Raw genomic sequence first — 42,738 nt, 5'->3', positions numbered from 1 at the left:
CTTAAGTGCTTTGTCAAAATCGAAGGGCTGGGACATGTGTCATTCCTTTTTGATTGTATATTACTGGAATGACACAGAATTTCTAACACTCCCGATATTTTCTCTCATATAAGCGATTGTTGCCAGCTTCACATCTGATCGACTTTTCCAGCTCTGTCGGTTTATTGACCTCTACTTTTACAGACCATCGCCAGCCGCCCGTACTTTCCGTTGATGGCCGTAATTCTGCATCCTGCAACCGTTGTGTATACCTGACACGGGCGGGTTTAATCTGTCTTTGCCAACAGGAAGGTCAGTTACCGTGGTTACGATCACCAACCAAACCATGAGTTAATGTCTCCCAGAGGTAATGAAAATGCCCTTTGGTTGGCCTGGTGCTTACCAGGAATGCAGAAGTTTGAGGAAGGTTAAGTCCCTGGCGTACAGAGTACTGGTTAAATCCGACTTCAAATGTACCTTTGGTATTGAGTTTGTAACCATCATAGTTTTGGCATAATTTATCAGATAAAGCAGTAGTCTGGTACGCACTGTGCAATTCCATAGCTTTAATAATGCGTTTCTGGGCATCACTATCCTTATCCTGGTATAAATCGACTCCCTGCAACCTGGCTGTCTCGGCAGTATTGATTATAGCTGCCAGACCGTAAGCAGTATGCTCGAAATCACGGCAACTTTCCTGGGTCAAACCATCAACGTAACTTTTTGGATTATTCCAGTGTGCGTTTATTTGTGAGTTATTGAGTGAACACCACGAGGCATTTTTAGGTCTGGAGCCATCTGACGACAGATAAATATAGGCCGGGACAAGACTACGCCATTTTTTTATGGCATCATTAAACCAGTTCTTCTTTTCATTGAAAACTGAAATATTTAACATTGCCTCAATCGCACTTGCATGCCAGTTCTTATTATAACAAGCATAGCTACCGGTAAACATTCGTGAAATATCGGGGTAATATTGCTTCGCAAATAACTTAGCTACTTTGTCTTTTTCTGATTGAGGCCAACCTGTATAAGTGTACTTAACAATTTCAGCTGCGCGGGTAAACATTTCTGCGGACCAGGATGCCTGCAATGGTCCATTACTATTTGTGTGGCCCCCCGTCAGGGTATTAGCCCAGGCATTCAAAATTTTGCGTACATTTTCAGCATAGACAGTCTCACCGCTAAGCTTCCACAACAACGCTTGTGTATAAGCAGCCTGAGCATCTCTCACTTCATCCTTACATCCATTATTTGTTTTAGAAAAGGAGCCACATTCAACAGTACTCCAGGGGGTTGGTTCGTAATTTTTGTCAGCGAGAGGGTCTTGTAAAACCTTTTCGTAGGCTGATTTCCACGGCTCACTGGATAGATTGTCCTTAACATATTGCAATTGTTTTAAACTCACGAATATACCGGGGTGATTAAAGCTGCTCTCAGCCACAGCCTCACCACAAAAAAAAGACGGCAAAATAAAAAATATAAAAATGTATCTAATCATAATTATCCTCTTAATAACATAAGAATAGTCTATAGTCATACAACAATATAATCCAGATCCGACAGCTACCCCGGCGAGAAGGAAAACATAATATGACCTATACATTCAGAGCAAATTTCATATGCAGTCATCGTGGGCCCTGGAGGATTTTTCTTTGCCATTTAATATGAGCTAAAATTGCATTGATAACAAGCCGGGGGATATCAATTGCGAGCAGTTATAATTACGCGCTCACTCAAGCACGAATGTCAGCCAATAACGCCGTTTGGCCCATCCTTATCAATTAAACGGCTAAACAATTCTGCCTGACTCAGACCGCTCTCTGCGCACATTCCCTGAAATTTGTTCTTGGGCTTCTTCGGTACAAGTATCTTAATTTCTTTGCATGTTTCACACTTCCGCACAACAAAACTTCGTTGCCGCTCTGAAGCACTCAACAGATGGTCTTCATTTTCATTCGATGAGGAAACTGCATTTTTCAGGCTGCGACATCTCTGCCTCCTCAGGCATCAAGTCTGGAACTTTGCAGAAAATACTACAGATTAATGAAATCAGTGACTTACTTTATTAACTTAACCCGTGTTGGCGCGCGGTTTGCGTGTGAGGATCGTTTCTTAGGCTGTCAGTACGTTTGTTCTACACCCAGCGCGATGCCCAGTGGTTCAGGTAGCTGCGGGCTGTGGTCGGCTTATCCCTCACAACAAGCACGCTCTCCTTTTTCACAGAGTGTCTCCCGCCTGCTTCTCACCGCTGGTGTAGGTAGTGTTATGAAACAGAGGAGGGTTACCAGAGCAACTGATACATTATTGGGAGTGAAGCCGTGTCGGAATTTCTCGGAAAATTATTTGAACATATTCATGAGGAGAAATATTACAGCATTAATATTGCCATATTTTTCTCCGGCTCAACTGAGGTGGCTTGTTATTTTATCCTTCAGGATTACTGCGGGAGTTGTTTGCTTTAGCCATCACTAAAAACTATTTTCGGATGAGGTTGTCAGCATATTGTTAGTCGGAAGTGGAGGGGGCCACAGAGCTGCAATTAGCCGAACTGTATCAGTCCCCGAATAGGTGACTCTGTGTTTATGGTACTTGATGTCATATATTTGCATTGTGATAATAACCCCGGTGGGGATTTAAGTAGTGCCGTTTAATATTTGTTTAAAAGAAAATCCCCGTTACAAATTCACCAATGAAAAAGATAACGCTAACGTCTGTATGTAATTGTAAGCAAATGAAAAGCAAATAAAAATTGCTTTTAAAACATATTTTTGTTATTAATATTCTCTCGTTGTTTGTTATTTTTAATCATAAGGAAACGTTATGTATAATAAACATGGGATTAAATCACTGGGAATTTTTTCTGCATTAATGCTGGTGACGAATGTTTCATTTGCCACAACGACAAGTTCTTGTGCAAAAGTTGAACGTTCACAAATAGAAGCATTATTTGATAAATGGAATGCTTCACTTCAGACTGGTGATGCTAAAAAAGTCAGCGAAAATTATCTTAGTGATGCAGTTTTATTACCTACAGTATCAAATAAGGTAAGGCTTACAGACGAAGAAAGAACTGATTACTTTGAGCATTTTCTTGAGAAAAAACCAGTTGGTAAGATTGATAGTAGAACGATACGCCTGGGGTGCAATAAAGCAATAGACATAGGAACATATACTTTCACATTTGCAGATAAAACCAAAGTCTCTGCTCGTTATACATTTACCTATGTCTGGGATGGAAAAGAATGGAAAATTTCTTCCCACCATTCATCTGCAATGCCCGGAGGTTAAATTTGTAGGTTTTAGGGCGGCTTAAATATTAAGTAATAAATTACCCTTGCGTCCTTTTGTCACCGTCAACAACATTCCCGTTCAGCAGAAGATATCTCTTGTCAGAAGAATAAAGCCTCAAATCATGGGATATGTTCATATGGACTTTCCTGTCCTCGTCATCAAGAGCATATCTTGTGAAGGCGAGGCATTTAAATGGTAATTTATTTTATCTTGTGCCAGCTTAACAACTAAAGGTGCGATAACCAACATAGCAGCAATAAGAGTGAATACAGTTTTCTTAATCATTAATTTCTTTCCGGTCTAAATAATAAACGTTATCGCACGCTCTGTTTACCCCATTGGCTGCCGGGCGACAAAGTGACAGCATTGTCCGTCCATATGTTTGGAGGGGGCTTGAAGTGTAGTAGTCAAAGTAATAAATATTAAATCCTTTCCAGCAAGGAAGACTATTTTTTTTCAGTATCTTAAGCACCTGGTTTTCGATTTTTCCACCGTGGTACTCACTTTCAGATTTAATAGTGTGAATAATACAACCTGCTTGTAAGGTATGTGCTGAAAATACTGGAGCACGTGCTGTATTCCTGACATTAAGGATCCATACGCTTACTAACGTAATAAAGATAAGCACGATTAGACCGATCAGACTTAATTTAAAAAAGAATGTGTCTGATTTTTTTTGTCCTGTGGTTCAGCCGGTTCCGGAACAAAAGGATGGTCAGATAATTTCTCTTTTGGCTCCTTCACAATGCTGATATGCTCATCAAGCCTTATTCCAACTTTTGGCAAAGTTATAACAAAATTTTCACAACCAAATACCATCATATTTCGGCGTAAAAGACTCAAATACTGGTTAAGATTGCTATTCGAACCAGTAAGCCCGAATTTGTCCCAAACCTCACGAAATAAAAAATCCCTGCTGAGAATTTCACCTCCAGACTCGAGAATTATCAGTAGCAAGCGCTGTGCAGGAAGAGGAAGTTGGACTACGTCATTGCTCTCCGGGTGTTTGAGTGTACCATCTCCTCTGTCAAAAACTATCGAACTATTTATTATATACTGCACAAAAACCTCCGCTTGTTGCGTTTAAAACTGACACATGATAAATGCCAAAAGCATTATAGATATACAACCCATTGCTAATGCACCAATTCCATCTTTCATGTGGAAATATAATAATTGACTAAATATATGTGTAATTTAAAAGGCAGGGCCAAAGAAGTTGCCGTATCGTTTGTAAGACTATTATTTATCTGCGAGTTTACTCTCTCGGCTTTGCGCACATAGTCATCTAAGCATCTTTGATACCATATTTGCGGATGTGTTGGACTTAAATACGACAGAGTCACAGCAGATCGTCGAGACCATCCACAGGCTTCAGGCTCTAGAAACCATGAGAAAATATATGGAATTTGTTCAGGTCAATCAGTGTCTCCAGGCTAATATTAAAATACATAAACATGTTGTCAGTGGTTTGCTTGCTTTACAGAGGTAAACCTTTTATAAGAAGCAGAGTGACTAACACCAGGGCATAAAACCTATGCTCACGGAGGAGATTCGTCTTGCCAGAAGGAGAACTAACTGAATAATGAAATGGCATTAAACCAAGCCAGCCGCCTTCAATGATGGTTCAAAACATAGATCTTACTTGCAGTCGTATTCAAATATACTAAGCCCAGTTTGCCTTACTGCAAAAAATTTGTCAGACATACTTTTGAGGAAAAAAGTAAGATAGGACGCCGCAACCCCAGTTTGTAACTGATCTTAATCCTGTGTGCATAAAGCGTTTTGGTTGAGCATCTACCTTTCCTGGACTGCAACGCGATAATTTTTCCACCAGCGAACAGTGGTATCAGTCTGTCTTCGACTTTTGTAAGTTTTGTTGCGCTGTCGTCATTCCTGTCATCAAAATACATGGCGCAGGGAATGGTTGAGGCCATGCGGAAAATAGTGTTATGAATATATTTATTGTCAGCTTCAAGCTCCGCGTTTCCGGATATAAACCCACTTACTGAACGATGCGACAAACGTAAAAAAAGAGAGTTCGGATATCGCTCTCTGAGCTTCGCAAATCCAACCCATTTCCCGGTAATTAACATCCTGAGATCAACGATAAGAATGGGATGCAAAAACTCTATATGACTTATTTGTTTTCCTGAGAAGTCGCACATCATACAGTCATAATCGCCGGCAAGATGTCTAAAACCGTGATACAAGTAGTGATCTTCGGTCAGTACAATGCACGTTTTGTTATTCACAGTGATTGCTCCTTATATGGTCATGGCATGGTCAATATCCCGTACCAGTCTGTGTATTTCGAGAAAATAACTACTGCCGTTATTATGTATATCCAGGCACTCTTGTAGTTTTTCCTTTATATAAATATAACTCGCACGGTCTGGAACAATGCCACAAAAAAATAAAGGAAATCATTCAGGGTGGCGATTTCAATAAATCCATATTTACGTAGCCTGTAAACGATTGCATCGCGACTGACCATCGAATTCAAAGGATTCACCATTACTGAGTCATCTGGCTTAGGAACTTTTTTCATAAGTTATCTGATTACCACTTAACCTTACTTGTCAGCATCCTGAGCAATCTCATCTCCTTTAGCAATATTGATTGATAATTTCAGCATATTTAGATTTTTTAATCTGTTTTTTTGAGAAAGTATTTATATTTCGCTGGTTGCATTGTTCTCAGAAACTTGCAAAATGCGTGATTGTACAAAATCATTGTGCCTAATTGTTGCGTGGTGTGAGTTATGGAGGAGTGTATCTGTCATTTCAATTGGCATTTTGAAAGCAAAACTGTGGCATTCTGTAGCCAATGACTGCTCAGGTGACCTCTTTGGGTTGGGGGTGTTATAAACCTAACTCTACTGTGTTCGACGGATGTGTGTGGGGGGGGAATTGAAAATTTATATTTACAGGAAGTAGAAAATAACTTTCTTCACGTCTGAAGAAACGAGATAATACTGTTTCCTGCTTGTGGTAACTTAGTCTGTCATGGTGAAAAATTTGGTGTCACTATGAATACATTCTTGGTTGTTGAAATAATACCCTGCAAATTATTATTTTGTGATATTTAAAACTAAATATTGAAAAATAGCGTATATAACTACCCAAAAAAAGAATTGTCGTGGAGACTATCTGTAATTAAAGCAAACGGTAGTACTTGTCCGCCACACATGCTTAACAAATGGTTAATAATGTTTCGGGGTATTACTGCTTCTGTGTGGTTCTGGCTTCTTGAAATAAAACCGGGCATAAAGAATAAAATGGAAATGCCATCATCAATAATACTGGTGGAGCATTTGCTAATGTAAAGTTGAGTGTCAGTGAATCAATGAAATAGTCGGACGTTTGATTTTTAATTTTTATATAAATAAAGATATAACAGCGCGTTCTGGGTAGGCGACGGTTTTTGTGAAACTCAATCATCTTGTCGTACTGTTGGGAATAGCGTTCTTTACTGATAAAGCTTTTCCGTTTTCATGGCGTCAACCGTCTAATAATTCAGCTTGCTACAAAACAACTACAATGCCGCAAACTGAACACAGGCGCATGCAAAATATATCACATTTCAGAGTTTCTTTTTCTGACGGCGGGGATTACTCCTGGCATGGCTACGATGTGAAGACGAATACAGGGACGGTAGCGTTCCCGGAGCATTCTATGGAGAGGAGTTGAATGAACAATCGACGGAGATTTCTGATATCAGGTGCCTTCATGATTTTGGGGATGGGCATCGCCAGTTCATGTAGTTTAAGGAGAAAAACAATGATAAACGATAAAGATACAATATCAGAGTTAAGCAACAGTATCTGGTTGCCCAACTGGCGAATGCAAAAATCGCTGGATTCGACGCTAAAAGCCCTGCAGCAACAATGCGTCAAAAACGCATCACCATTCTGGTATGAGATTAATGACGCCGGCATTCTGATAGCAAAACCCGGCTCAGACAGTATGAAGATTCCGGACAAGGCTACGCGTGATCTACTGAAAAAAAACGGCGCCTCAGTGACGCCAACTATTACTACCACGCTAATGCCGGAAGATTTTATTCGGCTGTTTTCTGACCGTTCAGAACAGCAAAGACTGGCTGAGAGAGTCAGACAGGAAGTGATGGCTAACGGATATGATGGCATTGATCTGGACCTGGAATACATTGCACTGACAACTGATGTACCGACTGCAAAGAGGGTGCGTGGAGTTTATACGGAATTATGCCAGCGTATTTCGTCAGAACTGTCCCTGGTGAACAAACTATTGTCCATAACCGTAATGGCCCGCTGGTCTGATGATTTTGACGTCTGGCGTGGCAAGCTTATTCCCGCAGTCTATGACTACAAAGCCTTGTCAGAAACAGCATCAGTGTTGCGGGTAATGGCCTACGACCAGCATGCGCCGAATACACCTCCCGGACCGATGGCCGGATTCCAGTGGGTGAAAAATATCTGTGACTGGACTCGCCGTAACGTCTGCGCCGCGAACAGGGTGGAAATAGGTATCCCGCTGTACGGACGTGACTGGGGTGGGGAGAAGGTAAAAAGCGTTCTCTACGAGAATGTGATCCGACTGCGCAATAAGTATCCACAAAGCGAGGTGATTTACAGCGATACCGAGAAAGAGGAAACCTTCACTTACGTTAGCGCAGAGGGTGATAAACATACGGTCTGGTACAGCAATAATCAGTCCGTAATAGACAGGCTGGCCCTTATCCGGACATACGGATTTAGGGGTGCGGCATTCTGGGCCGCCTCTTATGAGAGTCCTGTCCTATGGGATGTAATCCACGCAACCTCATCTGCAGATGCATAAACGAAACGTTCCGCACGGCAGGGGAACCGGGAGTTTTAACCCCCGTATCGCCCGGATGGGCCAAGTCGGCGATTTGTACAGGGAGTTTCCGGATTATGCAGCAACCGCAATGCGGATGCAGAAACCGAAGCCATTGCCCGCGCACTGAATGAAAAATATCGCAGTTCTCCGCTCCAGTCACAACCGAAAGGAGAAAGCTGAGGCTGACAGGTGCAAACAAAATACACGTGTGGCTGTTAATGGTCTGGCGTGAGCGGGTGCTCAAAAGGATCTGAACCGGTTAAACGTATGGAGTCGGCATCAACCTCAACGCCGATGCGGGGAATATAGCTGACTACGGTCTTCAGTCTTGACTGGCCGCCAGCGGATCCCCTGAAAACGGAAACGGCGGAGGAGCGCATTCGCACCCAGAAAAAGGGGCTGGCCGACGCGCTGGATTAGATGGTCAAAACGGGTATTAATACGGTGTTTTCCAGGTTAAAGCGGACGGCACAGCCTTGTGGGATTCTTCGATATTGCCCTGGTCAGATGTGCTGACCGGAACCGTGGGCAAAGCACCCGGTTATGACCCTCTGGCTTTTATGCTGCAAGAGGTTTATGCGCGGGGCATTAAGGTGCATGCCTCCGCATCCCTGTGCAGGTAGTGCAGCACGTCCACCTGGTTGGCATAGTTGTCCGGATCCGTGTGTGTACTCAGCCAGCGGGCGTTATCCGCCAGGAAAGTTTGCAGCAGGCGCAGATCACCGCTGCGGTTGTATTCCTCAAGCTCCATATCCAGTTAGTCTGCAGCATAGCGCGCCTGCAGCATCCACGGCACCTCCGAAGCCTTGACAACCTGACCGGGCACCAACTCACCCGCCTCAAAACGACTTAGCTGGATATCCGGCAGATAACGGAAGAGTGTATTGAGGTTTTCCCGGTGCGCACGCCAGCTTTTGCTGATTTGCGGATATTTAGGTTGCTCCTGTAGGCTATCAACAGTGGTAACGGCTTTTATTGAGTAACCATTGCGGGTATTGGCTACTGATTTGGGCTGAGTTTTATCGTAGTTCATAGGTGAGTCGTTTCAGCGTTGAGAGCTGCTTCAACACTGGTTTTCTTCAGCAGCCGATCAAACTGGCTAAGATATTCAGGGTTTTTAAGATTCTTGACCCGTTTGTTAGTCAGAGCCTGCAACTATTTTTCGTCCATCAAATGACTTGCTTTTGATGTTGGGTTTAACATATAAAAATCAGTTGGTTACACAAACTTATCTCCAGGCTCAGCGAGTGTTTATGCTGGGTATAGCCCAGCCTCCAGCCACCTTCTGTCTCACTCCATTATTCTTCAGGCTCCATGTACTGAGATCCCATATGTAAACTAATTACACTGCTTTAATCAAAATATTTAACAGAAAAAAACAAAAATCACGATATTGCAGAATATTTGACTGTTATTTATGTAAATATTTTGATGAATTATTGTTTTTTTAATGTTTAATTATTGTTAATTGGAATTTTACTTCAAATTTTAATTTTACCGACAAAGTAGTATTTAGTTGGGCTACCATAATATCCATACAGTGGATGAGGCTAAGCGCCTAAGACTTTTCGCCCGCATCGCAAACGCATCGATAATCGTGCCACAATGAACACCATTTTCTTTGTGCTCAGAACGGGTTTACAGTGTAACGCGCTGAATGTAAACGTCATTTTCTCATTAAACTCTGCCCATCACAGTTTTCAGGAATGGCTGTACGCCGGGGGTTTTTAACGGTTCTGGCAGAATGGATTGTTGACTAGAGAGCAACTGAATGCCATTGGCTGGTCATGGTTGTCGATGGATGGCTGCATAACCAAGTTACCGCTTGCAGGCTCAAAAAAACAGATCGTAACCCTACTGGCGGAGGGGACAAGACGTAAAAGGCTGTCTGATGATAGATGCGAACAGATTTTCGCTTCGCTGGTTGTTGTCGGGGTAAATACCCACACATAAAATTGGTCGAAAATACGCTCGACGCGCTACAGGCAGTCCGGGTAACAGGCTGCGTTTGTACAGGGACAAATGCTATGAAGACGAATGGCTGAAAAACTGTCTTAAAACTCGCCTTTACGAATCTTATATTCAGCCGAGGAACGAAGAGTCTGATGCGATCAATAATACCAATTTTAAGGTTTATCGCTAGGATGTGAAAAATACACATAGCAGGATGAATTGTTTCCGACGCGTACTAATGAGTCAGGAGAAAAACGTCGAAAGCAATGAGAGGAAGCTGCATTTCGCACGCATCATTATCGTCAGGAATAAAATTCTGATGGGGGTGATTATTATAAAAATTCAAATTAATCAGCGTATTGGTAGCTAACAAAGCCAAGGGCGGTAGCATATCTGACGGACTGCTATTAAGTATGATGAGCCTGTTTATAGCCTTCTGGTAAATTTAAACTTTCCAGAATGGATGCCAATTAAATTATTTACAGATTAACTTAAATTTAAAAAAGAACAGGCAAATTCGCTATTTAAATTGCACAAGATAATTACTCTGCGACAGTGATAAATAATAAATGATGAAATTAAAACTGAAATTGATGCCATTTCTGGTGTCGGTAAGCTTGATCAGCGGTTGTACCGCCCTACCAGGCAGTAATATATCGACAATGGGGAAAGATGTTATCAAACAGCAAGACGCTGATTTTGATATTAACCGTCTGGTTAATGTTTATCCATTAACGCCGCGTCTGGTGGAACAATTACGTCCACGCCCCAACGTGGCGCAGCCGAATATGTCGCTGGATCAGGAAATCGCTAACTATCAGTATCGTGTAGGCCCAGGCGATGTACTGAATGTCACCGTCTGGGATCATCCCGAGTTGACCACTCCTGCGGGGCAGTATCGTAGTTCGAGCGATACGGGCAACTGGGTTCAGCCCGACGGCACTATGTTTTACCCCTATATCGGTAAAGTCAGCGTTGTCGGAAAAACGCTGGGTGAAATACGCAGTGATATTACCGGGCGCTTAGCGAAGTACATCGCTGACCCGCAGGTGGACGTTAATATTGCCGCTTTCCGCTCGCAGAAGGCTTATGTCTCTGGGCAGGTAAATAAATCCGGTCAGCAGGCAATCACCAACGTACCGTTCACCGTGCTTGACGCCATTAATGCCGCGGGGGGCCTGACGGATGCTGCCGATTGGCGCAATGTGGTGTTAACCCACAAAGGTCAGGAGCAGCATATTTCCCTACAGGCGCTGATGCAAAATGGCGATCTTAGCCAGAACCGACTCCTCTATCCCGGTGACATTCTGTTCGTACCACGCAATGACGATCTGAAAGTCTTTGTGATGGGAGAAGTGAAGAAACAGAGCACTCTAAAAATGGACTTCAGCGGCATGACCCTGACCGAAGCGTTGGGCAATGCGGAAGGCATTGATCCGACCTCTTCTGACGCCAGCGGCATCTTCGTGATTCGACCATTGAAAGGCGAGGGAGGGCGCGGTGGCAAAATTGCCAATGTGTACCAGCTTGATATGTCCGACGCCACCTCGCTGGTTATGGCGACGGAGTTCCGCCTCCAACCTCACGATGTGGTGTATGTCACTACCGCGCCGGTTGCTCGCTGGAACCGTCTGATCAATCAGTTGCTGCCGACCATTAGCGGTGTGCGTTATATGACCAATACGGCCAGTGACATTCAGAAATGGTAACCGCCATGTTCAACAAAATCTTAATTGTATGTGTGGGGAATATATGCCGTTCTCCGACAGCTGAGCGATTGCTAAAACATTACCATCCTTCGCTGACGGTGATGTCCGCCGGACTGGACGCGCTGGTCGGTAAAGGGGCAGATACTTCTGCGGTAAGCGTGGCTGCAGACCACAATCTCTCTCTTGAGGATCACCGTGCCCGTCAGATCTCAGGGCGAATGTGTCGGGATTACGATTTGATTCTGGCGATGGAAAAACGTCACATCACCACCTTGTGTGAAATAGCGCCGGAGATGCGCGGCAAAGTGATGCTTTTCGGTCATTGGGACGGTGAGCGGGAAATTCCCGATCCGTACCGTAAAAGCCGCGAGGCATTTGAAGCGGTTTACGTATTACTTGAACTGTCTGCTCGCCAGTGGGCGCAGGCACTGAACGCAGAGCAGGGTAAACCATGACAGAAAAAGTAAAACAGTCTGCTGTACCGGTTATGGGCAATGATGAAATTGATATTGGACGACTGATAGGTACTGTTATTGAATCGCGCTGGTGGGTGCTGGGTGTTACCGCCGTATTTGCCGCTTTCGCAACGCTCTACGCTTTTCTTGCCACACCCATTTACAGCGCAGATGCCTTAGTGCAGATCGAACAAAATAGCGGTAATTCGCTGGTACAGGATATTAGCTCTGTCTTGTCCAACAAGCCGCCGGCGTCGGAAGCGGAAATCCAGCTCATTCAGTCACGTCTTGTGCTCGGTAAAACCGTGGACGATCTCAATCTGGATATTTCGGTGAGTAAAAACACCTTCCCACTGATCGGTGCCGGGTGGGATCGTCTGATGGGGAGGCAAAATGAAACGGTGGATGTGACAACGTTCACCTTACCTAAAGAAATGAACGAGCACCCCTTCACGCTGACCGTGCTGAATAACAACGCCTACACGCTTGAAAACGACGGCGGATTTAGCGCCCGCGGACAGGTTGGGCAACTGCTCAACCAGGGGGATGTGACGCTGATGGTGAGCGCTATTCACGCCTCGCCTGACAGCGAGTTTACCCTCATGAAATTTTCCACGCTCGACATGATCAACGCGCTGCAAAATAACCTGACGGTAACTGAAACGGGTAAAGATAGCGGTGTACTGAACCTGACATTTATCGGAGAGGAGCGCGATAAAATTCGCGATATTCTCAATAGCATTACCCGCAATTATCTTGAGCAGAATGTGAAGCGCAAGTCGGAAGAGGCGGCGAAAAGCCTCGAGTTTCTGGCAAAACAACTGCCGGAAGTGCGAAACCGTCTCGACGTCGCGGAGAATAAGCTCAACGCGTTTCGGCAGGACAAAGATTCCGTCGACCTGCAGATGGAAGCCAAAGCGGTGCTGGATTTGATGGTTAATATAGATGCGCAACTCAATGATCTGACCTTTAAAGAAGCGGAAATCTCCAAGCTGTTCACTAAAACGCATCCCGCCTACCGTACCCTGCTGGAAAAGCGTCAGGCATTAGAGGATGAAAAGGCCAAATTGAACGGGCGCGTAACGGCGATGCCGAAAACGCAGCAGGAGATTGTGCGCCTGACTCGCGACGTGGAGTCCGGTCAGCAGGTCTATATGCAACTGCTCAACAAGCAGCAGGAGCTGGAGATCACCGAGGCCAGCACGGTAGGTGATGTGCGAATTGTCGACCCGGCCATTGCGCAACCGGGCGTGCTGAAACCGAAAAAAGTACTGATTATTCTCGGTAGTATCATTCTTGGACTGATGCTCTCGATTGTCGGCATGCTACTGCGTTCGCTGTTTAATCGGGGGATTGAAAGTCCGCAGGAGCTCGAAGAGAACGGCATCAGCGTGTATGCCAGCATCCCACTGTCTGAGTGGCAAAAAGCACACGATAACGTCAAAGCCGTTAAGGGCGTAAAGCGCTATAAACAGAGTCAACTGCTGGCGGTGGGGAATCCAACGGATCTGGCCATAGAAGCGGTTCGCAGCCTGCGGACTAGCCTGCACTTCGCGATGATGCAGGCCCCCAATAATGTGCTAATGCTCACAGGTGTCAGCCCGTCAATCGGTAAAACCTTTGTCTGCGCCAACCTGGCGGCGGTGATCAGCCAGACCGACAAGCGGGTGCTGCTCATTGACTGCGATATACGCAAAGGCTACACGCACGAGTTGCTCGGCACCAATAACGTGAATGGTCTGTCCGACATACTGACCGGCAAAGGGGATATGACATCCTGCGCCAAACTTACCGCGATCGCCAATTTCCATCTCGTCCCTCGCGGGCAAGTGCCGCCCAACCCTTCTGAACTGTTGATGAGTGAACGTTTCGGCGAGCTGATCCGCTGGGCAAGCGCACACTATGACCTGGTGCTAATCGATACGCCACCTATTCTCGCCGTGACTGATGCGGCCATCGTTGGGCGTCATGCCGGTACCACGCTGATGGTAGCACGCTATGCGGTTAACACCCTCAAAGAGGTGGAAACCAGCCTCAGCCGCTTCGAGCAAAACGGCATCCATGTCAAAGGGGTCATTCTGAACTCTATCTTCCGCCGTGCTGCCGGATATCAGGATTACGGCTACTACGAATATGAATATAAGTCAGATTCCAAATAAAAATGTTGATGGTCTGATGGCAACACGCTGTCTGGCTCGGTGGTCGACACTATCTGGGGAACACGCATGACAACAGACAATCCATTGATCTCCATTTATATGCCAACCTGGAATCGGCAGCAGTTGGCAATCCGCGCGATTAAATCAGTGCTGCGTCAGGATTATCCGCACTGGGAAATGATCATCGTCGATGATTGCTCATCCTCGTATGAGCAGTTGCAGAAATTTGTAGAGGATTTGAACGATCCTCGCGTGACATATACGCACAATGCCTTTAACTCTGGCGCATGTGCGGTGCGCAATCAGGCCATTATACAGGCGCAAGGCCAGTACATTACCGGCATTGATGATGATGACGAGTGGTTGCCTAACCGTCTGAGTGTCTTTCTTCAGCATCGCCATCAACTGGTGAGCCGTGCCTTTCTGTATGCCAATGATTATGTTTGCAAAGGCGAGGTCTATTCCCAGCCCACCAGTCTGCCGTTGTACCCGAAAAAAGCCTATTCACGGCGTCAGTTCTACAAACGAAATATTATCGGAAATCAGGTGTTTACTTGGGCCTGGCGTTATAAAGCTTGCCTGTTCGATACCACGTTAAAGGCGGCGCAGGATTATGACACCTTTCTGCGCATGGTGGTGGCCTACGGCGAGCCGTGGAAGGTGGAAGAGGTGACGCAGATCCTGCATGTAAATCATGGCGAGATGCAGATCACCTCATCGCCGCACCAATTTTCTGGCTACTTCCAGTTTTATCGTAAACACAAAAGTAAATTCGATCGCGCCAGCAAAAAATATCAACTCTTTACGCTCTACCAGATCCGCAATAAGCGGATGAACTGGCGCACGCTGCTGACGCTGTTGTCCGTGCGTAACAGTAAGCGACTGGCTGACGGGCTTCGGGGGCGTTAAACACGGGTATGCCGTGGTGATTAATAAAAATGTGGCGACAGATGATGATTTTGCCAATCGTTACGGTACCACGATTGGCAACGGGGGACTGAAAGCCCAAGCCTGCCCGGTGAGTGATAACGGTGTGGAACTGGGGGCCAATGCGGTGCTGCTCGGAGATATCACCATTGACAATAACGTCATGATTGGCGCGGGTAGCGTGGCGCTCGACTCCATTCCTGACCATATGCTGGTGGGGAAAAAAAGGCGCGTGGAGGTAATCAAATGAATATTTTACAGTTCAACGTACGGTTGGCGGAAGGCGGTGCAGCGGGCGTGGCGCTGGATCTGCATCTGCGGGCACTGCAAAAGGGATTATCGTCGCGGTTTGTCTATGGTTACGGTAAAGGTGGGAAGAAGAGCGTCAGTCATCACCAGTATCCCAATGTGATTAAACATACGTCCCGTCTGACCTCTGCGGTGAACATTGCGCTTTTTCGCCTGTTTAATCGCGATCTGTTTGGACATCTTGACGATCTGTTCCTGACGATGACTCGCACACCCGATCCGCTGGTGCTGCATTTTCACGTGCTGCACAGCTACTGGCTGAATCTGAAAGAGGTGGTGACGTTTTGTGAGAGTGTGAAGGCGCATAAGCCGGACGTTACCCTGGTATGGACACTGCATGACCACTGGAGCGTGACCGGACGCTGCGCCTTCACTGATGGTTGCGAGGGCTGGAAGACGGGGTGTCAGAAGTGCCCGACACTGTCCAACTATCCGCCGGTAAAGATCGACAGAGCGCATCGGCTGGTGGCTGGAAAACGTCAGTTGTTTCGTGAAATGTTGGCGCTGGGTTGTCAGTTTATCTCCCCAAGCCAGCATGTGGCTGAAGCGTTTAACAGCCTGTACGGGGCCGGGCACTGTCACATTGTCAACAATGGTATCGATGTGGTGACAGAGGCGATTCTGTGCGATCTTCCTCCTGTCACGTCAGGTCACCGCAAACCCCACATCGCCGTGGTGGCACATGACCTGCGCTATGATGGTAAAACGCGTCAGCAGCTGGTGCGGGACATAATGACGCTGGGCGATAAGATTGAACTGCACACCTTCGGCAAGTTTTCGCCGTTTAGCGGAGCAAACGTAGTTAATCATGGCTTTGAAACTGATAAACGTCGACTGATGAGCACGCTCAACCAAATGGATGCGTTGGTGTTCAGTTCGCAAGTGGATAACTATCCTCTGATTTTATGTGAGATGCTGTCTATTGGGGTGCCGGTGATTGCTACCCACAGCGAGGCGGCGCAAGAAGTGCTGGCGAAATCTGGCGGCAGGACCTTTGATGACGCCGAGGTGATGTCGCTGGTGCAAAGGCAAAAAGAGGAGATTGCGCAGGCAGTGTTTGGCACCTCGCTGGCGGCATTTAGCGAACGTAGCCGTGCCGCCTACAGCGGACAACAGATGCTGGAGGAGTATGTCTCGTTCTATAAGAGTCTGTAGCTATCTTCTGTTGCCGCTTTTCTACCTGCTGGTTAATGTCAAGTTAGCACAGTTGGGGGAAAGCTTTCCGATCACCGTCGTCACCTTTTTACCGCTGGTGCTGTTGCTGTTTGTTGAGCGCATCAGCGTCAAGAAACTGATGATAGCGCTGGGGTTTGGGGCAGGGCTAATACTGTTTAACTTTTTGTTTGGTCAGTCGCTGGATGCCAGCAAATACATTACCTCGACAATGCTGTTTGTCTACGCGGTTATCATCATCGGGATGGTATGGAGTATTCGCTTTAAAACTATTTCCCCACATAACTACCGTAATATCCTGCGCTTTTTCTGGCTGGTGATTGGCTTGATGGTATCGCTCGCCGCAGTGGAAATGGCGCAGATTATCGCCACGGGTAGCAGCAGCATTATTGCGGGAATTGCGAAATATCTGATTTACAGTAATAGTTATGTTCTGGATTTTATTAAATTCGGCGGTAAACGAACCACTGCGCTTTATTTTGAACCGGCATTCTTCGCTCTGGTTTTAATATCAAGTTGGTTGTGCATCAAACAGTTTAGTATCAAAACGCCGAAAATGGATGTTATGGTTCTGATTGGAGTAATATTAGCAGGATCATTTTCAGGGGTGATGACATTTATTTGTTTTTACCTACTTGAGTGGATGTTTCAGTACCTTGGTAAGGATACAATTAAGAAAAAACTACCGTTAGCATTAATCTCGTTGGCGTTTTTTATGGTTGGGGTGGTCATTGCATTTCCCTATATCTCAACGCGTTTGGGAGATTTAGGTACGGAAGGAACGTCATCGTATTATCGTATTGTTGGGCCTTTAGTGATGGTGAGGTATTCTTTAACTCATATTGATGGCGTCGTAAGATTTGGCTCGCTTTATGAATATGTTGCATCATTTGGGATATTTAATGGTGCGAATGTTGGGAAAACAATAGATAATGGTTTGTATTTGCTTGTTATTTATTTTTCGTGGTTTGCGGTAATACTGTTTCTGTTGTGCTTATGGCAAATTTTAAAAATGATGTTAAATTCGTTTGGTGATAATCGTAATTTTCGGGTGCAGCTTTATCTTTTTACACCATTGTCGCTGTTTTTTACCGGTTCTATATTTAGTCCGGAATATACGTTTTTAATTGTTTGTCCATTTATCTTTCGCAAGGCTCTGAATATCGTGAGGTGATGTGTATGCTGCTTAGTATTATCACTGTGGCATTTCATAATCGGGAAGGGGTCATCAGAACCCATGCGTCGCTGGCCCACCTGGCGCAGTGCAAAGATCTTAGCTTCGAGTGGGTTGTGGTGGATGGTGGCTCTGACGATGGCACACGGGAATACCTTGAAACGCAGCAGGAGGACTATCCGCTGCGTTTCATCAGCGAACCGGACCGGGGTATTTATGACGCGATGAATAAAGGCATTGAGATGGCGAGCGGCAGGTTTGCTCTGTTTCTCAACTCCGGTGATATTTTCCATCCTGACGCTGGGCAGTTTGTGCGCCAGCTACAGGGGCAAAAAGATTACACCATCATTACCGGCGATGCGCTACTTGATTTTGGCGATGGACATAAAATAAAGCGTAGCGCTAAACCTGGTTGGTATATTTATCACAGCCTGCCGGCAAGCCATCAAGCGATATTTTTCCCAATGTTAGGGCTAAAAAAGTGGCGTTATGATTTGCAGTATAAGGTGTCATCTGATTATGCCCTCGCGGCAAGAATGTATAAAGCCGGATACGCTTTTAAAAAATTGAGCGGTTTGGTGTCTGAATTTTCAATCGGCGGTGTGTCAACGACGAATAATCTGGAGTTATGCCAGGATGCCAAGAAAGTGCAGCGGCAGATATTGCAGGTGCCAGGATTCTGGGCCGAATTATCATGGCGATTACGCCTACGTACTACCGCTAAAACGAAGGCCTTATATAAAAAGAAAATATAAGGAGCAATTATGCAAGATTTGAATGGCTTTTCGGTACCGAAAAAATTCCGGGGGGCGAGCGCTCTTAAAGTTCAATTGTGGTGGGCGGTGCAAGCAACTTTATTTAACGGCTCACCGCAGGTGATGTATCGCTGGCGAGCTTTTTTATTACGGTTATTTGGCGCAAAAATAGGAAAGGATGTAGTTATCAGACCCTCCGTGAAAATTACCTATCCGTGGAAAGTGACCCTCGGGGATTATGCATGGGTTGGGGATAACGTCGTTTTATATTCGCTGGGTGAAATCACCATTGGCGCAAATAGCGTTATTTCGCAAAAGAGTTATTTGTGTACCGGCAGCCACGATTATGCCAGTACCCATTTTGATATTCATGCTTCACCGATAGTTATAGGCGAGAAATGCTGGCTAGCGACAGACGTATTTGTCGCTCCCGGCGTCATTATAGGCGACGGCACCGTGATTGGTGCGCGGAGCAGTGTGTTTAAGTCGCTGCCAGCGAACGTGATTTGCTGCGGCAATCCAGCAATGGTAACGCGCGAGCGCGTTAATAAAAAGTTACACCCTACTGGGATCAATTAAGAGGTAATAAAATGTCAAAAGTCGCTCTCATTACTGGCGTAACCGGGCAGGATGGTTCTTACCTGGCAGAGTTTCTGCTGGAGAAAGGTTACGAAGTTCATGGTATCAAGCGTCGCGCATCGTCGTTTAATACCGAGCGTGTGGATCATATTTATCAGGATCCGCATATCAGCAACCCGAAATTCTACCTGCACTATGGTGACCTGACGGACTCCTCCAACCTGACGCGTATTTTGCAGGAGGTCCAGCCTGATGAGGTCTATAACCTCGGGGCTATGAGCCACGTCGCCGTCTCGTTTGAATCGCCGGAATATACCGCCGACGTTGATGCGCTGGGTACCCTGCGCCTGCTGGAAGCGATCCGCTTCCTTGGGCTGGAAAAGAAAACCCGCTTTTATCAGGCCTCCACATCTGAGCTATACGGCCTGGTGCAGGAAATTCCCCAGAAAGAGACAACACCGTTTTACCCTCGCTCACCGTATGCGGTGGCGAAACTGTACGCCTACTGGATCACCGTCAACTACCGCGAGTCGTATGGCATCTATGCCTGCAACGGCATTCTCTTCAACCACGAGTCTCCGCGTCGCGGCGAAACCTTCGTGACTCGCAAAATTACCCGCGCCATTGCCAATATTGCGCAGGGACTCGAGTCGTGCCTTTATCTGGGCAATATGGATTCCCTGCGCGATTGGGGGCATGCCAAAGATTACGTGAAAATGCAGTGGATGATGCTGCAACAGGACAAACCGGAAGATTTTGTTATCGCCACCGGCGTGCAGTACTCCGTGCGTCAGTTCGTGGAAATGGCGGTGGCGCAGTTAGGTATCAAACTGCGCTTTGAAGGTCAGGGCCTGGAAGAAAAAGGTATCGTGGTGTCAGTCACTGGTCACGATGCCCCCGGTATTAAGCCTGGTGATGCCATTGTTGCGGTCGACCCGGCCTATTTCCGTCCGGCTGAGGTAGAAACGCTGCTGGGCGATCCTGGCAAAGCGCATCGGAAACTGGGCTGGAAGCCGGAAATCACCCTTCAGGAAATGGTCTCTGAAATGGTAGCGAAAGATCTGGAATCGGCGAAGAAACACTCTCTGCTGAAGGCTCATGGCTACGAGGTTGCCATCGCGCTGGAGTCCTGAGAATGACGAAGCAACGTATTTATATTGCCGGTCATCGCGGAATGGTGGGTTCTGCGATTCAACGCCAGCTTGAACAGCGCGCGGATGTGGAGCTGGTATTACGCACCCGCGACGAGCTGGACCTGCTGGACAGTCGCGCTGTGCAGGCGTTTTTCGTGCAGGAACGCATCGATCAGGTCTACCTGGCGGCGGCTAAGGTGGGGGGGATTGTCGCCAATAATCGTTACCCGGCGGATTTCATCTATGAAAATATGATGATTGAAAGCAACATCATTCATGCCGCGCATCTCAACAATGTGAACAAGTTGCTGTTCCTCGGCTCATCCTGTATCTACCCGAAACTGGCGACGCAGCCGATCAAGGAAAGCGAGCTGCTGCAGGGAACGCTTGAGCCGACAAATGAGCCTTACGCGATCGCCAAAATCGCCGGAATTAAACTTTGCGAGTCTTATAACCTCCAGTACAACCGCGATTACCGCTCGGTGATGCCGACCAATCTGTACGGGCCTAATGACAATTTTCATCCCAGCAACTCGCATGTGATTCCGGCGCTGCTACGTCGCCTTCATAAGGCGGGGGAACAGAATTCCCCGGATGTGGTGGTGTGGGGCAGTGGTACACCGATGCGTGAGTTTCTGCACGTCGATGATATGGCCGCCGCCAGCATTTATGTAATGGAGCTGGCCCATGAGGTGTGGCAAGGAATCACGCAGCCGATGTTGTCGCACATCAATGTCGGGACGGGCGTGGACTGCACCATCCGCGAACTGGCTCAGACCCTGACTCAGGTAGTGGGGTACAAGGGCCGCGTGGTCTTTGATGCCAGCAAACCTGACGGTACGCCGCGCAAGCTGCTGGACGTTACGCGTCTGCATCAGCTCGGCTGGCATCACAAGATTTCGTTGGAAGCCGGACTGGCCAGTACCTACCAGTGGTTCCTTGAAAATCAGCAGCATTTTCGGGGGTAACTATGTTTTTAGGTCAGGAAATGTTTGCAACTGTGGTCCGCGCCACGCCGCTTATCTCACTTGATTTCATCGTGGAAAACGCGTCCGGTGCCTGCCTGCTGGGCAAACGGCTGAATCGACCGGCGCAGGGGTGGTGGTTTGTTCCCGGCGGTCGGATACAAAAAGACGAGACGCTGCAAGTGGCGTTTGAACGCCTGACTGAGACGGAGCTGGGGCTGCGGTTGCCTCTTTCCGCTGGCCAGTTTTACGGCGTCTGGCAGCACTTCTATGACAATAACTTTTCCGAGGCTGATTTTTCCACCCATTACGTGGTGCTCGGTTTTCGCCTGAAAGTGAACCAGGCAGACCTACGTTTGCCTGATTCACAACATGGTGCCTACCGCTGGCTGACGCCAGAGTCGCTGCTGGCAAGCGACGATGTCCACGATAATACCCGGGCCTATTTTCTTGCGGAACGCCAAGTTGGAGTGCCAGGGTTATGAAAATTTTGGTATATGGCATCAACTACTCACCAGAACTGATCGGGGCGGGCAAATACACAGGGGAGATGGTGGCATGGATGGCACGTCAGGGCCATGAGGTTCGGGTCATCACCGCGCCGCCTTATTACCCCCAGTGGAAGGTGGAAGAACGTTACTCCACTTGGCGTTATCGGCGTGAAGAAGGGGAAGTGACCATCTGGCGCTGCCCGCTCTACGTACCTGCACAGCCCTCCATATTAAAACGTGTGCTGCATCTGGGCAGCTTCGCGCTAAGCAGTTTTTTCCCGCTCATGGCGCAACGTCGCTGGAAGCCGGATCACATTATCGGCGTGGTACCAACCCTGTTTTGTACGCCGGGTATGCGTCTGCTAGCCAAACTGAGCGGGGCACGCACGCTGTTACATATTCAGGACTATGAAGTGGATGCCATGCTGGGGCTGGGGATGGCAGGCAAGAGCAAACGTGGAAAAGTAGCTCGACTGGCGGCAGCCTTCGAGCGCGGCGGCTTGCACAACGTGGATCACGTTTCCACCATTTCCCGTTCGATGATGCAAAAAGCGCGCGAAAAGGGCGTGGCGGACGACAAAATCATTTTTTTTCCCAACTGGACGGAGGTGGATCACTTCTCCAGGGTGACTCGGGCGCAGGCCGGGCAGTTGCGTCAGGCGCTGGGATTGCCGGATGGGCCAAAAATCATTCTTTACTCCGGCAATATCGGTGAGAAGCAAGGACTGGAGAATGTGATCAAGGCGGCGGATCGCCTACAGGATCGCCCCTGGTTATTTGTGATTGTCGGCCAGGGCGGAGGAAAAAGCCGACTGGAACAACAGGTGAATGCTTACGGCCTAAAGAATGTCCGTTTTTTTCCTCTTCAGCCTTATGAATTGTTACCTGCTCTGCTGAAGATGGGGGACTGTCACCTGGTGGTACAAAAAAGCGGTGCGGCAGATGCGGTACTGCCTTCCAAACTCACCAATATTCTGGCAGTTGGTGGAAATGCGGTGATCACCGCTGAGCCGCAAACCGAGCTTGGGCGACTGTGTAATGACTATCCCGGTATTGCCGTCTGTGTGGAGCCGGAATCGGTAGAGATGCTGGTGACAGGCATTTCCCGTGCGTTGGCAATGCCAGAGAACAACACGGTGGCACGCAAATATGCCAAACGCACACTCGATAAAGAGAACGTGCTACGTCAATTTATTGCAGATATTCAGGATTAAAAAATGAGTCAGACAACGTTATATCCGGTAGTGATGGCCGGAGGCTCCGGTAGCCGTTTATGGCCGCTGTCTCGCGTACTTTATCCAAAACAGTTTCTGTGCCTGAAAGGGGACCTCACCATGCTACAAACGACCATTCGTCGTCTGAACGGTATGGAGTGTGAAAGTCCGGTAGTGATCTGTAATGAGCAGCACCGATTTATTGTGGCGGAACAGTTGCGCCAACTGAATAAGTTAACGGGAAACATCATTCTGGAGCCTGCCGGACGTAATACCGCCCCGGCGATTGCGCTGGCGGCGCTGGCGGCGTTGCAACATAGCCAGAACGGCGATCCGCTGATACTGGTATTAGCTGCCGATCATGTTATCACCGATGAAGAGGCGTTTCGCCACGCGGTTCGTGACGCCATAACCTATGCCGAGGCTGGTAAGCTGGTGACATTTGGCATTGTACCGGATCTGCCGGAAACCGGTTATGGCTATATCCGTCGCGGTGATATTGTCGCCGGTGTGCATGATTCGGTGGCCTTTAATGTGGCGCAATTTGTCGAAAAACCTAATCTTGAAATCGCGCAGGCTTATGTCGATAGTGGTGATTATTACTGGAACAGCGGTATGTTCCTGTTCCGCGCCGGGCGTTATCTGGAAGAGTTGAAAAAATTCCGTCCCAATATTCTGCAATCCTGTGAAAAAGCGATGAGTACGGTCGCTCAGGATCTCAATTTTATCCGCGTGGATGAAGAAGCGTTTCTCTCCTGTCCTGAAGAGTCGGTGGACTATGCGGTCATGGAGCTTACCGCAGATGCTATAGTCATGCCGATGGATGTCGGCTGGAGCGATGTCGGCTCCTGGTCCTCATTATGGGAGATCAGTGCGCACACCGCCGAAGGCAATGTACATCACGGGGATGTGATTAGTCATAAAACGCAAAATAGCTACATCTACGCTGAATCCGGCCTGGTGACTACCATCGGAGTGAAAGATTTAGTGGTGGTGCAAACCAAAGACGCGGTGCTTATTGCCAATCGTAACGCCGTCCAGGACGTGAAAAAAATGGTGGAGCAGATCAAAGCCGACGGACGTCATGAGCACCATATCCATCGCGAAGTTTATCGTCCCTGGGGCAAATACGACTCGATTGACGCGGGTGATCGTTATCAGGTGAAACGCATCACCGTTAAGCCCGGCGAAGGCCTGTCCGTTCAGATGCACCATCATCGCGCCGAGCACTGGGTGGTGGTCGCCGGAACCGCCAAAGTTACCATTGATGGCGAGATTAAGCTGCTGGGGGAAAACGAATCTGTCTTTATTCCACTCGGTGCGATTCACTGTCTGGAAAACCCCGGGAAAATCCCGCTCGATCTGATTGAAGTCCGCTCTGGCTCGTACCTTGAAGAGGACGATGTTGTGCGATTTGAGGATCGCTACGGCCGGGTTTAACCGCGCGATAACCTTGCCGAATGGCGTGTTGCTTATCTGATCTACAGGTTCGTAAGGTTCGTAGATCCGGTAAGCGTAGCTCCACCGGGCAATAAACAATAAAAACAAATTTTGGCAGCTTAGCTGTCAGGGCTAACTGTTGCCTGAAGAAGGGGAAATCATGACGAAATTAACTTGTTTCAAAGCCTACGATATTCGCGGCAGGCTGGGCGAAGAACTGAATGAAGATATCGCGTGGCGGATTGGCCGCGCCTACGGTGAATACCTGAAGCCGAAAACCATCGTTCTCGGCGGCGATGTCCGCCTGAGCAGTGAAGCGCTTAAAGCGGCGCTGGCGAAAGGACTGCAGGACGCGGGCGTCAACGTGCTGGATATCGGCTTGTCCGGCACTGAAGAGATTTATTTCGCCACGTTTCATCTTGGCGTTGATGGCGGCATTGAAGTGACCGCCAGTCATAACCCGATAGACTATAACGGTATGAAGCTGGTGCGCGAAGGCGCGCGCCCCATCAGTGGGGACACCTGTCTGCGCGATATCCAGCGTCTGGCGGAGATAAATAATTTTCCACCAATTGATGCCACAAAACGTGGGAGCTACAGTCGGATCGATCCCCATGAGGCCTATATCGACCATCTGCTCGGTTATATCAACCTCAGCCATCTGCGCCCGCTTAAGCTGGTGATCAATTCCGGTAACGGCGCGGCTGGTCCGGTGGTAGATGCCATTGAATCACGCTTTCACGCCGCGCGTGTGCCAGTGGAGTTTCTCAAGGTCCATAACACCCCGGACGGCACTTTCCCCAACGGCATCCCCAATCCGCTGCTGCCGGAGTGTCGCGCCGACACGCGCAACGCGGTGATTGAATACGGTGCAGACATGGGCATTGCCTTTGATGGTGATTTCGACCGCTGTTTCCTGTTCGACGAAAAAGGTCAGTTTATCGAAGGCTACTACATTGTCGGCCTGCTGGCGGAAGCGTTCCTGGAAAAACATCCGGGCTCAAAAATTATCCACGATCCGCGACTCTCCTGGAATACGGTGGATGTGGTGAACGCTGCAGGCGGCACGCCGGTAATGTCGAAAACCGGCCATGCGTTCATCAAAGAACGGATGCGCCAGGAAGATGCCATTTACGGTGGTGAAATGAGTGCTCACCACTATTTCCGCGATTTTGCCTACTGCGATAGTGGGATGATCCCGTGGTTGTTGGTGGTAGAACTGGTCTGCCTGAAGGGACAGTCGCTGGGGGAACTGGTGGCAGACCGGATGGCGGCCTATCCGGTGAGTGGTGAAATTAACAGCCAACTGGCGGAACCGGTGGCGTCGATTGCCCGGGTGGAGGCGTACTTTGCCGGAGAAGCGCTGGCGGTGGACAGAACGGACGGTATCAGCATGTCGTTTGTCGACTGGCGCTTTAATTTGCGCACGTCCAACACCGAGCCAGTAGTCCGTCTTAACGTGGAATCTCGCGGAGATGTTCCGTTGATGGAAGCGCAAACGCTCATGCTACTGGCGTTACTGAACCAGTAAGTTCAGTCGTCCTCTGTCTGGTTTCAGGCGGGGGAGGGGGGAATCACAGGGAGACTACGATGACAAATCTAAAAAAGCGCGAACGGGCCAAAACCAATGCATCATTAATCTCTATGGTGCAATGCCTTTCAGATATCACCATCATGTTTGGCGGACTATGGATCGTCTGTGAATTAAGTGGACTGCCATTCCTGTATATGCACCTGCTGGTAGCGCTGATCACGCTGGTGGTCTTTCAGATGCTGGGCGGTATAACTGATTTTTACCGTTCCTGGCGCGGTGTTAAAATCGCAACCGAGCTTACGCTACTGCTGCAAAACTGGACGCTGAGCCTGATTTTTAGCGCCGGTCTGGTGGCATTTAACGGCGATTTTGATAACCGCTTAACGGTCTGGCTGGAGTGGTATGTGCTCACCAGCAGTTGTCTGGTTGTCAGCCGATCGTTTATCCGCTATGGCGCGGGATGGTTGCATCATCGCGGGTATAACACGCGCCGCGTAGCGGTGGCTGGGGATTCACCTGCTGGTCAGGTTCTGCTGGAGAGTTTTCGCAATGAGCCCTGGCTGGGCTTCGAGGCGGTCGGGGTTTACCACGACCCGAAACCCGGTGGGGTTACAGCCGATTGGGCGGGCAATTTGAGCCAACTGGTGGAAGATGCCAAAGTCTCGCGGATCCACCACGTGTATATCGCTATGTCGATGAGCGATGGCGCGCAGGTGAAAAAACTGGTACGTGCGCTGGCCGATACTACCTGTTCGGTGATCCTGATCCCGGACGTTTTCACCTTCAATATTTTGCATTCGCGTATCGACGAGGTCAGCGGCGTGCCGGTAGTACCGCTCTACGATACGCCGCTTTCCGGTATTAACCGCCTGCTGAAACGTGCTGAAGATATTGTGTTGGCGACACTGATTTTATTGCTGATTTTTCCCGCACTGTGCTGCATTGCCCTGGCTGTCAAACTCACGTCACCTGGCCCGGTTATCTTTCGGCAAACCCGTTACGGAATGGACGGCAAACCGATTAGAGTCTGGAAGTTTCGCTCAATGAAAGTGATGGAGGACGGCGGGGTGGTGACTCAGGCAACGCAAAACGATCCCCGTGTCACGCAGGTCGGCCATTTCCTGCGCCGTACTTCGCTCGACGAGCTGCCGCAGTTCATTAATGTGCTGACGGGTGGGATGTCCATCGTCGGGCCGCGTCCTCATGCAGTGGTGCATAACGAACATTATCGCCAGTTGATTGAAGGCTACATGCTGCGCCATAAGGTCAAACCCGGCATTACCGGTTGGGCACAAATCAACGGCTGGCGTGGTGAGACCGATACGCTGGAGAAGATGGAAAAACGGGTGGAGTTTGACCTCGAGTACATCCGCGAGTGGAGTCTGTGGTTAGATATCAAAATCATTTTTCTGACGGTATTCAAAGGCTTTTTCAATAAAGCGGCCTACTGAGGAACGATGATGAGCTTACGTAAAAAAACCCTCAGCGGCGCAAAATGGTCGGCCATCGCCACGGTGATTATTACCAGCCTGGGGCTTATCCAGATAACCTGGCTGGCACGGCTGTTTGATAACCATCAGTTTGGCCTGCTGACGGTGTCGCTGGTGATCTTCGCCCTGGTCGATATGCTTTCCGATTTTGGCATTGCCAATTCGATTATCCAGCGTAAAGTCATCGGTTATCTGGAGCTCACCACGCTGTACTGGCTGAACGTGGGGCTCGGCATAACGGTTTGTGTCACACTATTTCTGCTCAGCAATGCTATCGCCGCTGTGCTGCGTAATCCGGATCTGGTGCCGCTAATTAAAACGTTGGCACTGGCGTTTGTAATGATCCCGCACGGGCAGCAGTTTCGCGCCTTAATGCAGAAGGAGTTGGAATTTAACAAGATTGGCATGATTGAGACCGCCTCAGTGCTGGCGGGTTTTACCTTCACCGTCGTCAGCGTACAGTTCTGGCCGTGTGCGTTGACGGCGATAATGGGGTATCTGGTTAACTGCGCCGTGCGCACGCTGCTGTTTGGCTATTTGGGTCGTAAGATTTACCGTCCCGGACTGCATTTTTCGTTCGCGTCTGTGGCATCAAATCTGCGATTTGGCGCATGGCTCACGGCGGACTGCATCATCAATTATGTCAATACCAACCTTCCCACATTGGTACTCGCCAGAACACTCGGTGCCGGCGTGGCGGGAGGATTCAACCTTGCGTGGAATGTCACTGTTGTCCCGCCGATGAAACTCAACCAAATCATTACTCGTGTGCTGTTTCCGGCGTTCGCCAAAATTCAGGACGATACTGACAGGCTACGCGTTAACTTTTACAAGCTCTTGTCGGTGGTGGGGGTCATTAACTTTCCGGCACTATTGGGCCTGATGGTGGTGTCGGGTAACGTTGTGCCGCTCTTGTTTGGTGAAAAGTGGAACAGCATCATCCCGGTGTTACAACTGCTCTGCGTGGTCGGATTGCTGCGTGCTGTCGATAATCCGATCGGATCGCTGCTGATGGCAAAAGCGCGCGTTGATATAAGCTTCAAATACAATGTGTTCAAATCATGTCTGTTTATTCCGGCTATTTTGCTGGGGGGATATCTCGCAGGGGCAATAGGCGTCACGCGGGGATTCCTGCTGGTTCAGATCATCAACACTATCCTGAGCTACTTTGTGATGATCAAACCGGTGCTGGGCTCCTGCTACCGGGAGTACATCCTGAGCCTGTGGCTGCCGTTTTATCTCTCGCTGCCGACGCTGGTAGTGAGCTACGGCCTTAACATCACACTACAGGGGCACCTATCCCTGAGTGCGCTAGTGGGCATGCAGATTGCTACCGGCATGCTGGCGTTTGCTGCCATGGTTGTTGCGTCGCGCCATCCGCTAGTAGTGGAACTGAAGAGCCAGTTTTGTCGCAGCGAAAAAATGAAAACCCTTTTACGGGCTAATTGAATGTGAGGGCAATGGAACAGCAAACTGAACCGCCCCGGTTTTCCGGGAGAGTATTTTAGTTGGGAACTCAGGCTGCCAGATCCTTATTCCCGATGGAAGCATAATATGCCTGTTCGGCTTCTGCCGATGGGATATGCCCCAGCCTTTCCAGCAGACGGCGATTGTTGTACCAGTCCACCCACGCCAGCGTTGCCAGCTCAACCTCTGCACGGCTTTTTTACCCCGTAGCACGCCGGTAAGGTTCATGGACTTCATCAGCCGCGCGATGGTGCATCGGGCCACGCTGAAGCCCTCCCGCAGCAGCTGGTGCCAGACCTTGCGAACACCATAGACGCCGTAGTTTTCGTCGTACACGCGCTGTATCTCCTGCTCCAGTTGTTCATCACGCTGGTCGCGATGGCTACGTCTGTCAGGATGCAGCTGATATTCACGGTGGCGGCAGTATGACGACGGGGCGATATCCGGCTCATGACATACCGGTCCGACCCCGTATTCATCGCGCAGGGTATCCACCAGGAGGGCTATTTTTTCCAGAAGCGGTCGAACTCCGCCTTCGCAAAATAAGCTGAGGCCTGCCGCAGGATATCATTGCTGCGCCGCAGCTCGCGGTTCTCACGCTCCAGCTCTTTCAGGCGGTGGCGCTCAGTGGTGGAGAGACCACCATCACCGCCACCGGCATCACGTTCATACTGACGCAGCCAGATACGCAGGGTCTCCGGCGTGCAGCCGATTTTAGGGGCGATGGAGCTCAGAGCTGCCCACTGTGAGCCATACCCGTCCTGGCATTCCAGAACCATGCGGACGGCCCGCTGCCGTATCCCGAGGGAAAAACGTGTATTTTTAGTCATCCTGTTTACCTCTCTCTCAAAGAGTTTAATCTCCAGGATTCCCGGGGCGGTTCAGTCAGTAAAACGTGATCGCTTCATAGAAATCCCCCTGCATTCAGGTTAGGAGAAAATTCTACTTATCAACACACCGGTTTTTCGGGGGGATTACCAGTCATGATGGCATCGAACTGGATCTCATTAAAACCTGAGCAATAGAACAAACATTCTCAACGCATTAGTCAGTCTGATCACTGTCCATTTCCTGAATGGCAGGTGTCCTGGCCGTGCTTATGTCCTGGTGTTGAGACATGCGTAAACGACAGTCTTGGCATTGCCCCTCTTCTGACGAAAACAAATAAGCCCCGTTTAAGTGGATAATAAGAAATGACGAAAACATGAAAAATATCGTCAATTTTTCACATGCTCAGTCACGTCCTGCTTCTCATTTTTTGATAAAAGTACAAAATCAGATATTTTACGTGATTGGTGATATTTCGTACAGATGTGCGCCCTAAGCTAAATTGATCATTTGTTGCACACCCTTATCCCATAAGGCTTGAAGGGGTATCCAAGAAAATTCTTATTAATCATAAAGATGATCTGTAAGTGCTGAACATTTTTGTTTGTAATATCTTGTTGCATTTTTTCATTTCTGATCGGGCAGGGAACGTTCCTACACTCCGGCTATTGGGTCTTGTCCGGAATTTTTCATTCCAGGTAAATATCCAAAATACAGTGTCGGCATGCTGGTGGATGGAATACGCCCGCTTTTAGTTCCGGGATTTTTATTTATGTCGGAGGACTCGAACCGGAAAGTTGTTCTGGCAGGGTAATTTTTTCTTATTTATTTCTCACTGGTATTGACTGTTTCCATAACGCCACAGAACAGGAATAGCTATGTCTGCAGGTAATACCGCGTCAACCAGTACCCATCGTGATTCCATATCCAGTCTCAGTGCCATGACTTTTCCCGAAGGGTTCATAGTGATCTCCGTGTGCTCAAACCGATATTAACACTGTGTCTGAGACAAGAAAGACGAGTTAACAGATTAGCCATCCCATCAGGCTGAGTTATTGTTTCCCGATGAGCCTGTTTTGGCCGTAATACGCATCTGCATCAACATCCTCATGATGTTGAGTTTGTCAATAAGGCACAGTCATTGATTTAAATCAATTTAGTGACGATTCGTTAACAATATTCCATATATTTTAACCTCTCCGATATAAATGGTCGTATTTGATGCTATGTGAGGAATGATGCAGTGTAAAACACTGTTAACAATCAGGTGAATATGCTTAAGGATTTTACTAATTCAGATTAAAGATCTGAAAATTAGATCTTATGTCGATCATTATTCTATAATGGCCAGCGGTTCACCATGGATTATAGATACATACAGCGATAAACAGAGGGACGATTAGATGGCTGACAGCTTCCAGAATGAAGTACCAAAGGCACGTATTAATCTAAAGCTTGATCTGCATACGGGTGGGGCGAGTAAAAAAACGGAATTACCGCTGAAATTACTGGTTGCCGGTGATTTCAGTAATGGACAGGACGCCGCGCCATTATCAGAGCGCGAAAAAGTGAATGTGAATAAAAATAATTTTGACGCAGTGCTTTCTGAATATTCCCCAAAAATAAACCTCACCGTTAAAAATACCCTTGCTGATGACGGCAGTGAAGACAATATCAGCCTGACATTCCAGAATATGAAAGATTTCTCCCCGGAACAGGTCTCCAGACAAATACCACAACTGAAGGCCATGCTTTCCATGCGCAATTTGCTTCGTGATTTAAAGGCGAACCTGCTGGATAACCAGGCTTTCCGGAAAGAGCTGGAAAAAATTCTGCTCGACCCGGCATTAAGCGCAGAACTCAGGGCTGAACTCTCAGCGCTGGCACCTAAAAACCCTTAACCCTCACGATGTTATAACGGATTAATCAAGGAATGCTCATGTCTGTACAAAATGAAAACACTGCGGCTGGTGAAAGCGTGGTACTGGAACATCCTGTAGCGGGTGGGGTGTATGCGTCCCTGTTTGAAAAAATCAATCTGAAACCCGTTTCTGAATTGAGTGCGCTGGATATCTGGCAGGATGTGCAGGCAATGTCTGACGCTACCGCTGATGAACGTTTAACGGCGGGGATGCAGGTGTTTCTGGAGTGTCTGACAAAATCGGGCTCGAAAGTTGAGAAACTGGACAAGCACCTTATTGACCACCATATCGCAGAGCTGGACTACCAGATTAGCCGTCAGCTGGATGCGGTAATGCATAGCGAAGAATTCCAGGCGGTGGAGAGCCTGTGGCGCGGCGTCAAATCGCTGGTTGATAAAACCGATTTCCGCCAGAATGTGAAAGTTGAACTGCTGGACATGTCCAAAGAAGACCTGCGTCAGGACTTCGAAGACAGCCCGGAAATCATCCAGAGCGGACTGTATAAACATACATATATCGATGAGTATGACACACCGGGTGGAGAGCCGATCGCTGCGCTGATTTCCGCTTACGAATTTGATGCGTCCGCGCAGGATGTCGCGCTGCTGCGTAATATATCAAAAGTCTCCGCCGCAGCGCATATGCCGTTTATCGGCTCCGCAGGCCCGACATTCTTCCTCAAGGAGTCAATGGAGGAAGTGGCGGCCATCAAGGATATCGGTAACTACTTTGACCGTGCCGAATACATCAAGTGGAAATCCTTCCGTGAAACAGACGATTCCCGCTATATCGGTCTGGTGATGCCGCGCGTGCTGGGGCGTCTGCCGTATGGCCCGGATACCGTGCCGGTTCGTAGCTTCAACTACGTGGAAGAGGTGAAAGGCCCGGATCACGACAAATACCTGTGGACCAACGCCTCCTTTGCCTTTGCGGCCAACATGGTACGCAGCTTCATTAACAACGGCTGGTGTGTACAAATTCGTGGCCCGCAGGCTGGTGGTGCCGTGCAGGATCTGCCTATTCATCTGTACGATCTGGGCACCGGCAATCAGGTGAAGATCCCGTCAGAAGTGATGATCCCGGAAACCCGAGAATTTGAGTTCGCCAATTTGGGCTTCATTCCGCTGTCCTACTATAAAAACAGAGATTATTCCTGCTTCTTCAGCGCTAACTCCACCCAGAAGCCAGCACTGTATGACACCGCCGATGCGACGGCCAACAGCCGCATTAACGCCCGTCTGCCGTATATCTTCCTGCTGTCGCGTATTGCTCACTACCTGAAGCTGATTCAGCGTGAAAACATCGGTACCACCAAGGACCGCCGTCTGCTGGAGCTGGAGCTGAACACCTGGGTGCGCAGTCTGGTAACGGAAATGACCGATCCGGGCGATGAGCTGCAGGCCTCTCACCCGCTGCGCGATGCGAAAGTGGTGGTGGAAGATATCGAAGATAACCCGGGCTTCTTCCGCGTGAAGCTGTACGCCATTCCGCACTTCCAGGTCGAAGGCATGGACGTCAACCTGTCGCTGGTTTCCCAGATGCCGAAGGCCAAATCATAACCCAGGGCAGGAAGCCAATGAAAACGGAACAACCGTTATGGGGCAGGGGCGTTATGGTCTCTCCCCAGCATTTCCAGCAACAGGCCGCGTATGCGGCCTGGTCTGCGGAAGGTATCGCCCGGATGGGGTTATCACAGCCCTGGGGTGTGATAAATGTCGCTTTCGAACCGGAAACACTGAAGCTGGGCCGCCTGCAGGCCCGACATCTGCACCTTCGGTTCCCGGACGGTACGCTTATCGACACGGATAATGCTGACGACCTGCCGCCGGTACTGGCGCTTGAAGGCGAGTCACAGGACGTAGTGGTGGTTCTGGCCCTTCCGCTGCTGCGGGCGAATGGCGGCAACTGCCTTAAACCCGATGAAGTGGCTGAACGCCCGGTGCGCTATCGTCAACGCTGGCGGGATGTCCGTAATGCCTTTGGGGAAGATACCCGCCAGATTGCAGTGATGCAGCCAGAGCTTACGCTGCGGTTTGCCCATCAGAACAACAGCGATTACCTGACCTGCCCGGTCGCCCGACTACAGCAGGATTCGCAGGGGTCGTGGCAACTTGATGAGACGTTTCTCCCCCCGCTCTTGTCCATTCAGGGCAGCCGCTGGCTGGTGACCCAGCTGGAACAACTGATGACGCAACTGCGCGCCCGTCTGAGTCGTCTGATGGCAATGCGCCGGGAAAGTAACGAGCGTATGGCTGATTTTGCCGTGGCCGACGTATCCCTGTTCTGGCTGCTCAATGCCCTTAACAGCGCAGAACCGGTGCTCGGTCAGTTTCAGCGACACCCGCAAAACCCGCCTGAGCGTCTGTATCCGGAGCTGGCACGTCTGGCGGGCAGCCTGCTGACTTTCTCGCTGGAACATCAGGTGAGTGCTATTCCGGTCTGGCAGCATGAGCAACTGAATAACGTCTTCCCGTCGCTGTTTGATTTACTGGGCGACCTGCTGGAAGCCAGCCTGCCGTCGCGGGTGGTGGCTATTGAACTTGAGCATGATACCCGACTTCATTTCTGGCAGGCACGGCTGCACGATCCGCGTCTGCGCGAAGGGGCTGATTACTACCTCTCTGTGCGCTCACCGATGCCGGTGGCACAGCTGCAGGAGCAGTTCCCGCGCCAGTGCAAGGTCGGCAGCCCTGATCATGTCAGGAGTATCGTTAATTCATCGCGGGTGGGCGTCCCTCTGACGCCGCTGCGTCATGTACCGGCAGCTATTCCACTGCGTCTGGAAAACCAGTATTTCAGCCTTAATGTCTCTCATCCTCTGGCTACCGAAATGCTCCAGAGCGGCACCTGTATGTTTTACGTTCCGGGCATGCTCGGCGAGCCTGAACTTGAACTTTTCGCGGTACTGAGAACATGAGTGAGCGTAAACGCGGCGCTGCCGCGTCCATTGATATTGATGCCCTTCTGCAGGATACCTGGCTGCAGGTAATCAGCCTGCGTCACGGCCCGACATTCCAGGACGGAGAAGGACGCACGCTGTGGGAGCGCTGCATCGCTGATGTCGGGCGTGTGCAGCGTGAGCTGAAAGCGAGCGAACTCGATGACGCCAGTTGTCAGCTTATTCTCACCGCACAGTGTGCACTGCTCGATGAGGCGGTCAAAGGTCGCGGTGTGGAGGATGACGCCTGTGTGCAGTGGTATGACATTCCCCTGCAGGGGCATTTCCTTGGCACCATGGATGCCGGCGATACGCTGTGCGATCGGATGCGCGATGTGCTGCGTGAACCGGCTCCAGACCGCGCCGTCGTGACCTGCTTCCAGCGGGTCATGATGCTGGGATTCCTCGGCAGTTTCCGCTCACTAAACGACCCGGAGCGCCAGAAACTTGTTAATGCACTCAGTGAACATGTCGCGCCGTTCAGCTATTCACAAACCCATCCGGTACTGACGGAAAGTCGTGGCGGGCGGGGAGGCGGCTGGCAGGCATCATGGCCTGTGCGTATTGGCCTGAGCGTGGTGGTGGTGGCTGCACTCTGGTGGGGGCTGGATCACTGGCTGGATCAGACGCTACTGACCCTGTTACCAGGAGCCGTGAAATGAGTCCTGCACAACAGCGCGGGCTTGCGCTGTGGGCCGCCCTGCTGAGTGCCGTGGTCTGCCTGGGTTTCCTGCCGGTCACCCGCCTGGTTTCTGTGCTCGTTTTGCTGACGGTGCTGGGGCTTATTCTGGCGTTCCGGACTGTCGCCAGTCGTCGTACGGGGCATGACGTCACCCTGTGTCTGGATGACCTCCCGGAAGCCACTTACCGTCAGCCCGTGGTGCTGGTCTGTGGCGATCTGCCGCTGGCATGTATGCAGCAGTCACCGGTGCTCACTGTCACGCAGGGATGCTGGATCCGTGTGGAGGATCATCAGGATCTGGAGCAGGCAGCCCGCCAGATACTGGGGTTGCGCCCTGACTGGGGGCGTCAGCTGTCGGTGATGGTCAGCGTTTGTCCGCAGAAACACGCCGACAGCGAGCGCCTTACCAGTCGTCTGCTGGCTCTGCGCTGGCAAATCAGCCAGTTGCGTAAAGAAACAGGTCATTCTGTGCCGCTGGTTCTGAATGGCCAGATCGGCAGTGTGATGACGAATGACATGCTCTGGCAGGCGGCTATTCCGGGGGAAGGGGTGAGGGTCTGGCGTGAGTCTTCTGCTCCGGGCTCAGTCGCTGCACGGGTCACCACCGGCGGAACGCCTGCGATGCAGCAACAGGTGCTGATGAACAGCCTGATGAGCTGGTTTCATCAGCACGTTCAGTCCGTCTTTATGGATGAGAATCCCGATGTTCCGGTCATTGCACCTGTCGCGGTGCTGTGGGGTATGGGGCCGATCCTTGCCGGAAGTCTGGCCACATCGGTCTGGACGGCGTGGCTTTCCCGTCACACCGCGATGCAGCAGGTGGCTGGCTGGCAGCCGGTGGGAACGGACAGTACGGTGATTTCCCCGTTCCCGGATTTTATCCTGCCGCTGCTGCCGGAAGGGCGAGGTCTGACGCCGCGTGAGCGAGCCTTCCGTTGTGCGCTCGGGCTTTTCACGCTGGCGGCCATCGCTGCGTTGCTCAGTAGTGGCTGGAACAATCGTCAGTTACTGCAACGCGTGAGCTTCGATATCGCCCGCTATGACCGTATCCCGATGCATGATTTTGGACCGAAAGCCGACGCCGTCGGCGCTCTGCGCAACGATGCGGAATTACTGGATGACCAGGCGCGCAATGGCGTACCGGCCCGGTTAAGCCTGGGTCTGTATCAGGGCGAGCGTCTGCGCCTTATGGTTCTGGATGCGATCCGCTCGTATGTGCCACCACCCACGGCACCAGAACCACAGATGAAACCCAAATCGGCTCCGAAAATTGTCCGTCTCGACAGTATGTCGCTGTTCGATTCGGGCAAATCGGCGCTGAAAGCCGGCTCCACCAAACTGCTGGTGAACTCGCTGGTCGGCATTAAGGCCAGACCAGGCTGGCTGATTGTGGTCAGCGGCCATACCGATAATACCGGCAATCCGGCGTTGAATCAGACGTTATCCCTCAGGCGTGCCGAAGCGGTACGCGACTGGATGCGTGACACCGGTGATGTACCGGAAAGCTGTTTTGCGGTGCAGGGCTATGGCGAAAGCCGTCCTGTCGCAACCAACGACACGCCGGAAGGCCGTGCGCTTAACCGCCGTGTCGAAATCAGTCTGGTACCGCAGGCGAACGCCTGCCAGATACCGGGCAAACCCACAGCGTCATCGCAGGATGATGGCGCGAATAAAAATGTAATGGAGTAATTAACATGGCAATTCCTGTTTATCTTTGGCTGAAAGACGATGGCGGCGCGGACATCAAAGGTTCTGTGGACGTTCAGGATCGTGAAGGCAGCATCGAAGTGGTGGCGCAGGAGCATAACCTGTACATCCCGACCGACAACAACACCGGCAAGCTGACCGGTACCCGTATCCACACCCCGTTCCTGTTCACCAAGGAAATCGACTCGTCCAGCCCGTACCTCTACAAGGCGGTGACCACCGGTCAGACCCTGAAGTCTGCGGAATTCAGGTGGTACAAAATCAACGACGCGGGCCAGGAAGTGGAGTATTTCAACACGAAGCTTGAGAACGTGAAGGTGGTGAAGGTGAATCCGGTGATGCACGACATCAAGGATCCTTCCTACGAGAAGCATAACCACCTCGAGCAGATCGAACTGCGTTACGAAAAAATCACCTGGACCTACAAAGACGGCAACATCATTCATTCCGATTCGTGGAATGAACGCGCTACCGCGTAAGTTGCGCGTCATATTTCGCGCTGTAGCGGTGTTGGCTGCGCTTATGCACCCCGGTCACTTACTTATGTAAGCTCCCGGGGCTGCACGCGCTTGCCGCCTTGCTACAGCGCGAACTATTTAGCGTAACACCCCGGACGGGCAGCTTATTCTGCCCGCCTTTTCTTTGCTGAATATCTGCGTGACGGGTGTTCAGCAAAGAACCCCACAAACTGCCAGCCTGACCGTATGCGCTTTGGTCCCCTTCACGGAAAACAGCGAGGGGCGGTAGCGTGCCCGGAACCGACAAAGAGAGAGATTTATGGAAAATCCAGCCATCCTGCTGCGACGTCTGAACCCTTACTGTGCCCGTGCGATGGAAGGCGCGGCCTCGCTCTGCCAGACCCGCGCCCATGCAGAAATTTTGCCGGAGCACTGGCTGCTGAAACTGCTGGAGCAGGGCGAAGGTGACCTGACAGTGCTGGCACGCCGCTACGAGTGGGACATGGACGCCATCTGGCAGGACTTGCTTGCCTGGCTGGATAAACAGCCGCGTTCGGTACGCCATCGTCCGCAGCTTTCTGACACTGTTCAGACGCTGATGCAGGAAGCCTGGCTGATTGCCTCGCTTAACGGTGAAGAGCACATCCGAAGCCTGCACCTGTTAATGGCACTGGTGGAAAAACAGAATCTGGTGCGCTGCGATGGCCTGTGGCCACTGCTGACGCTCGGTCAGAGCCAGATGGAGCGCCTGCGTCCTCTGCTCGACACACAGTCGGACGAACGTCCGGACGTGCAGCAGGAAGCAGAGCTGGCGCAGAGCCACGGTGGTGAGGTGGAGTTTGTCGGTCATCCTGCCGGAGCAGAGCTGAAAGAGGGCGAACTGAGCCCGGCGCTGCAGAACGCACTCGACAAATTTACTCTCGATGTCACCGCCAAAGCGAAAGAGGGCAAAATCGATCCGGTCTTCGGCCGTGATACCGAAATCCGCCAGATGGTGGATATCCTCTCCCGTCGCCGCAAGAACAACCCCATCCTCGTCGGCGAACCGGGCGTCGGTAAAACCGCGCTGGTCGAAGGCCTGGCGCTGCGCATTGCCGGAGGCAACGTACCGGAACCCCTCAAACCGGTCATTCTGCGTACCCTTGACCTCGGCCTGTTGCAGGCCGGTGCGGGCGTGAAAGGTGAATTTGAACAGCGGCTGAAAAACGTCATCGATGCGGTGCAGCAGTCACCCACCCCGATTCTGCTGTTTATCGATGAAGCCCACACCATTATTGGTGCCGGAAATCAGGCGGGCGGCGCGGATGCGGCCAATCTGCTGAAACCGGCGCTGGCGCGTGGCGAACTGCGCACCATCGCCGCCACCACCTGGTCTGAATACAAACAATATTTTGAGCGTGATGCCGCGCTGGAGCGCCGTTTCCAGATGGTGAAGGTGGACGAGCCGGATGATGACACGGCGTGCCTGATGCTGCGCGGTCTCAAATCCCGCTATGCCGAACACCATAACGTGCACATCACTGACGATGCTGTCCGTGCGGCCGTCATCCTGTCCCGTCGCTACTTGACTGGCCGGCAGTTGCCGGACAAGGCGGTGGATTTACTCGATACCGCGAGCGCCCGTGTGCGTATGAGCCTGGATACGGTGCCGGAGCCGCTGACCCGCATCCGTGCGCAACTCACTTCGCTTGAAATGGAGGAGCAGGCGCTGCTGGAGGACATCGCCGTTGGCAGTCACTCCCACGGCGAACGGCTGACGGCCATTGAACAGGAAGAGAGCGACCTCATCGTTGAGCTGGACGAGCTGGAAGCCCGGTATGGTCAGGAACGCACACTCACGGAACAACTGCTGGAAAGCCGTCAGGATATCTCGCGCCAGGGTGAGACCCACGCGCTGCAACAGGAACTGAATGGCCTGCAGCACAGCAACCCGCTGCTGTCGGTTGATGTCGATGTACGCACCGTCGCCAACGTGATTGCCGACTGGACCGGTGTACCACTCTCTTCCCTGATGAAAGACGAGCAGACAGAACTGCTGACGCTTGAACATGAAATCGGTAAACGCGTGGTCGGCCAGGATGTGGCTCTTGAGGCCATCGCCCGGCGCCTGCGTGCGGCGAAAACCGGGCTGACGTCCGAGAACGGCCCGCAGGGCGTGTTCCTGCTGGTTGGCCCGAGCGGCACCGGTAAAACCGAAACCGCACTGGCGCTGGCGGACGTGATGTACGGTGGCGAAAAATCGCTGATCACCATCAATCTGTCGGAATACCAGGAGCCGCACACCGTTTCGCAGCTGAAAGGTTCGCCTCCGGGCTACGTGGGTTACGGCCAGGGCGGCATTCTGACCGAAGCGGTACGTAAGCGCCCGTACAGCGTGGTACTGCTTGATGAAGTGGAAAAGGCGCACCGCGACGTGATGAACCTGTTCTACCAGGTGTTTGATCGCGGCTTTATGCGCGACGGCGAAGGGCGTGAAATCGACTTCCGCAACACGGTTATCCTGATGACCTCCAACCTCGGCAGCGATCACCTGATGCAGTTGCTCGATGAACAACCAGAATCCACCGAAGGCGACCTGCACGAACTGCTGCGCCCGATATTGCGCGACCACTTCCAGCCGGCGTTGCTGGCCCGTTTCCAGACCGTGATTTACCGCCCGCTGGCAGAAGCAGCCATGCGTACCATCGTGGAAATGAAACTGGCACAGGTCAGCAAGCGCTTACATCGCCACTACGGCCTGACCACGCAGATTGATGAGAGCCTGTATGACGCACTCACTGCCGACTGCCTGCTGCCGGACACCGGCGCGCGCAACGTCGACAGCCTGCTCAACCAGCAAATCCTGCCGGTGCTGAGTCAGCAGTTGCTGATCCATATGGCGGCGAAGCAGAAGCAGACGTCACTGACGCTGGGATGGAGTGAGGAAGAGGGCATCGGGCTGGAGTTTGACCGTATACAAGGAGTGAACGCATGAGCAACAATCTCCCGCTAAGATTCAGCCACAATCATCACCTGCTGGCGGTAAAGGGCTGTGACGCAGAGCTCGACGTGCTGGCTTTTGAAGGCGATGAAGCCCTGAGCACGCCGTTCAGCTACCGTATTGAGTTCACCAGTGGCGACCACGCCATCAGCAAAGAGATGATGCTGATGAAAGCCGCCTCCCTGACGCTGCAGGCCCCGGTTGACCAGGGCTACGGCATCAGAGTGCAGCAGGTCGTGCGTACCCTTCAGGGAGTGGTGAGCGGTTTTGAACGCCTCAGTACCTCCAAAGATGAAACCCGGTACGCCCTGACGCTCCGGCCACGCCTGGCGCTGCTTGACCGCTCGCACCAGAACGCCATTTATCTGGACATGTCCGTCCCGCAAATCGTGGAAAAAATTCTGCGCGAGCGTCACAACATGCGCGGTCAGGATTTTCTGTTCTCACTCTCAAAAGAGTACCCGCGCCGTGAGCAGGTGATGCAGTACGGTGAGAATGACCTGCACTTTATCACCCGACTGCTGGGTGAGGTGGGTATCTGGTTCCGCTTTACCACCGACACGCGCCTCAATATCGACGTGGTGGAATTTTATGACAGCCAGCAAGGGTATGAAAAAGGCCTGACGCTGCCATCGGTTCCGCCATCAGGACAGCATTCTGAAGGTGTGGACTCAGTCTGGGGCATGGAGAGCCATCATAACGTGGTGCAGAAGCAGGTCAGTACCCGTGATTACAACTACCGCCAGGCCACGGATGACATGAACACCCAGGTCGATGCGACCCGCGGGGATGCCACCACCTGTGGGGAGGCTTACCACTGGGGAGATAACTACCTGATGGCGGGCAATCCCCATGACCGCAATCCGGCCCCGGAGTCTGGCGCGTTTTACGCCCGCATTCGCCATGAGCGCTACCTGAATGGGCAGACGCAGACCCGTGCCATCACCAGCTGCCCGACCCTCTCTCCGGGTCAGGTACTGAAAGTCACCGGCGGGTACGAAGTGGCAGACGTGTTTGCTCATGGCGTGGTCATCACGGCGATGCACAGCCATGCGCGGCGTGATGAGGACTTCGGCATCAGGTTTGATGGTATCCCGGACAGCACGGATTTTTGCTTCCGCCCGGCTCCCGGCGACCGTCCGGTGATGGCCGGCACACTGCCGGCCCGCGTCACCAGTACCACCGAAAATGACACCTACGGGCATATCGACAAAGACGGCCGCTATCGCGTCAATATGCTGCTTGACCGGGACAGACGGGAGACCGGGTTTGAGAGCCTGTGGGTGCGCCAGTCCCGTCCCTATGCCGGTGACACCTACGGTTTGCACCTGCCGCTGCTGGCGGGCACCGAAGTGGCGATTGGCTTTGAAGACGGTAACCCGGACAGGCCGTACATCGCCGGCGTGCTGCACGACTCGACCCACGGCGACCACGTCACCATCCGCAACTACAAACGTAACGTGCTGCGGACGCCTGCGAACAACAAAATCCGCCTCGATGATGAGCGCGGAAAAGAGCATATCAAGGTCTCCACCGAATACGGCGGCAAGAGCCAGCTGAATCTCGGGCACCTGGTCGACAGCGAAAAGCAGAAGCGCGGTGAGGGTTTTGAGCTCAGAACCGACAGCTGGGGTGCCATCCGGGCGCAGAAAGGGTTGTTTATCAGCGCTGATGGGCAGGCCAGGGCGCAGGGGCAGGTGCTGGAGATGGGGGCAGCTCTGAGCCAGCTGCAGCAGGCGCTGAGCCAGGCCGAAGCTCTGAGCAGTGCAGTGGAAACAGCCAGAGCCGAACTGGCCGATATCCAGACCCAGAAGACGCTGCTGGAGCAGACTCTGACAGATTTGAAGCAGTCCGCGCTGTTACTCTCCGCTCCGGCGGGAATTACCCACAGCACGCCCAAAAGTGTGCAGCTGTCAGCGGGGGAGAATGTGATCAGCACCAGCGGCAAACACACTGATTTCAGTGCACTAAAAAAATTCACCGTGGCAGCCGGGGAGAGGATAAGCCTGTTTGCCCAGAAGCTGGGTATCAAAATTTTTGCGAGCAAAGGAAAGGTGGAGATACAGGCGCAGGGCGACGAGATGACGCTGGATGCGCTGAAAGATATCCGCATCAGCAGTAGCGAAGGCAGACTGGTTATCAGCGCGAAGCAGGAAATCATCCTGACGAGCGGGGG

At 50.8% G+C, this 42,738-nt stretch carries 33 protein-coding genes, 4 pseudogenes and 1 other annotated feature; of the genes and pseudogenes, 29 read left to right on the top strand and 8 right to left on the bottom strand.

Annotation, left to right across the window (positions count from 1 at the left end; translation table 11 throughout):
- Window positions 1-292: 292 nt before the first annotated feature.
- Entirely contained in the window at window positions 293-1,483 is a 1,191-nt protein-coding gene (locus GA0061070_RS18020) for an alginate lyase family protein (RefSeq protein WP_167353595.1), read from the bottom strand.
- Between the two features lie 248 nt (window positions 1,484-1,731).
- Window positions 1,732-1,920: a RepB family protein gene (locus GA0061070_RS18015; RefSeq protein ID WP_244153167.1), complete on the bottom strand. Its 189-nt coding sequence runs from the start codon at window positions 1,918-1,920 to the stop codon at window positions 1,732-1,734.
- Window positions 1,921-2,805: 885 nt separating this feature from the next.
- Here GA0061070_RS18015 and GA0061070_RS18010 point away from each other — a divergent pair.
- Entirely contained in the window at window positions 2,806-3,273 is a 468-nt protein-coding gene (locus GA0061070_RS18010) for an SgcJ/EcaC family oxidoreductase (RefSeq protein WP_090137393.1), read from the top strand.
- Window positions 3,274-3,408: 135 nt separating this feature from the next.
- Here GA0061070_RS18010 and GA0061070_RS25215 read toward each other — a convergent pair whose 3' ends face one another.
- From GA0061070_RS25215 to GA0061070_RS18000, 3 genes are all read right to left on the bottom strand, one after another.
- Entirely contained in the window at window positions 3,409-3,561 is a 153-nt protein-coding gene (locus GA0061070_RS25215) for a hypothetical protein (protein ID WP_167353594.1), read from the bottom strand.
- Window positions 3,562-3,921: 360 nt separating this feature from the next.
- Window positions 3,922-4,338 carry a winged helix-turn-helix domain-containing protein gene (locus tag GA0061070_RS18005; protein WP_090137392.1) on the bottom strand — a complete coding sequence of 139 codons (417 nt, stop codon included), beginning with the start codon at window positions 4,336-4,338 and terminating at the stop codon, window positions 3,922-3,924.
- Window positions 4,339-4,958: 620 nt separating this feature from the next.
- Complete coding sequence (locus tag GA0061070_RS18000) at window positions 4,959-5,531, bottom strand: hypothetical protein (RefSeq protein WP_090137391.1); 573 nt, start codon at window positions 5,529-5,531, stop codon at window positions 4,959-4,961.
- Between the two features lie 1,527 nt (window positions 5,532-7,058).
- Between GA0061070_RS18000 and GA0061070_RS17995 the strand changes: the two genes are divergently transcribed.
- Window positions 7,059-8,099, top strand: coding sequence for a glycosyl hydrolase family 18 protein (locus GA0061070_RS17995; protein ID WP_167353593.1), 1,041 nt, complete (start codon window positions 7,059-7,061; stop codon window positions 8,097-8,099).
- Between the two features lie 530 nt (window positions 8,100-8,629).
- On the top strand, window positions 8,630-8,743 hold the full coding sequence (locus GA0061070_RS25595) for a hypothetical protein (RefSeq protein ID WP_244153168.1): 114 nt from the start codon (window positions 8,630-8,632) through the stop codon (window positions 8,741-8,743).
- On the opposite strand, the gene GA0061070_RS25210 is transcribed toward GA0061070_RS25595, so the two are convergent.
- Complete coding sequence (locus GA0061070_RS25210; RefSeq protein WP_167353592.1) at window positions 8,695-8,871, bottom strand: hypothetical protein; 177 nt, start codon at window positions 8,869-8,871, stop codon at window positions 8,695-8,697. The genes GA0061070_RS25595 and GA0061070_RS25210 overlap by 49 nt on opposite strands.
- Window positions 8,872-9,072: 201 nt before the next feature.
- A pseudogene (locus GA0061070_RS17985) lies at window positions 9,073-9,275 on the bottom strand (hypothetical protein); the annotation flags it as partial.
- Window positions 9,276-9,695: 420 nt separating this feature from the next.
- Here GA0061070_RS17985 and GA0061070_RS26030 point away from each other — a divergent pair.
- The 18 genes and pseudogenes from GA0061070_RS26030 to GA0061070_RS17895 all read left to right on the top strand — a co-directional run.
- Window positions 9,696-10,443: pseudogene (locus GA0061070_RS26030) on the top strand (transposase family protein); the annotation flags it as partial.
- Window positions 10,444-10,642: 199 nt separating this feature from the next.
- Entirely contained in the window at window positions 10,643-11,782 is a 1,140-nt protein-coding gene (locus tag GA0061070_RS17975; protein WP_090137388.1) for a polysaccharide export protein, read from the top strand.
- 5 nt (window positions 11,783-11,787) lie between these two features.
- Complete coding sequence (wzb, locus tag GA0061070_RS17970) at window positions 11,788-12,237, top strand: low molecular weight protein-tyrosine-phosphatase Wzb (RefSeq protein ID WP_090137387.1); 450 nt, start codon at window positions 11,788-11,790, stop codon at window positions 12,235-12,237.
- On the top strand, window positions 12,234-14,396 hold the full coding sequence (gene wzc / locus GA0061070_RS17965) for a tyrosine-protein kinase Wzc (RefSeq protein ID WP_090137386.1): 2,163 nt from the start codon (window positions 12,234-12,236) through the stop codon (window positions 14,394-14,396). The genes wzb and wzc overlap by 4 nt, the downstream gene beginning before the upstream one ends.
- A gap of 66 nt (window positions 14,397-14,462) precedes the next feature.
- Window positions 14,463-15,305, top strand: a complete 843-nt coding sequence (gene wcaA, locus GA0061070_RS17960) for a colanic acid biosynthesis glycosyltransferase WcaA (protein WP_090137385.1) — start codon at window positions 14,463-14,465, stop codon at window positions 15,303-15,305.
- A pseudogene (locus GA0061070_RS17955) lies at window positions 15,301-15,573 on the top strand (colanic acid biosynthesis acetyltransferase WcaB); the annotation flags it as partial. The gene wcaA and the pseudogene GA0061070_RS17955, both read left to right, overlap by 5 nt.
- A complete protein-coding gene (gene wcaC, locus GA0061070_RS17950; protein WP_090137383.1) occupies window positions 15,570-16,787 on the top strand; it encodes a colanic acid biosynthesis glycosyltransferase WcaC in 1,218 nt (405 codons plus the stop codon). The pseudogene GA0061070_RS17955 and the gene wcaC, both read left to right, overlap by 4 nt.
- Entirely contained in the window at window positions 16,762-17,979 is a 1,218-nt protein-coding gene (gene wcaD / locus GA0061070_RS17945; protein ID WP_090137382.1) for a colanic acid polymerase WcaD, read from the top strand. Before wcaC ends, wcaD begins: the two co-directional genes overlap by 26 nt.
- A gap of 5 nt (window positions 17,980-17,984) precedes the next feature.
- On the top strand, window positions 17,985-18,734 hold the full coding sequence (wcaE, locus tag GA0061070_RS17940) for a colanic acid biosynthesis glycosyltransferase WcaE (protein ID WP_090137381.1): 750 nt from the start codon (window positions 17,985-17,987) through the stop codon (window positions 18,732-18,734).
- A 9-nt stretch (window positions 18,735-18,743) separates the two neighbouring features.
- Entirely contained in the window at window positions 18,744-19,313 is a 570-nt protein-coding gene (wcaF, locus tag GA0061070_RS17935) for a colanic acid biosynthesis acetyltransferase WcaF (protein ID WP_090137380.1), read from the top strand.
- 11 nt (window positions 19,314-19,324) lie between these two features.
- A complete protein-coding gene (gmd, locus tag GA0061070_RS17930) occupies window positions 19,325-20,446 on the top strand; it encodes a GDP-mannose 4,6-dehydratase (protein ID WP_090137379.1) in 1,122 nt (373 codons plus the stop codon).
- A gap of 2 nt (window positions 20,447-20,448) precedes the next feature.
- Entirely contained in the window at window positions 20,449-21,414 is a 966-nt protein-coding gene (fcl, locus tag GA0061070_RS17925) for a GDP-L-fucose synthase (RefSeq protein ID WP_090137378.1), read from the top strand.
- A 2-nt stretch (window positions 21,415-21,416) separates the two neighbouring features.
- Window positions 21,417-21,896 carry a GDP-mannose mannosyl hydrolase gene (locus tag GA0061070_RS17920; RefSeq protein ID WP_090137377.1) on the top strand — a complete coding sequence of 160 codons (480 nt, stop codon included), beginning with the start codon at window positions 21,417-21,419 and terminating at the stop codon, window positions 21,894-21,896.
- Complete coding sequence (gene wcaI / locus GA0061070_RS17915) at window positions 21,893-23,116, top strand: colanic acid biosynthesis fucosyltransferase WcaI (protein ID WP_090137376.1); 1,224 nt, start codon at window positions 21,893-21,895, stop codon at window positions 23,114-23,116. Before GA0061070_RS17920 ends, wcaI begins: the two co-directional genes overlap by 4 nt.
- A 3-nt stretch (window positions 23,117-23,119) precedes the next feature.
- Window positions 23,120-24,556, top strand: coding sequence for a mannose-1-phosphate guanyltransferase (gene cpsB, locus GA0061070_RS17910; RefSeq protein ID WP_090137375.1), 1,437 nt, complete (start codon window positions 23,120-23,122; stop codon window positions 24,554-24,556).
- 160 nt (window positions 24,557-24,716) lie between these two features.
- A complete protein-coding gene (cpsG, locus tag GA0061070_RS17905) occupies window positions 24,717-26,087 on the top strand; it encodes a colanic acid biosynthesis phosphomannomutase CpsG (protein ID WP_090137374.1) in 1,371 nt (456 codons plus the stop codon).
- 59 nt (window positions 26,088-26,146) lie between these two features.
- Window positions 26,147-27,541, top strand: a complete 1,395-nt coding sequence (wcaJ, locus tag GA0061070_RS17900; protein WP_090137373.1) for an undecaprenyl-phosphate glucose phosphotransferase — start codon at window positions 26,147-26,149, stop codon at window positions 27,539-27,541.
- Window positions 27,542-27,550: 9 nt separating this feature from the next.
- The gene (locus GA0061070_RS17895) at window positions 27,551-29,029 is read left to right on the top strand and encodes an MOP flippase family protein (RefSeq protein WP_090137372.1); all 1,479 of its coding nucleotides are present in this window, start codon (window positions 27,551-27,553) and stop codon (window positions 29,027-29,029) included.
- A gap of 213 nt (window positions 29,030-29,242) precedes the next feature.
- Here GA0061070_RS17895 and GA0061070_RS17890 read toward each other — a convergent pair.
- Window positions 29,243-29,877, bottom strand: a pseudogene (locus GA0061070_RS17890) (IS3 family transposase); the annotation flags it as partial.
- Window positions 29,480-29,596: a sequence feature (AL1L pseudoknot), on the bottom strand. It overlaps the preceding pseudogene by 117 nt.
- A 1,401-nt stretch (window positions 29,878-31,278) precedes the next feature.
- Between GA0061070_RS17890 and tssB the strand changes: the two are divergent.
- From tssB to GA0061070_RS17850, 8 genes are all read left to right on the top strand, one after another.
- On the top strand, window positions 31,279-31,776 hold the full coding sequence (gene tssB, locus GA0061070_RS17885; protein ID WP_090137371.1) for a type VI secretion system contractile sheath small subunit: 498 nt from the start codon (window positions 31,279-31,281) through the stop codon (window positions 31,774-31,776).
- 32 nt (window positions 31,777-31,808) lie between these two features.
- The gene (gene tssC / locus GA0061070_RS17880; protein WP_090137370.1) at window positions 31,809-33,356 is read left to right on the top strand and encodes a type VI secretion system contractile sheath large subunit; all 1,548 of its coding nucleotides are present in this window, start codon (window positions 31,809-31,811) and stop codon (window positions 33,354-33,356) included.
- A 17-nt stretch (window positions 33,357-33,373) separates the two neighbouring features.
- Window positions 33,374-34,714: a type VI secretion system baseplate subunit TssK gene (gene tssK / locus GA0061070_RS17875; protein WP_090137369.1), complete on the top strand. Its 1,341-nt coding sequence runs from the start codon at window positions 33,374-33,376 to the stop codon at window positions 34,712-34,714.
- Window positions 34,711-35,397 (top strand): type VI secretion system protein TssL, short form, encoded by a 687-nt coding sequence (gene tssL / locus GA0061070_RS17870; RefSeq protein ID WP_090137368.1) that lies wholly within the window; start codon window positions 34,711-34,713, stop codon window positions 35,395-35,397. The genes tssK and tssL overlap by 4 nt, the downstream gene beginning before the upstream one ends.
- Window positions 35,394-37,106 (top strand): OmpA family protein, encoded by a 1,713-nt coding sequence (locus GA0061070_RS17865; RefSeq protein WP_090137367.1) that lies wholly within the window; start codon window positions 35,394-35,396, stop codon window positions 37,104-37,106. The genes tssL and GA0061070_RS17865 overlap by 4 nt, the downstream gene beginning before the upstream one ends.
- 5 nt (window positions 37,107-37,111) lie before the next feature.
- Window positions 37,112-37,603, top strand: coding sequence for a type VI secretion system effector Hcp (gene hcp / locus GA0061070_RS17860; protein WP_090137366.1), 492 nt, complete (start codon window positions 37,112-37,114; stop codon window positions 37,601-37,603).
- A gap of 298 nt (window positions 37,604-37,901) precedes the next feature.
- On the top strand, window positions 37,902-40,556 hold the full coding sequence (tssH, locus tag GA0061070_RS17855) for a type VI secretion system ATPase TssH (RefSeq protein WP_090137365.1): 2,655 nt from the start codon (window positions 37,902-37,904) through the stop codon (window positions 40,554-40,556).
- Window positions 40,553-42,738 (top strand): type VI secretion system Vgr family protein (locus GA0061070_RS17850; RefSeq protein ID WP_090137364.1); only part of this gene is annotated, 2,186 nt, incomplete at its 3' end. The genes tssH and GA0061070_RS17850, both read left to right, overlap by 4 nt.

The organism is Kosakonia oryziphila, from assembly GCF_900094795.1.
GTDB classification, from domain to species: domain Bacteria; phylum Pseudomonadota; class Gammaproteobacteria; order Enterobacterales; family Enterobacteriaceae; genus Kosakonia; species Kosakonia oryziphila.
Note: the sequence above shows the minus strand (reverse complement) of the source record. Positions and strands in the feature narration are given on the sequence as shown.

Coding starts and splice junctions, on each gene's coding strand:
- GA0061070_RS18020 (WP_167353595.1), bottom strand. CDS start 1,483: ATGATTAGATACATTTTTATATTTTTTATTTTGCCGTCTTTTTTTTGT.
- GA0061070_RS18010 (WP_090137393.1), top strand. CDS start 2,806: ATGTATAATAAACATGGGATTAAATCACTGGGAATTTTTTCTGCATTA.
- GA0061070_RS25215 (WP_167353594.1), bottom strand. CDS start 3,561: ATGATTAAGAAAACTGTATTCACTCTTATTGCTGCTATGTTGGTTATC.
- GA0061070_RS17995 (WP_167353593.1), top strand. CDS start 7,059: ATGATAAACGATAAAGATACAATATCAGAGTTAAGCAACAGTATCTGG.
- GA0061070_RS25210 (WP_167353592.1), bottom strand. CDS start 8,871: ATGGAGCTTGAGGAATACAACCGCAGCGGTGATCTGCGCCTGCTGCAA.
- GA0061070_RS17975 (WP_090137388.1), top strand. CDS start 10,643: ATGATGAAATTAAAACTGAAATTGATGCCATTTCTGGTGTCGGTAAGC.
- wzb (WP_090137387.1), top strand. CDS start 11,788: ATGTTCAACAAAATCTTAATTGTATGTGTGGGGAATATATGCCGTTCT.
- wzc (WP_090137386.1), top strand. CDS start 12,234: ATGACAGAAAAAGTAAAACAGTCTGCTGTACCGGTTATGGGCAATGAT.
- wcaA (WP_090137385.1), top strand. CDS start 14,463: ATGACAACAGACAATCCATTGATCTCCATTTATATGCCAACCTGGAAT.
- wcaC (WP_090137383.1), top strand. CDS start 15,570: ATGAATATTTTACAGTTCAACGTACGGTTGGCGGAAGGCGGTGCAGCG.
- wcaD (WP_090137382.1), top strand. CDS start 16,762: ATGTCTCGTTCTATAAGAGTCTGTAGCTATCTTCTGTTGCCGCTTTTC.
- wcaE (WP_090137381.1), top strand. CDS start 17,985: ATGCTGCTTAGTATTATCACTGTGGCATTTCATAATCGGGAAGGGGTC.
- wcaF (WP_090137380.1), top strand. CDS start 18,744: ATGCAAGATTTGAATGGCTTTTCGGTACCGAAAAAATTCCGGGGGGCG.
- gmd (WP_090137379.1), top strand. CDS start 19,325: ATGTCAAAAGTCGCTCTCATTACTGGCGTAACCGGGCAGGATGGTTCT.
- fcl (WP_090137378.1), top strand. CDS start 20,449: ATGACGAAGCAACGTATTTATATTGCCGGTCATCGCGGAATGGTGGGT.
- GA0061070_RS17920 (WP_090137377.1), top strand. CDS start 21,417: ATGTTTTTAGGTCAGGAAATGTTTGCAACTGTGGTCCGCGCCACGCCG.
- wcaI (WP_090137376.1), top strand. CDS start 21,893: ATGAAAATTTTGGTATATGGCATCAACTACTCACCAGAACTGATCGGG.
- cpsB (WP_090137375.1), top strand. CDS start 23,120: ATGAGTCAGACAACGTTATATCCGGTAGTGATGGCCGGAGGCTCCGGT.
- cpsG (WP_090137374.1), top strand. CDS start 24,717: ATGACGAAATTAACTTGTTTCAAAGCCTACGATATTCGCGGCAGGCTG.
- wcaJ (WP_090137373.1), top strand. CDS start 26,147: ATGACAAATCTAAAAAAGCGCGAACGGGCCAAAACCAATGCATCATTA.
- GA0061070_RS17895 (WP_090137372.1), top strand. CDS start 27,551: ATGAGCTTACGTAAAAAAACCCTCAGCGGCGCAAAATGGTCGGCCATC.
- tssB (WP_090137371.1), top strand. CDS start 31,279: ATGGCTGACAGCTTCCAGAATGAAGTACCAAAGGCACGTATTAATCTA.
- tssC (WP_090137370.1), top strand. CDS start 31,809: ATGCTCATGTCTGTACAAAATGAAAACACTGCGGCTGGTGAAAGCGTG.
- tssK (WP_090137369.1), top strand. CDS start 33,374: ATGAAAACGGAACAACCGTTATGGGGCAGGGGCGTTATGGTCTCTCCC.
- tssL (WP_090137368.1), top strand. CDS start 34,711: ATGAGTGAGCGTAAACGCGGCGCTGCCGCGTCCATTGATATTGATGCC.
- GA0061070_RS17865 (WP_090137367.1), top strand. CDS start 35,394: ATGAGTCCTGCACAACAGCGCGGGCTTGCGCTGTGGGCCGCCCTGCTG.
- hcp (WP_090137366.1), top strand. CDS start 37,112: ATGGCAATTCCTGTTTATCTTTGGCTGAAAGACGATGGCGGCGCGGAC.
- tssH (WP_090137365.1), top strand. CDS start 37,902: ATGGAAAATCCAGCCATCCTGCTGCGACGTCTGAACCCTTACTGTGCC.